The organism is Acinetobacter sp. TY1 (assembly GCF_048551395.1).
Classification (GTDB): domain Bacteria; phylum Pseudomonadota; class Gammaproteobacteria; order Pseudomonadales; family Moraxellaceae; genus Acinetobacter.
Genome location: NZ_JBLYZK010000014.1, coordinates 1 through 57,671, shown reverse-complemented (window position 1 = coordinate 57,671; position 57,671 = coordinate 1). Strand labels below are relative to the sequence as shown.

Annotated in this window: 53 protein-coding genes, 3 tRNA genes, 1 other RNA gene and 1 pseudogene (1 of these 58 running past the window's edge); 26 read left to right on the top strand and 32 right to left on the bottom strand. The window is 37.0% G+C overall.

Going from position 1 to position 57,671, the window contains the following annotated elements:
• A protein-coding gene (gene purM / locus ACK2M2_RS10020) for a phosphoribosylformylglycinamidine cyclo-ligase (RefSeq protein WP_419348006.1) crosses the window boundary here: on the top strand, positions 1-119 show its final stretch. Its footprint begins 952 nt before the window's first position; only the last 119 of its 1,071 coding nucleotides appear in the window; its start codon lies off the left edge, out of view; it ends in the stop codon at positions 117-119.
• A 15-nt stretch (positions 120-134) separates the two neighbouring features.
• A complete protein-coding gene (gene purN / locus ACK2M2_RS10015) occupies positions 135-767 on the top strand; it encodes a phosphoribosylglycinamide formyltransferase (RefSeq protein WP_409511066.1) in 633 nt (210 codons plus the stop codon).
• Between the two features lie 252 nt (positions 768-1,019).
• Here purN and ACK2M2_RS10010 read toward each other — a convergent pair whose 3' ends face one another.
• The gene (locus ACK2M2_RS10010) at positions 1,020-1,400 is read right to left on the bottom strand and encodes a winged helix-turn-helix transcriptional regulator (RefSeq protein ID WP_419348002.1); all 381 of its coding nucleotides are present in this window, start codon (positions 1,398-1,400) and stop codon (positions 1,020-1,022) included.
• 110 nt (positions 1,401-1,510) lie between these two features.
• On the opposite strand from ACK2M2_RS10010, the gene namA reads away from it, so the two are divergent.
• Positions 1,511-2,593: an NADPH dehydrogenase NamA gene (namA, locus tag ACK2M2_RS10005; RefSeq protein WP_419347999.1), complete on the top strand. Its 1,083-nt coding sequence runs from the start codon at positions 1,511-1,513 to the stop codon at positions 2,591-2,593.
• A 217-nt stretch (positions 2,594-2,810) separates the two neighbouring features.
• Here namA and ACK2M2_RS10000 read toward each other — a convergent pair whose 3' ends face one another.
• The 3 genes from ACK2M2_RS10000 to sppA form a co-directional block, all read right to left on the bottom strand.
• Complete coding sequence (locus tag ACK2M2_RS10000) at positions 2,811-2,978, bottom strand: hypothetical protein (RefSeq protein ID WP_419347997.1); 168 nt, start codon at positions 2,976-2,978, stop codon at positions 2,811-2,813.
• Between the two features lie 19 nt (positions 2,979-2,997).
• Complete coding sequence (locus ACK2M2_RS09995) at positions 2,998-3,801, bottom strand: alpha/beta fold hydrolase (RefSeq protein WP_419347994.1); 804 nt, start codon at positions 3,799-3,801, stop codon at positions 2,998-3,000.
• Positions 3,802-3,911: 110 nt separating this feature from the next.
• Complete coding sequence (gene sppA, locus ACK2M2_RS09990; protein WP_419347991.1) at positions 3,912-4,946, bottom strand: signal peptide peptidase SppA; 1,035 nt, start codon at positions 4,944-4,946, stop codon at positions 3,912-3,914.
• Between the two features lie 138 nt (positions 4,947-5,084).
• On the opposite strand from sppA, the gene ACK2M2_RS09985 reads away from it, so the two are divergent.
• Positions 5,085-6,065 (top strand): lysophospholipid acyltransferase family protein, encoded by a 981-nt coding sequence (locus ACK2M2_RS09985; RefSeq protein WP_419347989.1) that lies wholly within the window; start codon positions 5,085-5,087, stop codon positions 6,063-6,065.
• 55 nt (positions 6,066-6,120) lie between these two features.
• Here ACK2M2_RS09985 and ACK2M2_RS09980 read toward each other — a convergent pair whose 3' ends face one another.
• The 3 genes from ACK2M2_RS09980 to ACK2M2_RS09970 form a co-directional block, all read right to left on the bottom strand.
• Entirely contained in the window at positions 6,121-8,592 is a 2,472-nt protein-coding gene (locus ACK2M2_RS09980; RefSeq protein WP_419347986.1) for a DNA internalization-related competence protein ComEC/Rec2, read from the bottom strand.
• Positions 8,593-8,690: 98 nt separating this feature from the next.
• Positions 8,691-9,368, bottom strand: a complete 678-nt coding sequence (gene lolD / locus ACK2M2_RS09975) for a lipoprotein-releasing ABC transporter ATP-binding protein LolD (protein WP_419347983.1) — start codon at positions 9,366-9,368, stop codon at positions 8,691-8,693.
• A complete protein-coding gene (locus tag ACK2M2_RS09970) occupies positions 9,361-10,608 on the bottom strand; it encodes a lipoprotein-releasing ABC transporter permease subunit (protein ID WP_419347980.1) in 1,248 nt (415 codons plus the stop codon). Before ACK2M2_RS09970 ends, lolD begins: the two co-directional genes overlap by 8 nt.
• A gap of 23 nt (positions 10,609-10,631) precedes the next feature.
• Between ACK2M2_RS09970 and ACK2M2_RS09965 the strand changes: the two genes are divergently transcribed.
• Positions 10,632-11,204: a PilZ domain-containing protein gene (locus tag ACK2M2_RS09965; protein WP_409511057.1), complete on the top strand. Its 573-nt coding sequence runs from the start codon at positions 10,632-10,634 to the stop codon at positions 11,202-11,204.
• A 156-nt stretch (positions 11,205-11,360) separates the two neighbouring features.
• Here the strand turns inward: ACK2M2_RS09965 and ACK2M2_RS09960 are convergent, their stop codons facing one another.
• A complete protein-coding gene (locus tag ACK2M2_RS09960; protein WP_419347976.1) occupies positions 11,361-12,299 on the bottom strand; it encodes a DMT family transporter in 939 nt (312 codons plus the stop codon).
• Positions 12,300-12,402: 103 nt separating this feature from the next.
• Positions 12,403-12,870 (bottom strand): YaiI/YqxD family protein, encoded by a 468-nt coding sequence (locus tag ACK2M2_RS09955; RefSeq protein ID WP_419347973.1) that lies wholly within the window; start codon positions 12,868-12,870, stop codon positions 12,403-12,405.
• Positions 12,871-13,052: 182 nt separating this feature from the next.
• Between ACK2M2_RS09955 and ACK2M2_RS09950 the strand changes: the two genes are divergently transcribed.
• From ACK2M2_RS09950 to ACK2M2_RS09915, 8 genes are all read left to right on the top strand, one after another.
• Complete coding sequence (locus ACK2M2_RS09950; RefSeq protein WP_409511054.1) at positions 13,053-14,480, top strand: amino acid permease; 1,428 nt, start codon at positions 13,053-13,055, stop codon at positions 14,478-14,480.
• Positions 14,481-14,704: 224 nt separating this feature from the next.
• Positions 14,705-14,780, top strand: a tRNA-Glu gene (locus ACK2M2_RS09945).
• A gap of 117 nt (positions 14,781-14,897) precedes the next feature.
• Positions 14,898-16,322 (top strand): amino acid permease, encoded by a 1,425-nt coding sequence (locus tag ACK2M2_RS09940; protein ID WP_419347969.1) that lies wholly within the window; start codon positions 14,898-14,900, stop codon positions 16,320-16,322.
• A gap of 132 nt (positions 16,323-16,454) precedes the next feature.
• The gene (locus ACK2M2_RS09935) at positions 16,455-17,354 is read left to right on the top strand and encodes a hypothetical protein (RefSeq protein ID WP_419347966.1); all 900 of its coding nucleotides are present in this window, start codon (positions 16,455-16,457) and stop codon (positions 17,352-17,354) included.
• Between the two features lie 130 nt (positions 17,355-17,484).
• Positions 17,485-17,560: transfer RNA gene (locus tag ACK2M2_RS09930), tRNA-Glu, on the top strand.
• A 42-nt stretch (positions 17,561-17,602) separates the two neighbouring features.
• A tRNA-Glu gene (locus ACK2M2_RS09925) sits at positions 17,603-17,678 on the top strand.
• A 195-nt stretch (positions 17,679-17,873) separates the two neighbouring features.
• Positions 17,874-18,467, top strand: a complete 594-nt coding sequence (locus ACK2M2_RS09920; RefSeq protein ID WP_409511051.1) for a glutathione S-transferase — start codon at positions 17,874-17,876, stop codon at positions 18,465-18,467.
• Positions 18,395-18,574 carry a hypothetical protein gene (locus ACK2M2_RS09915; RefSeq protein ID WP_409511084.1) on the top strand — a complete coding sequence of 60 codons (180 nt, stop codon included), beginning with the start codon at positions 18,395-18,397 and terminating at the stop codon, positions 18,572-18,574. The genes ACK2M2_RS09920 and ACK2M2_RS09915 overlap by 73 nt, the downstream gene beginning before the upstream one ends.
• A 23-nt stretch (positions 18,575-18,597) precedes the next feature.
• Here ACK2M2_RS09915 and ACK2M2_RS09910 read toward each other — a convergent pair whose 3' ends face one another.
• From ACK2M2_RS09910 to ACK2M2_RS09885, 6 genes are all read right to left on the bottom strand, one after another.
• On the bottom strand, positions 18,598-19,842 hold the full coding sequence (locus tag ACK2M2_RS09910; protein ID WP_419347963.1) for an NADH:flavin oxidoreductase/NADH oxidase family protein: 1,245 nt from the start codon (positions 19,840-19,842) through the stop codon (positions 18,598-18,600).
• 92 nt (positions 19,843-19,934) lie between these two features.
• Positions 19,935-21,602 carry an ATP-binding cassette domain-containing protein gene (locus ACK2M2_RS09905; RefSeq protein ID WP_419347960.1) on the bottom strand — a complete coding sequence of 556 codons (1,668 nt, stop codon included), beginning with the start codon at positions 21,600-21,602 and terminating at the stop codon, positions 19,935-19,937.
• Entirely contained in the window at positions 21,577-22,590 is a 1,014-nt protein-coding gene (locus ACK2M2_RS09900) for an ABC transporter permease (protein ID WP_419347957.1), read from the bottom strand. Before ACK2M2_RS09900 ends, ACK2M2_RS09905 begins: the two co-directional genes overlap by 26 nt.
• Complete coding sequence (locus tag ACK2M2_RS09895; protein WP_419347956.1) at positions 22,590-23,654, bottom strand: microcin C ABC transporter permease YejB; 1,065 nt, start codon at positions 23,652-23,654, stop codon at positions 22,590-22,592. Before ACK2M2_RS09895 ends, ACK2M2_RS09900 begins: the two co-directional genes overlap by 1 nt.
• Before the next feature lie 71 nt (positions 23,655-23,725).
• Entirely contained in the window at positions 23,726-25,537 is a 1,812-nt protein-coding gene (locus tag ACK2M2_RS09890) for an extracellular solute-binding protein (protein WP_419347954.1), read from the bottom strand.
• A 136-nt stretch (positions 25,538-25,673) separates the two neighbouring features.
• Positions 25,674-29,012, bottom strand: coding sequence for a LysM peptidoglycan-binding domain-containing protein (locus ACK2M2_RS09885; RefSeq protein ID WP_419347951.1), 3,339 nt, complete (start codon positions 29,010-29,012; stop codon positions 25,674-25,676).
• A gap of 216 nt (positions 29,013-29,228) precedes the next feature.
• Here ACK2M2_RS09885 and dnaQ point away from each other — a divergent pair, with 216 nt between their 5' ends.
• The 3 genes from dnaQ to nudC all read left to right on the top strand — a co-directional run bounded on the left by dnaQ (position 29,229) and on the right by nudC (position 33,267).
• Positions 29,229-30,740: a DNA polymerase III subunit epsilon gene (gene dnaQ / locus ACK2M2_RS09880; RefSeq protein ID WP_419347950.1), complete on the top strand. Its 1,512-nt coding sequence runs from the start codon at positions 29,229-29,231 to the stop codon at positions 30,738-30,740.
• 127 nt (positions 30,741-30,867) lie between these two features.
• The gene (locus ACK2M2_RS09875; RefSeq protein WP_419347948.1) at positions 30,868-32,511 is read left to right on the top strand and encodes a chemotaxis protein; all 1,644 of its coding nucleotides are present in this window, start codon (positions 30,868-30,870) and stop codon (positions 32,509-32,511) included.
• A complete protein-coding gene (gene nudC, locus ACK2M2_RS09870; RefSeq protein ID WP_419347945.1) occupies positions 32,512-33,267 on the top strand; it encodes an NAD(+) diphosphatase in 756 nt (251 codons plus the stop codon). It abuts the gene before it with no gap.
• Between the two features lie 124 nt (positions 33,268-33,391).
• Here nudC and ACK2M2_RS09865 read toward each other — a convergent pair whose 3' ends face one another.
• The 3 genes from ACK2M2_RS09865 to ACK2M2_RS09855 are packed head-to-tail and all read right to left on the bottom strand — an operon-like array spanning position 33,392 to position 35,449.
• Positions 33,392-34,276 (bottom strand): alpha/beta hydrolase, encoded by an 885-nt coding sequence (locus ACK2M2_RS09865; RefSeq protein ID WP_419347942.1) that lies wholly within the window; start codon positions 34,274-34,276, stop codon positions 33,392-33,394.
• A gap of 3 nt (positions 34,277-34,279) precedes the next feature.
• Positions 34,280-34,975, bottom strand: coding sequence for a BON domain-containing protein (locus ACK2M2_RS09860; protein ID WP_419347939.1), 696 nt, complete (start codon positions 34,973-34,975; stop codon positions 34,280-34,282).
• Positions 34,976-35,035: 60 nt separating this feature from the next.
• The gene (locus ACK2M2_RS09855) at positions 35,036-35,449 is read right to left on the bottom strand and encodes a YraN family protein (RefSeq protein ID WP_419348022.1); all 414 of its coding nucleotides are present in this window, start codon (positions 35,447-35,449) and stop codon (positions 35,036-35,038) included.
• A gap of 218 nt (positions 35,450-35,667) precedes the next feature.
• Between ACK2M2_RS09855 and rsmI the strand changes: the two genes are divergently transcribed.
• Positions 35,668-36,507 carry a 16S rRNA (cytidine(1402)-2'-O)-methyltransferase gene (rsmI, locus tag ACK2M2_RS09850; RefSeq protein ID WP_409511040.1) on the top strand — a complete coding sequence of 280 codons (840 nt, stop codon included), beginning with the start codon at positions 35,668-35,670 and terminating at the stop codon, positions 36,505-36,507.
• A gap of 85 nt (positions 36,508-36,592) precedes the next feature.
• Here rsmI and ACK2M2_RS09845 read toward each other — a convergent pair whose 3' ends face one another.
• The 3 genes from ACK2M2_RS09845 to ubiH form a co-directional block, all read right to left on the bottom strand.
• Positions 36,593-36,847, bottom strand: a complete 255-nt coding sequence (locus ACK2M2_RS09845; protein ID WP_409511039.1) for a hypothetical protein — start codon at positions 36,845-36,847, stop codon at positions 36,593-36,595.
• 181 nt (positions 36,848-37,028) lie between these two features.
• Complete coding sequence (locus ACK2M2_RS09840; protein WP_419347935.1) at positions 37,029-38,270, bottom strand: FAD-dependent monooxygenase; 1,242 nt, start codon at positions 38,268-38,270, stop codon at positions 37,029-37,031.
• Positions 38,267-39,475 (bottom strand): 2-octaprenyl-6-methoxyphenyl hydroxylase, encoded by a 1,209-nt coding sequence (gene ubiH / locus ACK2M2_RS09835; RefSeq protein WP_419347932.1) that lies wholly within the window; start codon positions 39,473-39,475, stop codon positions 38,267-38,269. Before ubiH ends, ACK2M2_RS09840 begins: the two co-directional genes overlap by 4 nt.
• Before the next feature lie 172 nt (positions 39,476-39,647).
• On the opposite strand from ubiH, the pseudogene ACK2M2_RS09830 reads away from it, so the two are divergent.
• Positions 39,648-40,054 (top strand): annotated as a pseudogene (locus ACK2M2_RS09830) (ASCH domain-containing protein).
• 32 nt (positions 40,055-40,086) lie between these two features.
• On the opposite strand, the gene ACK2M2_RS09825 reads toward ACK2M2_RS09830, so the two are convergent.
• The 4 genes from ACK2M2_RS09825 to ACK2M2_RS09810 all read right to left on the bottom strand — a co-directional run bounded on the left by ACK2M2_RS09825 (position 40,087) and on the right by ACK2M2_RS09810 (position 42,814).
• Complete coding sequence (locus ACK2M2_RS09825) at positions 40,087-40,377, bottom strand: DsbA family protein (RefSeq protein WP_409511036.1); 291 nt, start codon at positions 40,375-40,377, stop codon at positions 40,087-40,089.
• Between the two features lie 130 nt (positions 40,378-40,507).
• The gene (locus ACK2M2_RS09820; RefSeq protein ID WP_419347929.1) at positions 40,508-40,633 is read right to left on the bottom strand and encodes a hypothetical protein; all 126 of its coding nucleotides are present in this window, start codon (positions 40,631-40,633) and stop codon (positions 40,508-40,510) included.
• 125 nt (positions 40,634-40,758) lie between these two features.
• Positions 40,759-42,078: a Xaa-Pro aminopeptidase gene (pepP, locus tag ACK2M2_RS09815; protein ID WP_419347926.1), complete on the bottom strand. Its 1,320-nt coding sequence runs from the start codon at positions 42,076-42,078 to the stop codon at positions 40,759-40,761.
• A gap of 103 nt (positions 42,079-42,181) precedes the next feature.
• On the bottom strand, positions 42,182-42,814 hold the full coding sequence (locus ACK2M2_RS09810) for a UPF0149 family protein (RefSeq protein WP_409511033.1): 633 nt from the start codon (positions 42,812-42,814) through the stop codon (positions 42,182-42,184).
• Between the two features lie 65 nt (positions 42,815-42,879).
• On the opposite strand from ACK2M2_RS09810, the gene ACK2M2_RS09805 reads away from it, so the two are divergent.
• From ACK2M2_RS09805 to ACK2M2_RS09770, 8 genes are all read left to right on the top strand, one after another.
• Positions 42,880-43,431 (top strand): hypothetical protein, encoded by a 552-nt coding sequence (locus ACK2M2_RS09805; protein ID WP_419347924.1) that lies wholly within the window; start codon positions 42,880-42,882, stop codon positions 43,429-43,431.
• Between the two features lie 2 nt (positions 43,432-43,433).
• Positions 43,434-43,718: a cell division protein ZapA gene (locus tag ACK2M2_RS09800; protein WP_409511031.1), complete on the top strand. Its 285-nt coding sequence runs from the start codon at positions 43,434-43,436 to the stop codon at positions 43,716-43,718.
• Between the two features lie 100 nt (positions 43,719-43,818).
• A non-coding RNA gene (gene ssrS, locus ACK2M2_RS09795) (6S RNA) lies at positions 43,819-44,000 on the top strand.
• Between the two features lie 140 nt (positions 44,001-44,140).
• Positions 44,141-45,511 (top strand): tyrosine-type recombinase/integrase, encoded by a 1,371-nt coding sequence (locus tag ACK2M2_RS09790; RefSeq protein ID WP_171455675.1) that lies wholly within the window; start codon positions 44,141-44,143, stop codon positions 45,509-45,511.
• 662 nt (positions 45,512-46,173) lie between these two features.
• Positions 46,174-46,905: a Fic family protein gene (locus ACK2M2_RS09785; protein ID WP_419347920.1), complete on the top strand. Its 732-nt coding sequence runs from the start codon at positions 46,174-46,176 to the stop codon at positions 46,903-46,905.
• A 232-nt stretch (positions 46,906-47,137) separates the two neighbouring features.
• A complete protein-coding gene (locus ACK2M2_RS09780) occupies positions 47,138-47,992 on the top strand; it encodes a hypothetical protein (protein WP_005027406.1) in 855 nt (284 codons plus the stop codon).
• Between the two features lie 26 nt (positions 47,993-48,018).
• Positions 48,019-49,446, top strand: a complete 1,428-nt coding sequence (locus tag ACK2M2_RS09775) for a hypothetical protein (RefSeq protein WP_005027408.1) — start codon at positions 48,019-48,021, stop codon at positions 49,444-49,446.
• 28 nt (positions 49,447-49,474) lie between these two features.
• Entirely contained in the window at positions 49,475-49,810 is a 336-nt protein-coding gene (locus ACK2M2_RS09770; RefSeq protein ID WP_419347917.1) for a DUF4236 domain-containing protein, read from the top strand.
• A gap of 145 nt (positions 49,811-49,955) precedes the next feature.
• On the opposite strand, the gene ACK2M2_RS09765 is transcribed toward ACK2M2_RS09770, so the two are convergent.
• From ACK2M2_RS09765 to ACK2M2_RS09735, 7 genes are read right to left on the bottom strand one after another with little or no spacing between them, the layout of a single operon-like run.
• The gene (locus ACK2M2_RS09765; RefSeq protein ID WP_419347914.1) at positions 49,956-51,494 is read right to left on the bottom strand and encodes a helix-hairpin-helix domain-containing protein; all 1,539 of its coding nucleotides are present in this window, start codon (positions 51,492-51,494) and stop codon (positions 49,956-49,958) included.
• Positions 51,487-53,511, bottom strand: a complete 2,025-nt coding sequence (locus ACK2M2_RS09760) for a PP2C family serine/threonine-protein phosphatase (RefSeq protein ID WP_176536911.1) — start codon at positions 53,509-53,511, stop codon at positions 51,487-51,489. The genes ACK2M2_RS09765 and ACK2M2_RS09760 overlap by 8 nt, the downstream gene beginning before the upstream one ends.
• 4 nt (positions 53,512-53,515) lie before the next feature.
• The gene (locus ACK2M2_RS09755) at positions 53,516-54,052 is read right to left on the bottom strand and encodes a hypothetical protein (RefSeq protein WP_176536912.1); all 537 of its coding nucleotides are present in this window, start codon (positions 54,050-54,052) and stop codon (positions 53,516-53,518) included.
• A gap of 43 nt (positions 54,053-54,095) precedes the next feature.
• Positions 54,096-54,731, bottom strand: coding sequence for a vWA domain-containing protein (locus ACK2M2_RS09750; protein ID WP_176536913.1), 636 nt, complete (start codon positions 54,729-54,731; stop codon positions 54,096-54,098).
• Between the two features lie 5 nt (positions 54,732-54,736).
• Positions 54,737-55,177: a hypothetical protein gene (locus tag ACK2M2_RS09745; RefSeq protein ID WP_419347911.1), complete on the bottom strand. Its 441-nt coding sequence runs from the start codon at positions 55,175-55,177 to the stop codon at positions 54,737-54,739.
• On the bottom strand, positions 55,174-55,902 hold the full coding sequence (locus ACK2M2_RS09740) for an OmpA family protein (protein WP_419347910.1): 729 nt from the start codon (positions 55,900-55,902) through the stop codon (positions 55,174-55,176). Before ACK2M2_RS09740 ends, ACK2M2_RS09745 begins: the two co-directional genes overlap by 4 nt.
• Positions 55,903-55,905: 3 nt before the next feature.
• The gene (locus ACK2M2_RS09735) at positions 55,906-57,411 is read right to left on the bottom strand and encodes a hypothetical protein (protein ID WP_419347908.1); all 1,506 of its coding nucleotides are present in this window, start codon (positions 57,409-57,411) and stop codon (positions 55,906-55,908) included.
• Positions 57,412-57,671 lie beyond the last annotated feature (260 nt).

The window sequence follows — 57,671 nt, the reverse complement described above, 5'->3', positions numbered from 1 at the left end:
ATAAAACTGTTGAACTTTTAACAACACTTGGCGAAAAAGCATGGGCAATGGGTCACATTGTTGACAATGCTGAATCTGTTGAAGGTGCTGATGAAAAAATCCGTGTGATTTTTGCATAAGCCTAAGTCAAGAAAATGATTAAAATTGCTGTCCTCGTTTCAGGCAGTGGAAGTAACCTACAAGCCCTGATTGATGCCAATCTTTCAGGGAAAATTGTCGGTGTTATTTCCAATAAGCCTGAAGCCTATGCTTTAAAACGTGCGAAGCAGGCAGGTATTGCCACTGCAATTATTGAGCATAAAAAATATCCAAATCGTGAATCATTTGATGCTGTAATGCATCAACAATTGCTTGATTGGGATGTTGATTTAGTGATTCTTGCAGGTTTCATGCGTATTTTAAGTGCTTCATTTGTACAATCTTGGCAAGGTAAAATGGTGAATATTCATCCTTCTCTTTTGCCGAATTACAAAGGTATGCATACCCATCAACGTGTGTTAAATACTGGCGATGTGTTGCATGGTTGTACTGTACATTATGTAACTACTGAACTTGATGCAGGTCAGGCTTTAACACAAGGTGTGTTAAAAGTCGGCTTACATGATACTGTAGAAACTCTCAGTAATCGCATTCATGTACTTGAGCATTTAATTTATCCTCAAGCCATTGAATGGATTTGTAATGGTACGATTCAGCATTTAGACAATGGTGACGTTCACTACAAAGGTCAAAAACTCGATAAACCTATTCAGTTTTGTCAGTTTTAAGATTCTATTATCAATAAAAACGCATCTTAGGATGCGTTTTTTATGGAATAGGTTGAATAATGAAATGTCACTTAAAACAGCCCAGTTATTTAAATCAGGCTGTTTTTATGAATTATAACTTATTGAAATAATTAAACGAATATAGCTTATTTCCTATACGGTGCATTCTATTAGTTTTAGAATTTTTTAAGAGTTTATAAAACAGTTATACAAAGCAAAATATCTATAAACTTCGCTTTTTAAGTCTTTAAATCAAATTTTTAATGCATCTAAATCTTCATCAATTGCAGTTTTTAACCCTCTTCGCTCAAGCCATTTTCTTCCCCAAAGACTTAGCTCCAAAATCAAGTGATGCAATTCTTTCCCCTCTTCACTTAGTGAGTATTCCACTTTTGGCGGGACAACTGGATACACCGTCCGAATCACCAAACCATCTTCTTCTAACTCACGTAATTGTTTAGTAAGCAATCTTTGATTAATACTGACCAAATGACGTTGTAGCTCACTAAAGCGTAAAGTTCCATCTTTAAAAAGATGAAATAGAATAACCCCTTTCCATTTCCCGCCAAGGATATGTAAAGCAGCTTCCATTGAGCATCCGGGTGCAGAATCGTAGTTACGAAGTTTGGTCATAATAATTTATGGTTACCTTTTGGTAAGTAGTGGAATATTTTTAGCGTATAAACAATTTTTATTAGTATGTACCATTATTGCAGTCAAATACAAACTCTATTAGGAAAACAATGTCAGCTCTTTTATTTCACCCCATTACCATCCGAAATACTGTATTTAAAAACAGAATTGCAATGTCTCCAATGTGCATGCACTCAGCAACAGTAGATGGCTACATCACTGACTTTCACATTGTTCACTATGGTGCACGTGCTTTAGGTGGTGCAGGTCTGATCATGCTGGAAACTGCTTCCGTATTACCCAATGGTCCAATCGGTCCGGGTGATATTGGTATTTGGGATGATCATCATGTCGAAGGTTTAAGTCGCGTGATTGAAGTAATTCAACGTTTTGGTGCGAAAGCAGGTGCTCAACTCGGTCATGCGGGTCGTCAACTAGGAATTGATTTACCCTCTATTGCACCTTCTGCCATTCCTTTTACGGCTGAATCACGTGTTCCACAAGAAATGAATATTGAACAAATTCAGGAAGTAGTTGAAGCGTTTCGTTTAGGCGCAGCGAGAGCAAAAAAAGCTGGCTTTGATGTCATCGAAATTCACTGTGCGCATGGTTATTTGCTCAATGAGTTTTTATCGCCACTCGCAAATAAACGTACTGATCTTTATGGTGGGAGTCATGAAAATCGCTATCGTATCGTTCGAGAAGTGATTGATGCAGTTCGTAGTGAATGGGATGGACCATTATTCTTACGAATTTCTTCAACCGATTATGTTGAAGGTGGTAATACACCAAAAGATTTTCTGATCTATGCACAATGGATGAAAGAACAGGATATTGATCTTATTGATTGTTCATCAGGTGGTATTGCGATGGTTCCAGTCAATACTTACCCAAATTATCAAGTGCCTGCTGCTGAATTGTTGCGTAAAGAACTCAAGATCATGACGGGTGCGGTGGGTCTGATTGAAACAGGCCGTCAAGCAGAAGAAATTTTACAAAATGGGCGTGCAGATATTATTCTTGTTGGACGAGAAATGTTGAAAGACCCGTTCTGGGCACGTACAGCAGCGGATGATTTGAAAACAGAAATTGTAGTTCCACCACAATATACCCGTTATGGTTCTGCATGGCAGCGTAGCCTTCCTCGACCAGAAGTAGCACCTTTGAATATTTCAGTTGAAAAAAGTGCTTAAGCTAAAGTAAATTGCATAAAACCCTGATTTTTAATCAGGGTTTTTGTACAGTTATTTCCAAATAAAAAAATCTTATAAATACATTTAATTCTTTTTTAGGCAATTCTGACAAATTTCGGAACTAAAAAAACGACATTTGAAAAGCTTTTTGAGAAGCTCCTTGCGGGAAAGAACGCTACATCAGAACCAATTTTTATCCATTAGAATTTTTCATAAATCACAACACATTCGCTGCAAAACTCACTAGCTTTCTAACTCTATCTGTTTCAGCAAAACAGATATCATTTTCTAAATCAAATTCAGTAACAATTATCTGTTGAGGCCAAAATGGAAAAATCCCTGAAAAAATATCATTATTTATTTTTAAATTATTGAATAAACTCATTCAACATATCCTTAAATAATCATTTATTTTGAATTAATGTTTTAACCAATTCAACCGTTTCAGTCGGATGCTCCAAAGGAAACATATGTCCTCCTTGCATCACTACATAAGGAATACCAAGTTTCTTTTTGATTACCTGAGGCAATTTCTGCTTAATAAAGGGACTGTCTTTTCCAGAAACCAAAATCGTTGGGACTTTAGGCTTTGGCATTAGAAGCCAATATAGAGTCGAATTGGTTCTAAAAATTTTAACTTCATCATCACGTGAAATGGTCAATTCAACCCCACCTCGCCTAGGATCTTCCGTTAGTGCATATTTGATATAGTCTTGAAAACAGGTTTCATCAAACAATTGATAAAAACCTTTTGGACGCAATAATTCAGCCGCTTGCTCACGTGAATCCCAATGATCACGGCGTTTAGCACTTAAACCTGCAGGCGTAATTTTATCTAACATTTTGGGGTGCAAATATTTCATCAACATCATCACAAATGAGGCTTTGCCCACAATCAATGGAGGGTCGAGTAAGATAACTTGTTCAAATAGTTCAGGTCTTTTATTAGAAGCCAACAAAGACAAAACAGCCCCTAAAGAATGACCAAGTGCAATAACTTTACGACCCTGAGCTTGCTGTACAATACTATCAATCACTTGATCTGCTAAACACGTCCAACCGTTTGTAATTGGATAACGATGATCAGAACCAATAATTGGTGTATAAATCACATCATATTGTTCTTTCAATAAATCAAATAATTTACTGTAAACAAGTGCAGGCACACCATTGGCATGTGCAAAATGAATTAAAGGCTTATGACTCATATTTTTAATCTCTTCATCCATCTTTTTACATTACAGTCTTCATTGAACACATAGATCACTCAAATATTAAAGCAAAAAAAATTGCGGAAGTTTTTGCTCCCGCAATAGCTTTACTGCATTTTCACATCATTCTGATTCAAACCAACAGTTTGTCCAACAGCCTCACCAATCCCTTGCCCCACTTGAGCCCCCATACGACCAAGCACGCTATCGAATGGGCTATGTTCAATTGTATAGTTAACCGTTTTATTGATTTTCAGCTCACGTTTTAATGTTTCGATATTACCCTTTTTATCAGCAATACCCAGCTCAATCGCTTGCTCACCTGTCCAAAATAGCCCTGAAAAAATAGCAGGATCTTTTGATTTCAATTTTGTACCACGGCCATCTTTCACAGCTTGAATAAAGTGACTATGAACGTTGTCCAATAAAGCTTGAATATGTGCTTTTTGCTCAGGATTGACAGGCTTAGTCATACTAAGAATGTCTTTATTATTGCCTGATGTCATCGTACGATCTTCAACACCCAACTTTTGTGCTAAGCCACTGACACCATAGTTTGGCATAATCACACCAATTGAACCAATCAAGCTTGAAGGATTGACCCAGATTTCATCGGCTGCCGAAGCAATATAATAAGCACCTGACGCCCCCATATCACCAACTACAGCATAGACTTTCTTTTCAGGATGCTGTTGTTTTTGGTAACGAATTTCTTGCCAAATATCATCGGACTGCACAGGCGAACCGCCCGGTGAGTTAATATTCAACACCACGGCTTTACTGCTTGTAGTCGCAAAGGCTTTTTTTAGTGATTTAATGGTATCTTCACTGTTGACACCCTGACTACTTGACTCAATTGTACCGACAATATTAACCACACCAAGATGTGTATCACCTGTACTCAAACCGTCTTCACCGCCTGAAAAATAACAACTCTTCATCATCATACCAAGCACGATAAAGATATAAAGGAAAGTTAATCCTTTAAAAACAATTCCCCATTTACGACTGCGACGTTGTTCTTCCACAGATGCAAGCACGACTTTTTCTAGAATTTGCCATTCTTGCCCGCTTGTTTGCTGCCCTGATGTTTGGGGCTGATTTATATTGTCATTTTGTGGTTTAGGTGGCCAATCGGACATAGACTCAATCCAGATAAAAATTTTAAGACAACATTATATACAACGAATGTGCATAATCTGTCTAATCTGCCAAAATTAACTTATAATTATTTTCAAATTACGCTAGTCTTTAATACAAGTACAACTTACCGAAAGAATATGACTCATAAAACAAATTCAACCACGACCCGCCTTCTTCATTTTTTAGGTCAGCGTTCAATTCGTTTCTCACGTCTTTTTGCACGTATGTTGGCAGGCTTCGTAAATATTGTTCATTCGACAAAAACCTCAAAAACGATTCGGCTCAACATTGAAATTTGCCTTCCTCAATACAACCGCCAACAGCGTGAATACATTACTCAAGCTGCAATTCGTAACGAATTACAGTCCTACTTTGAATTTTTTGCTATTTGGGGCAGTTCAAGTACAAAAAATATCTCACGCATTCGAAAAATTCAGGGGGAATCTTATTTTCATGAAGCTTTAGCTCAAGGCAAAGGCTTGGTGTTAATTGTTCCACATTTTGGCACATGGGAAATTATGAATGCATGGGTTGCTCAATACACCCAAATGACCATTATGTATAAACCTATTAAGAATGAAGATGCCGATGCATTTGTCAAAGCTGCACGTAGTCGTGAACAAGCCCATTTGGTTCCCACGGATGAATCAGGTGTTCGTCAAATTTTTAAAGCTTTAAAGCAAGGCGGTACAACTGTTATTCTCCCTGACCATACCCCACATGTTGGTGGCGATATGGTTGACTATTTTGGTATTCCTCTTGCTTCAAGCAGTCTAAGTGCTAAGTTGATTCAAAAAACCAAAGCACGAACGGTCTTACTCTATGCCATCCGTTGTGAGGATTCTGATCAGTTTGATTTATTCATTGAACCTATTTCTGAAGATATTTACCAAGGTTCTGCTGAACATGGCACACATGTGATTCATCAAACACTAGAGCATCTTATTGAACGCTATCCTGAGCATTATCATTGGAGTTATAAACGTTTCAAAGCACATCCTGAATTAAGACGCTTATATAATTTGCCACATAAAGAGGCAATGCAACTGATTGAGAAAATCCGTACAGAAAATTTGATGAATCAGCAAAATACTTTAGAGATAGATTCAGCAGAATAGATTATTCTGCTTATCTATTTTTCAATTTTAAAATCAATTTGTGTATCGTGTATTTTCAACGTCTAAGCCACGTCTTTTCTGACCTAAATTCACGTATTTGCATCTCATGGTTATGGTCTAACTGAAACTGAATTGTCCCCTGATCAATAGTTGTGAGTAGCGGAATTTTAAGTGCCTGTAAACGAGCGAGTGTAATTGGACTAGGATGATGATAGCGATTACCAAAGCCTGCCGATGCAATCACAAGTTTAGGATGCAACTGTTTTAAAAATGCAAAGGATGAACTGTACTGACTACCATGATGTCCCAAAACTAAAACATCGACATTCAAATGCGGATAACGTTGTAAAATTTGATACTCCGCTTCCCATCCTGCATCTCCCATGAGTAAAAAACTCTTATATCCTTTTCCAACTTGTAGTGCTTGAATATATAGAACACATGACAATTCATTTTGATTATTGGCAACTTGGTTTAAATCGGCAGATTGTGGCGACAATACTTCTATTTTCACCTGACCATATTGCCAGACCTGCCCTGCATGGCAATATTCAAAAGGATAGCCATCAAAGCGTTGATCTTTTTGATTAGAAACAACCTGATCTATTTTTATTTCTTCTGCGACACGGCTAAATGCACCACTATGATCTTGATCTAAATGTGTCAATAAAACACTGTCCAAATGTTTAACGCCTTGTTGCATCAAATACGGAATAATAATTTGCTGTCCAACACTGAACTTACTTTCATCATAATTTCCACCAGTATCAATCAACATATTATGCTTAGGCATGTGTAAATAAATGGCTTGCCCCTGACCAACATCCAAGATATTTAAGCGAAATGCATCATCATGTTTCACCCCCAACAGTATTGGTACGACACATAGCACAGCCCAACCCTTTGGGATCACGCCACGTGGTAAAAAAATCATCAGCACCGAAAGTGAAAGCATAAAAATCAGCATCGGTGTCATGGCAAACCAATGTAAGCTCGATGCCATTAAACTGTCTAAACACCCCAACATCCACAGCAATAGTCTTAAGCAGGCATCTGCAAGCTGAAAAAATAACATACCTAATGGTTCAAACAGTAGCCATAAAAATGCACCTATCACCTCAATGGGAACAATCAACGCACCAATGATTGGAATAGCAATTAAATTTGCAAAAGGTGCAGCCCATGACACTTGCTGAAAAATAAGAATCACTAAAGGAAATAACGCAATAAAAATTTTCCATTGCGATTCAACCAGTACTTTTAGCCACAAAACAGTTTTATCACGCCAAGTTTGAACCTGTTCATGTTCAGTTGCAGCCTCGCTTTTTTGCTGAATGGTTTGATAAACCCGAATTAGAATAAAACATGCGCCATAAGAAAGCCAAAATGCAGCGGATAAAATACTAAATGGGTCAAAGAGTAATAATAAAGCCGCACTTAAGACTAAAATACTCGATGCTCGCATACGTTGTTGCAATAAAATAATGGTGCTGATCAATATTACGGTCAATAATGTGCGCAGTGCCGGGATCTCAAAACCAACAAAAGCCGTGTATAACCAAACACACAGTACAAAGGGTAAAAGCATTAAATAGGGTCGTGGGATTTTCAGATAAATCTGAGGTTTAAAACGCTTAATCAATAAATTGATTACAAAACAAAAAAGTACGGCAAAAATCAACACATGCGGTCCTGAAATCGCCAATAAGTGCGATATCCCCAAGCGTTTAAACATTTGTTGTGTTTCTTTGGATAGTAGACTTTCATCACCTGTCAGCAAGGCAAGCAATAAGCCTTTTTGCTGAAAAGGTTGCCGAGATAAATAGTCACGAAAATCAAAGCGCTTTTGCTCAACCGCAAGTTTTAAGCGTGCATTCCAGCTCGCTTGCTTTTCTATAAACTGCTGAAAATTATAGCCAAGATTGGATACTTCATTTGCTGTGACGGGTTGAATTGTTTTAACCTGCAACGTTGCCATCACATTGTCTTGTAGCATCCATTTTTCAGCATCAAATACACCGGGAACCGCATAACTATGTGCAGGTCGAACTTTACCACTGACCTGATAATAGTGCCCCGGCAACATATTGGCATATGGTAATTCTTCCTTAATATTGAGTGTCCATAACATCGGTGAATGTGCTTGATTGAGTACAACCGCTTTTTGACGAATTTTCGCACCTGAAGGATCATCCAATACCCACTGACTGATCTGTGAAATATAGACAATCGCATCAACTTGTTCAATGTGCATCACTCGTTTAGCAAGCCGCTGATCTAATTGAGCATTAGCATAAAAATGCCCTGTAAAAAAACCACTTAAGCTAAGTAATATCCCAAAAATACTGCGATAAATTGGAGAGTAACTCAATTTGGCTTTAAAAAAAGGCCGTAATAAACCAATGCCACTCAAGAAAAAAACCACAGCCGCAACAAAAGAAAAAGTCGATTGAAAAGTGCTAGGAAAAATATTGCCTATTGTCAAAATTCCGACAATCCACCCTAACAAAAGCAGTAAAAAAGACATAATGATCTTCAATTTTTATTCTTATAAAACTATTAAAGCCCATTTACATGAGCTCTAACAAGGTTCGCTATCGGATTATTGACCAAGAATATAGTTGGTTAGACCCATAAACCATCTTGCATATGCAAAACTCGATCGGCTTGTTTAGCTAGTTGTTCATCATGCGTCACAATCAACATTGCCATATTGAGTTCTTTACGTAAATCGGCAAGTAATTCAAAAATACCTACTGCTGTATTACGGTCTAAATTTCCTGTTGGTTCATCAGCAAGCATCAATTGTGGGCGAGTCACCAAAGCACGAGCCAAAGCCACACGTTGTCGTTCACCACCTGATAACTCCCCTGGTTGATGGGTCAGACGATGACTTAAACCAACACGTTCAAGCAAATATTCTGCTCTTTGTTTGGCTTCTTTAAAGGTCATAACTTTACGCAACATCAACGGCATTGCCACATTTTCAAGTGCCGTAAACTCAGGCAATAAATGATGGAATTGATAAACAAAACCTAAATGTTGATTTCGTAGAAAACCTCGCTCAGCTTCGCCCAATTGATCAAAGCGTCTGCCATTCAACAAAATGCTGCCCTGAGTAGGTAAATCGAGTCCACCCAAAATATGCAATAGCGTACTTTTACCTGAACCTGATGAACCAACAATTGAAACAAATTCACCTTGTTCAATAGCAAGCGATAAACCTTTAATCACATCGACATTGTTTTTACCTTCATTGAAGGACTTATAAATATCTTTTGCCTCAAGCACCAATTTACTCATAACGTAATGCCTCAGCAGGTTGAATTTTCGCAGCACGATATGCAGGGTAAATGGTCGCAATAAAGCTTAAGCCGAGTGATAATATGACAATTTTCACAACATCTTGCCATTTCAAATACGAGGGTAAATAGTTAATAAAATAGGCATCAAATAAATGCAGACCAAATGCGGTACTCACCCATCCGACCAAATCACTGACAGTTAATGCAAGTGTAATGCCCAAAATTGTTCCCATGATTGTACCGACCACTCCAATTACAGTACCTTGCACCATAAAAATTTGAGTAATGGTTTTCGGTGAAGCTCCAAGGGTACGCAAAATTGCAATATCAGCCTTCTTATCAGTGACGACCATCACAAGTGAAGATACGATATTAAATGCAGCAACAATCACAATCAGCACGAGTAACAATGCAACCATGGTTTTTTCCATCTGAATAGCACTAAACAGATTACCGTGGGTATACGTCCAATCAGAGGCATAAAAATTGCCACGACCCGATTGATTTAAGTCACGAACAATTTCATTGGAAATTTGTGGGGCAAGGAAAATGTCATCCAATTTCATTCGAATGCCTTGAGCACCATCTGGTAGTCGAAGTAACGTAGAAGCATCATTGAGTGCGATATAACCTAAACTTGAATCAACTTCTGCACCAATACTAAAAATACCAACAATTTTAAATCGTTTAAATCGGGGTACAACACCTGCAGGTGATGGTGTTGCTTCAGGCAAAACCAACGTGACGCTGTCATTGAGTCTTAAACCCAAACCATCCGTCATTTGCTTACCCAAAACGATGCCGTATTCACCTTTTTGTAGCTTATCAATGCTTCCTTCAACCATGTGTTGCTGAATAATTGAAACATTCTTTTCGTATTTAGGCTCAATCCCCGTGACCATAATCCCCGCAACAGTGCCTTGTGCTGTCAACATCCCCTGTAATTGGGTAAAAGGAGCAACGCCAGCGACATGTTCATGCTGTTCAATTTTCTTTGCAAGTACGGGCCAGTCTGTTAATATTTGTGTTGAGGAAACAGTAGCTTGGGGTACCATACCTAAGACACGGTTTTTTAGCTCACGGTCAAAACCATTCATAACAGATAAAACTGTAATCAGTACAGCGACCCCAAGGGTCAGACCGATCATGGATACGAGAGCGATAAAAGAAATAAAGTGATTGCTACGCCGAGCGCGAGTATATCTCAACCCTATATACAGTGAGATTGGTTTAAACATACCATCCAGTCCGAGGTGTTTTTATGGAAACGTTACAGCATCAAAATGATGGAAACGAGCGTCGTGTTATGTCTCGAATCGATGCTGCATTAAGAATCAACTATCAGGTCATTGCTGAGGAAGTTGCACTTAACGATCCATACGATCCTAATTTTGTATTACCGCGCTATTTTCTACTACTTGCAGAATTAGATCAATTTGATCATGCGATTCAATACGAATTGGAACAATTAAGTGAAAAAGATCAACAAATTGCTCGAATATTATCCTTATTTAATCAAAAATTAAACCTCATCACTGGTTCTTTGTACGATTCGATTGTACAAAGTATGTTACCTAGTCCTCAACATGTAAATTTTTCAGAGAGTGGTTTTAGTTTTCACAGCAATACATCTGTCAAACAAGGCGCTTATTTACACGTCACACTCAGCCATCCTGAAAACTTTTTTCATATTGCTGCCATTGCGCAAGTCGCTTATTCTGAACCTCATCATGAAGGGAGTTATCGAATTGGTGCATACTTTGTTACACTTCATCCACAGGATAAGGTGAAATTATCACAATGTATTAAAAATCAACAAATTGAAACAAGTTGAGCTTATTATTCGAAGGTGTGATTAAAAAATAAGCACAACAAATTCATTTATAAACAATTTAATTATTTTAAATAAAAATAGCAGAACGAATGGTATGAAAAATGGACTATTTCAAGTATCCATTCGTTCTGTATAATCTTAACGCTATAATCAACATTATGACTGATGATCTATATGTTTTAACTTTTCGGCCAATATTCGATTCGCTTTAAAGTCTTTATAAAAATATAAAAATAAACCTGACAACAAAATACCTGCTCCAACAAATACCATCGCAGATGGTTTTTCATTATTTAACATTGAACCAAATAACATCGCCAACATAGGTGTCATCACTGTGGTCAATGATAATGTCGTCGCTTTAATATTTTGTACCAGCTTAAAATAACAGAACATCGCAATTAGGGATGCCATAATCACCGTATAAAGCAGTGCAAGTAATGATTTGGTTTCAGGAATATGCGTCGGAGCATACTGCCAAATAAAGGGCAATAATGCGATTGCAACCCCTGTTGACACTAAAATTGAACCTGTTGCTTGCGCCATAGGCTCAACTGTTGCATTGACTTTCTTCACCCAAAAAATCGACAAACAATAGGTAAATACACTCATTAGCATCAAAGCGATTCCAATCGGATGTACATGCTGTCCTGCACCACTACTCATACAAATCACAGCAAGACCGCAAACAGATACGGACATGCCGAACCATTGCAAGCGGTGTAGTTTTTGCTGAAAGCCAAAACGTCCAATTAAACCCGCCATAATAGGTGACAAACCAAACATCAACGCAATAATGCCTGAGCTTAAATAATTGGTTGCAAGGTAAGTAAAAAATTGCGAACCCATTAGACTAAAAGAACCCGCTACATAACTATGTAATGCGACTTTATCGAAGGGAAAATGAATTTTTAGCAACCACAGCAAGGCAAGTGCAATAGGTAATGCAAGAAAAAATCGAATGACCAATGCCCACATTAAATGTAAATCTTGCACACTCCACACAATAGCAAGTGGCGTTGTTGCCCAAATAAACACCAACAAACCATAAGTCAGCATGATATTACTTTGTGAAACAGGATTTTGCTCAGACATTTTATTTCCAATGACAAAAACAACACCAAAACGATGGATACTGTTGTTTCTCACATATACATTAATTGGTGAATGGCTCTTTGAAAAAAATCCACAACGAACATTACGCTGTTTTACGTTTCTGCTTCATAATGGTCTGATCAAGACTACTTGAAAATTCACGTTTATCACGTTCAGAAATCGGTGGTGGTCCACCAGTTTGCACACCTGCACCACGAAGCGTTTCCATAAAATCACGCAAATGCAAACGCGCTTTAATATTGGCTTCAGTATAGATTTCACCACGAGGATGAATCGCGATCCCACCTTTCTCAATCACTTGAGCCGCAAGCGGAATATCTTGCGTCATGACAATGTCATTCGCTTTCATACGCTCAATAATTTCTTTGTCTGCCTGATCTGAACCTTGCATGACTTGTAAAGAATTAATCCGTATTGATGGTGTAATACCTACTGGTTGATTAGCAACAAAGGTCACTTCCAATTGATAGCGATCTGAGGCACGAATAATCACCTCACGAAGAATATTTGGCAATGCATCTGCATCGACCCAAAGTTTAAATGGCAACACGTGCTATTCCAACAATTCACTTATGAGCAGTCTAACAAATACTGTTCAATTTAAAATGCATTTTCAAGTTTTATTCTGATTTCTCATACATTGATAAAATATTCAAATGTATTTGTGAAGTATTTTGTGAATTTTCACATTATATTCTAAAATACAATATTAAAATTATCGCCATCATCATTATGCAATCTTCACAGCCATCTCAGCATCATCCTGCTGATGGAACATCAGTCCATCTGAAAAGAACAATGACTAAACGGCATTTAATTATGCTGTCCCTCGGTGGTGCCATTGGTACAGGGCTATTTCTTAGCTCAGGTCAAGTGATCTCTCAGGCAGGCCCGATCGGTGCCATTATTTCCTATATTATTGGTGGTCTAATCGCCTATATGGTGATGCTGTGCCTCGGTGAACTGGCTGTAAATAATCCTGTTACCGGTTCATTTGGTGCATTTGCGACTAAGAATATTGGACCAGGCACAGGTTATATGGTGTCGTGGATGTATTGGTTAGGATGGTCAGCGACCCTCGGTACGGAGTTTACCGCAGCCGCTTTACTGATGCAGGAATGGTTTCCAAGCACGTCTATTTGGCTATGGACACTCGTTTTTATTATTGCAGTATTGGTTTCCAATCTATCATCAACTCGTTTTTTTGCCGAATCTGAATTTTGGCTATCTTTTGTCAAAGTCAGTACGGTGCTGATCTTTATCCTGCTTGGACTTGCTGCTATTTTTGGATTCGTTGGTTTTGAAGGCTACACCTCTGCACCACTGTTCAGCAATTTGACTTCGCATGGTTGGTTTCCCAACGGTTTATTTCCAATTTTTGCCACTATGTTAATTGTTAATTTTGCATTTAATGGCACCGAAATGATTGGGATTGCCGCAGGTGAAACCGAAAATCCTGAAAAGAATGTACCTAAAGCAATTCATGCTGCGGTATGGCGTTTGATGATTTTCTTTGTCGGCACTATTATTGTCATTAGTGCTTTACTTCCCTACCAAGATGCGGGACTCAATGCCTCACATGGCAGCGGTTTAAGTAGCAGTCCATTTGTTTCTGTTTTTAATCTAATTGGTATTCCTTATGCAGAAGATATTATTCGTTTTGTAATTATCACGGCATTACTTTCTACTGCAAACTCAGGGCTTTATGCTGCATCACGCATGATGTGGGCACTCTCAGTTCAAAAACAATTACCCCGCGTTTTCTCTAAATTGACCAAATCAGGTACCCCTGTTATTGCTATTTTAGTAACCATGATTGGTGGTTTACCAGGATTACTCTCTGAACAATTTGGCGCAGATGTGATCTTTAAAAATCTACTGGGTGTTGCAGCATTCACCATGGTCATTGTGTGGATGAGTATTTGCTGGAGTCAATTTAATTTCCGACGTAAATGGTTGCGTGAAGGTCATACTCTTGCCGAATTGAAATTTAAAACACCATTATTCCCACTTGTGCCCATTCTCGGCTTTGTTGCCTGTACAGTTACGGGGTTAAGTATGGCTGCAGACCCTGAAATGCTTTCAGGTTTCATTGGTTGCTTAATCTTTATGGCAGCCTGTTATGCAAGTTACTATTGGTTATATCATCCTAAAAAATAATTTGAAGATTTATAAAGATCAAATACAGATACGTTAAAAACTGTGCGTAGAACGTCTATTAAATTATTCAGGGGTAAATATTTGCCCCTGTTTTCTATAAAAATTATGTTCTTTTTATCTTAATTTGCTATTTTTCATCCAATCGATTCACAATGCTATAAAAAATCCAATTTCTTGTTTGACAGCCCCATTAAATATCCATATTATAGCGCCATCTTCTAAACGTCCCTATCGTCTAGAGGCCTAGGACATCGCCCTTTCACGGCGGTAACCGGGGTTCGAATCCCCGTAGGGACGCCATATTCTGCTTTATCTTTATTATAAAAATCATCCTCAATTTTATTTCCATCATTTCTCAATTGCACTATTTCATAATATCACTACAATAACCCGCTTCACGTTGTTAACTTTCTTATTATGCAATCTCCACACTCTCAGCAGGATGCTGTACAGTCATCTTCCTCTGCACCGTTAAAACGTGCAATGAGTACTCGTCATTTGGTGATGATCTCACTCGGCGGTGCTATTGGTACAGGCTTGTTTTTAGGTTCTGGTGAAGTCATTGCTCAAACTGGTCCTGTTGGCGCAATCATTTCCTATATCCTTGGTGGCATCATTGCTTACATGGTCATGCTTTGTTTAGGTGAACTTGCGGTACACATGCCCGAATCAGGCTCTTTTGGTAGCTATGCCAACAAATACATTGGTCCAGGCACTGGCTATACAATCACTTGGCTCTATTGGCTCACTTGGGCTGCAACATTAGGCACAGAATTTACTGCTGCTGCACTACTCATGCAAGAATGGTTTCCTGATATTTCCATGTGGCTATGGACAATTATCTTTGCAGCAGTAGTCTTTGGCTTAAATATGAGCTCAACCCGATGGTTTGCCGAGTCTGAATTTTGGCTTGCATTGGTCAAGGTCATTACTGTTATTGCCTTTATCATTTTAGGCTTATTGGCTATTTTCGGTATCATCAATTATCAAGGTTATGAATCTGCACCACTCTTTAGCAACTTGACTGCTTCAGGTTGGTTTCCCAACGGCTTAATTCCTATTTTCACCACCATGCTGATTGTCAACTTTGCCTTTTCAGGAACTGAGCTAATTGGCGTTGCAGCAGGTGAAACCGAAGATCCTGCTAAAAATGTCCCTAAAGCCATCAACACAGCCATTTGGCGTTTATTGATTTTCTTTGTCGGTACAATCATCGTCATCAGTGCATTACTGCCACATAACATGGCAGGATTAGATGCTCACGGTGTTAGTAGCAGTCCTTTCGTGACCGTGTTTAACCATATTGGTATTCCGTATGCAGTAGATATTATTCGTTTTGTGATTATCACCGCACTTCTGTCTGCTGCCAACTCAGGGTTATTTGCAGCATCACGCATGATGTGGGCACTCTCCAACAAAAAACAATTACCTGCAGTATTCGCAAAAGTCAACAAACGTGGTATTCCTTATGTTGCTGTAATGGTCACCATGATGGGTGCATTACCTGGGCTACTTTCAGAACAATTTTCACCTGAATTGATTTTCAAAAACTTACTGGGTGTTGCTGCATTTACCATGGTAATTGTATGGATGAGTATCTGTCTCAGCCAATTCAACTTCCGCCGCCAATGGTATAAAGAGGGACATACAACTGCTGAGTTAGGTTTTGCCGCTCCACTGTTTCCAATAGTACCTATACTCGGTTTCTTCTTCTGTTTGATCACCTGTATCAGTATGGTATTTGATCCTGAAATGTGGGCAGGTTTCATCAGTTGTCTGATCTTTATTACGCTGTGCTATACCAGCTATGCTGTATTCTATAAAGCAAAAGATCAAAGCTAAGCCAATTGAAACACGCCATATTTTTCTTAAAAAGTGTAGCCCTTCGCTACACTTTTTTACATTCTGATACAGCATATTTTCAATAAAATCCTTAAATTAGAATCATCTATATAAGAATATTTAAGCATTACAATGAAAATTATTTTTATTCATGGTATGAATCAACAAACCTATAATGCTGAAAGCTTAAAGCAACATTGGCTTGATATTTTTAAACTTGGTATTAATGAACTCCATCTCCCCGTAAAAATTGAAAACTTAGATATTGCGTTACCTTTTTATGCCGACTTAATCACTGAACACCAATTGAGCAACACTTTTGATTTAGATGCCTTCTTACCCAAATCTCTCTTAAAATTCCACTTACACAAGTGCGTACAAGCCCAACCAAGTGTCGTTACACAATCAACTCGTATTCCAATACTGCCCTACTTCACCCCAAATCAAAATTTAAAACTCTCTACACGCCTATATCTAGGCTCACAACTCGTAAAAGACAAAGCTTTAAAAGAGTTTTCTTTAATTCTTAATAATTTCCCAAAATTACATGAAAGCTTAATTCATAAGTTTTTAATAGAAACCTATTTATATTTAGCAAATACTGAATTTATGAATGAAGTACATCAACGCATTTTAGCCTGCTTAGAAAAAGGCGAAGAATATATTATCGTTTCACACTCACTAGGGACAGTCATTGCATACAATCTCTTGCAACAACTCAATGCTGAATATTGTATACAACGATTTATCACCCTAGGTTCACCACTAGCTTTTAAGGTGATTCAATCAAAATTGATGCAACCAATTACAAGACCAACAAGTTTAAATGGTGATTGGCATAATTTTTATTCACCCGACGATTTTTTAACAACATTCCCATTAATCAACGAACCTTTTAATTTTAATCCCGAAATTATTAACACTTCAATTTCAACTTTTGTAAATTCACCACATAAAATTACAGGCTATCTGCAACACCCTGCAGTCATTCAAAATATTTTAGAATTATTTTTAAACCCAACCCCCAAATAACGTTTTATTTTTAAACGATTATCTATTTTTTGCTACTTTTTTAAACATCTGAACGATATTTCCTATTTTGGCTCAGAAAAAGGTTTGACACATCCCCATATTCACCCTAATATACGCCCACCTCTGAAACGTCCCTATCGTCTAGAGGCCTAGGACATCGCCCTTTCACGGCGGTAACCGGGGTTCGAATCCCCGTAGGGACGCCAATTTAATTGGTATAAAAGTTTCAGATAGTGCCTCACTCTATTGTCCCTATCGTCTAGAGGCCTAGGACATCGCCCTTTCACGGCGGTAACCGGGGTTCGAATCCCCGTAGGGACGCCACATTCAGAATTGAAATTTACTTTTTAATTCAACAAAAAAGCCTGAGCATTGCGATTCAGGTTTTTTTATGTCTTATTGATTTATCTTCTATTCATTTACATGATCAACATGCAATTCTATCGACTTATATTTTCTATTTTTCTTATACAATATACTTTATGATCAAAACTAAATAACTTACAGAATAAAAATACAATGAAACTCAAGTTACATCACCACCCAAACTCTCGCTCACAACGTATCGTTTGGCTGCTTGAAGAATTACAACTTGATTATCAACTTGAAATCCATTCCACGCATACGAAAAATGAAAATGGACAACCGTTAAAATTTCCAACACTCCTGATACAAGATAATGATGCACAAAATCAACTTAGATTTACTGAAACGAGTGCAATTGCTGAATACTTATGTCAAAAACAACAGAAGCTCATTATCCATCCTAACCAACAAGACTATTGGAGCTTTTGTTTTTATCAACATTATGCTGATGCAAGCTTTATGCCCAGTCTTGCCCTCAAACAAGTATTTAGCCAAATAGCTCAGCAAACACCTTGGCTTGTTCGCTTTGTCAGTATTGCCTTTAAAGCTGCATTCAACAAGGGTTATTTAAATCCTAAAATTCAAACACAACTGCAAATACTCAATACATACTTAGAAAAAACCATGCCAAAAATCAAATTTGGCTCACAGGAGAAGATTTTACTTATGCAGATATTCTCTTATGGTTCCCACTACAAGCAAGTGCTTACGCCTCCCCAGACTTTGCACATTACCCTGCACTCGTAAATTATTTACAGCAAATAAAAAGCAGACCTGCCTTTCAAGCATCGCTACAAAAAGGACAATGGTCTGCTGATCTATTTCAAAATTACTGGAAAATTACATCAAAGTAATTTAAACAGCTTGGCAATCAAGCTTAAGCCGATTTACGAGAGTTCACACGCCCCTGAATCACTGCCTTCACATTATTTTTTGCATAACCTAAAAATACTTTAAATGGTGATAATTTTGGATTTGGCTTTTTACCTTCACCAATGGCTTTAAATTGTGCTGCATACCAAATAATTTCCATAATCGCCATTTTATCGACAAAAGAAATACCTGTTTTAATCTGTTCCACAGCATAACGCACATCTTGCCCTGCAATGAGACGATCTGTTAAATCCGTTTCTACAGCCAATGGTCGTGCAATACCAATAAACTCACACGCCCCACTATCCAAAGCAGCATTCATACCTACAACAGTACGGAAACCGCCTGTCACCATCAAATGGCACTTCACTTCTTTACGAATTTTTTCAGCAAAGTCGAGGAAATATGCTTCTCGAGCAATACTACTTTGTTTACGTTTTTCAGCTTTTGCACCTGCCATTGCAGGTGCTTCATAAGTACCACCTGAAATTTCAATGAGATCAATACCAGCAGTATCAATCGCTTTAAACACCTCAACGACTTCTTCTTCGGTAATACCACCACGTTGGAAATCGGCAGAGTTCAATTTTACTGAAATAATAAAATTATCTGAAGTTTCCGCACGGACTGCTTTATAGATTTCCAATAAAAAACGCATACGGTTTTCAATTGAACCACCCCATTGATCATTACGCTTATTCGTCAACGGTGATAAAAACTCACTAATCAAATAACCATGCGCACCATGCAATTGAATACCTTCAAAACCTGCTTTCTCACAAATCACCGCAGACGTTGCAAAACGCTGAATAATGTCGAGAATTTCATCCTCACGCAACTCACGAGGCGTGGCAAAGGTTGTTGCCAACAATGGACTAAAAGGCACAGCAGAAGGCGCAACTGTTTCTTTATTTAACCCTTTAGGACACTGGCGACCTGGATGTGACAATTGAATTAATTGCACCATGCCATATTTCTTACCGATATCTGCCCATTCTTTAAGCTTTACAAGATCACGCTCCGTTTCGATGACGACCACACCCGGCTCATTTTTAGCACGGTAGTCAACCATCACATTGCCTGTAATCGCACAACCCAAACCGCCTTTTGCCCATGCCTCATACAATCCTAAATGCAAATGGTTCGGTTGTCCTGCTTGATTGGCAAGTGCCTCACTCATCGCACCTTTAATGATTCGGTTTTTGAATGTGGTATTTTTAATTTTTAAGGGTTCAGCAATTCGATTCATTATTCTGGCTTCCTTTTAGAGTTTTTACTCTACCTAATTTCGTACTGAGTTTAAAGTTGACAATATTGTTTGTCAAATTGAAAAGTGTAGTATTAATAGAGACTCGCTTTAATCAATCGTTGCGTATATTCATGTAAAGGCTTTTCAAATAACGATTCCGTGTCTTGAAACTCCACCACTTCTGCATCACGTAGTACCATGACTTTCTGACACAAGGCACGTACAACATGTAAATCATGGCTAATCAACAAATAACTCATTTGGTCTTGCAGTTGTAATTTTCTCAATAGACGAATCATTGAACCTTGCGTACTTTGATCCAATGCCGAGGTTGGCTCATCTAAAATAAGTAACTTCGGCTTTAAGACCAATGCCCGAGCCAATGCCACACGCTGTCTTTGCCCACCCGACAATTCACTGGGATAACGCAAACGAAATGCTGTTGAAAGCTCTACACGTTGTAAAACATCATCAATCTGCGCATCAACATCCTGCATTTTTGGATTACGTAATGCTAAACCTTCTGCAATCAACTGTTCCACATTCATGCGAGGATTTAAACTTGAAAATGGATCTTGAAACACAATTTGAAAATCGGCACGTAAAGGACGTAATTTACGCTCTTTAAGTTTATTCAAATCTTGATTGACTAAATAAATCTGACCTGAACTTTCAATCAAACGTGCTACAGCCAAGGCAAGTGATGATTTTCCCGCACCACTTTCACCCACAATGCCAACACTTTCACCTTGCTTAAGACGTAAGTTGAGTGGCTCTACAGCAACCACATAATCTTTGATCCGATTGAGTAAACCTGTCTTTATTGGAAATCTAACCCCAACCTTTTCTAAAGTCAGGATACGTTCTGCATTTTCGGGTAACCCATTGGGTTGTCCATAATCATGATCAAGTAAGTGTTGTGTATAGTCCGATTTAGCATGCTGAAAAATGTCCCGAACTGAACCTTGTTCTTCAATAACACCTTGATGCATCACAATGACATGATTGGCATATCGATGAACAAGATTCAAATCATGGCTAATCAAAATCAATGCCATTTTTTTGTTCAACACCAACAATTGCAATAAATTCAATACATGTGCTTGTGAGGTTACATCTAAAGCCGTCGTCGGCTCATCTGCAATAATAATGTCAGGTTCAGTTGCCAATGCCGCCGCAATCATCACACGCTGACGCTCACCACCTGACAATTCATGCGGATAACGTTTCAATAGAAATCCAGCATCTTCAAGTCCAACATCTTGCAACAATGCAACTGACTTTTTGCGTGCCTGTTCTTGTGTTAAACCCGATAATATTAGTACTTCACCGACAATTTTCTCTACACGATGCAATGGATTGAGTGCTGTCATCGGCTCTTGAAAAATCATTGCAATTCTTTGACCGCGAAGTTGTCTAAGCTCAACATCATTCAGCTGTAAAACATCCTGGACTAGATCTTTATTTGAACTTTGACTTTGATTTAAATCTAGATTGTGATAATTAATCTTTCCCGAGGCTTTCAAGCCATTCGGCAATAAATTCAGTATCGCCAAAGCCGTCAATGATTTACCTGAACCACTTTCTCCTACAATGGCTAATATTTCATTACTATGCAAATCAAAATTTAGGTTCTGTACCAACATTTGTTGTTGATATTGAATACTTAAATGCTGAACTGATAAGAGTTTTTCTTTGATTGGTTCAGCATTTGGTGTACTCACTTGATTTGTTTTAGTGTTGTCGTGGATCGAATGCATCTCGTGCTGCCTCTCCAATATAAATGAGTAAAGAAAGCACCAAAGCCAAAGTAAAAAATCCAGACAATGCTAGCCACGGTGCATTTAAATTATTTTTGCCTTGTAGCAATAACTCACCAATTGATGCTGAACCCGGTGGTAAGCCATAACCAAGAAAATCAAGCGCCGTTAGTGCTGTAATATTTGCAGTCAACATAAATGGAATTTGTGATAATGCCGAACTCATGGCGTTGGGTAAAATATGCCGAAACATAATCACGTGGTCACGTACACCGAGCGCTCGTGCTGCACGAACATAATCCAAATGACGTGCCCGTAAAAATTCAGCACGTACCAAACCAACTAAGGATGACCATCCGAAAAGCAACATAATCACAAAAAGCCAATACACGTTGGGGGTCAAAATACTCACCAAAACCATGACCATAAACAGTGTCGGCAAGCCACCCCAAACTTCAATAATACGCTGCCCAATCAGATCGACCCATCCTCCATAATAGCCTTGAATTGCACCGACACAGATTCCAATCAAAGAGGCAAGTAAGGTCAAACCTAAACCAAAGAGCAAAGACACACGCAAACCGTAGAGTAAACGCGCCAAAACATCTCGTCCTTGATCATCTGTACCGAGCCAATTTTGTGCTGATGGTGCAGAAGGTACAGGTACATCGAGTGCCAAATTAGGCGTTTGATCTGCGTATGGAATCAGTGGCCATATCATCCAACCTTTGGCTTCAACGAGTTGTTGTACAGCAGGATCTTTATAATCAGCTTCAGTTTCAAAAACCCCATCAAATGTTGTTTCAGGGTAAGCTTTAACAATCGGAAAATAATACTGCTGATCATATTTGATCAAAATCGGCTTATCATTAGCGATCCATTGCACAGCCAATGTGGCAATAAAAATCAACATAAATAGGATAAAACAACCAAAACCTAATTTATGCTGTCGAAATCTTTGAAATCGAGCGCTCATTAAAGGTGACATTATTTTGCACCCGAAAGATCAAAGCTAATGCGTGGATCAATAATTTGATACAGCACATCACCCGCTAAACGAATTAACAAACCAACCAAAGTAAAAATAAATAAAGTACCAAAAATGACTGGATAATCTCGTTGTTGAATCGCCTCAAAACCGAGCAAACCTATGCCATCAAGATTAAAAATAATTTCAATAAAAACATTGCCCATCAAAAAAATACCCACTAAAGCTTCGGGTAAACCTGCGATGACAACGAGCATTGCATTGCGAAAGACATGCCCATACAACACACGATTTTCAGACAAGCCTTTTGCGCGCGCAGACACCACATAAGGCTTATGCATTTCTTCTATAAATGAGTATTTGGTCAAATACGTTAAGCTAGCAAAACCGCCCAACAACATCGTCAACAATGGTAAAGCCATATGCCAAAAGTAATCGGTAATTTTTCCAATCAAGCTTAGGGATGCAAAATTTTCAGAGACTAAACCCTGTAGCGGAAACCATTGAAAATATGATCCACCTGCAAAAAATACAATCAGTAAGACCGCAAAGACAAAGACCGGCACTGCATAGCCCACTGCAAGCAGTAAAGATGTTGTACGATCAAATACCGTACCATGTAAGCGTGCTTTACGAATACCAAGTGGAATAGAAATCAGATAAATCAGCAAGGTACTCCACAGTCCAAGCGATATGGTCACAGGCATTTTCTCCATAATCAATGCCGTGACCGTTTTATCCTTAAAAAAACTCGTACCAAAATCAAAATGCATGTAGCCTTTTAACATCAGCCAAAAGCGTTCATGCATCGGTTTATCGAAGCCATATTGCGCTTCAATTTTAGCGATCATGTCATCACTTAACCCCTGCCCACCACGATAATGGCTATCACTGATACCACTCAAAGTACCTTGTTGTGCCATTCCTTGAAAATTTTCAGCCTGATGAACAGCTTGCTCCACAGGTCCACCGGGTGCAATTTGAATCACCACAAAATTAATCAATAATATTGCCAACAATGTCGGAATAATCAACAGTAGTCTTTTTAAAATATATTGACTCATAATGACCTACTTTGCATGGTTTCGTATCAAGACATCACCTGATGATAGATTCAACGTATAGCTGACTTAATTTATGGTTTACGCAGATAACGGCTCACTTTTTGAGCCTGCATCGCATCGACCCACCAATAATCAAGCCCAATAGACAGTCGCGCTTGCCGACTTGGTTGCTGATAGATATTCCAATACGCCAACCATGTCTTATCTTTTGCCCCAGTGAGAATTTGATAATAGCCCGAACGTAACAAACGATCGAGAATTTTAGTTTGAATAATCAATTGTTGCCGATTCGGTGCATCAATCACCTCTTGTATCGCTTGATCAATCACGGCGTTACGAATACCTGCATAATTGTAATTACCGACCTCATTTGCAGCATGACTACCCCACATCTGCATCTGCTCATTACCAGGCGTCAACGATTGTGGCATTTCATTCATGGTCATATCAAAATCGGCTTTACGTTTCCGTTCCAAATATTGAGGGACATCAACCTGACGAATACTGACTGAAATTCCTAACTTCTTCAAATTGCGTACAAATGGAATAACACTCTGTTGAGGTTTTTCAGGATCAAGTAAAAATTCGATACGAATGGGTTTATTTTTCAGGTCGAGTAATAATCCATTGTGATAACGATAACCTGCCTTAAGCAAAATCTGTCGAGCTTCAAGTAAGTTTTTACGGTTAAAACCACTTGCATCACTTACAGGCGCTTTCCATTCTGCAAGTACAGCCTGACGTTGTACAGGATTCAGACGAGGCAAAATAGGTTTTAAAAATAACATTTCAGCAGGGCTAGGCGTACCTGTTGCTGCTAATTCACTATTTTGAAAATAACTTTGTAGCCTTTGATATTGACCATAAAACAACGCCTTATTCATCCATTCAAAATCATAGGCATAACTGATTGCCTGACGAAAATGAATATCATTGAATGGACTGCGACGATTATTCATCACAAAAGTCTGCGTTGCGACAGGTTTGGCTGTTTTGATTGCCAATTTTTTTACCATGCCTGCTGTTACCGCAGGAAAGTTGTAGCCTGTGACCCACGTTCGTGTAAATAACTCTTCATGCAAAGTGTATTGCCCCGATTTAAATCCCTCAAAGGCAACCTCGTTATTACGATAATACACATAAGTCAATGTATCAAAATTATAGCGCCCCATATTGACAGGCAAAGTACGCCCCCAATAATTAGGGTTACGCTTATAGCGAATACTGCGCCCGGCATCAATACGATCTATCACATAAGGTCCTGAACCTAAAATCGGTTGCAAAGTCGCTTTACTAAAATCACGTTTTTTCCACTCTGCACTCGAATAAATTGGCAAAGTCGCAATAATCCGCGGCATTTCAACATTTTTATTATTTTTAAAAGTCATTTTCACTGTATATTTTGAGATGACTTCGGTTTTCAATAAGTCAGATAAATACATCTGCAAGCCCAAATTCGATTTTTGCTGATATAAATCAAAAGTATACTTCACATCTTCAGCCGTCAATGCCATGCTATTACTAAAACGTGCTTGAGGATTTAAATGAAAAATAATGTCTTTAGGTTGATTGACATCAAAAGTTACACGCTCCGCCAATAGCGGGTACAAAACACCCGGTTCATCTAATGATGGATCCATCAAAGTATCAAATAAATAATTAACACCCTGCGTTTCAGTACCTCGCCCATTCATACTGTTTAAATTGTCAAAAGTTCCCTGACTCGCTCGGCTCAGTGCTCCACCTTTGGGCGCAGTCGCATTGGCATAAGGCATAACTTTAAGATGTGTATATTTCGGCTGCGTGTGCGTGGCAATATAAGGCATAGTCTGCACAGCTGACCATGTCAATGGACTTAATAGTGCAAGGAATATACCTAGCATATATTTAACATCCTGTTGCCTTAAACCACACATTTGCATCAACTGGGTTTCCTTTTCCTTATATAAACAAATACAGCGCATTTCAAATGCGCTGTATTTTGAGCTTTATTTCAGATGTTGTGAATAGATCATTCACTCAATTCGGGACTTTAATTACTGCGCCTAAACGTAAAGGTGAATTTGGCTTCAAATCATTCATTTCAGCCAAAGTACTCACATCCATATTATATTTTGAAGCAAGACGGATCAGTGAGTCACCACTACGAACTTTATATTCAGTCACCGTTTTTGGTACTAAAATTTGCTGTCCACGCTGTAACCCTGCTTTAGCATTCAGGTCATTCAACTGTGCAAGTTGTTGTACAGGTATTCCCGTACGACTCGCAATAGCATTCAGTGAATCTCCCGCTTTTACTGTATACGCTTCAGTATTTTTACCTGCAACTTTTGAACTACTTTTTGCATTGGTTATTACTTCCTCTTTGTCTTTAGCCACTGCGGATTTATTGGGTAATTCCCCATCAGTTTTAAGGCGTTGCCCAACCTGAATTTGAGCTGTACGAGATAGACCATTTAAATCAGCGAGAAAATTTAACTGTAAATGATACTTTTTCGCCACACTTGCAAGTGTATCACCCGATTTCACCACATAAATATCGCTCAGTTTTTCTTGCTTCGCTTTATCTTGTTTTGTACTGTCTTGTGTCGTCTTATCTTGTGTAACTTTTTCCTGTTTCGCTACTGTTTTAGAATGACCATCATCATTCAATTTAAGCTTCTGCCCAACAAATAAACCCGCATTGGTATTGATATTATTCCAATCGGCAACTTGACTTACAGACAAATTATACTTTGCCGCTACCGCAATCAGACTATCACCCGACTGCACGGTATAACTGTCAGGCGTTACACTTCCTGCCGGAATTTTGAGTGTTTGACCCGCCATCAAACCTTTAGAGGTTGATAGATTATTTAAATCGGCAAGTTCAGATAATGTCATTTTAGACTGCATCGCAATACTTGAAAGCGTGTCACCACTTTGAACTTTATAACTTTCCGTTTTGAGCTGTGTGGTTTTATATTCGCTATCGGCTTTGACATCTTTAAACTTGGTCTGATCGACCACTTTAGATTCAAGTTTAGCTGTACTGTCTTTCGCGACCTCATTTAAAGGAACATTAATTTTTTGCCCAACCATCAAGCTACTGTTTGCAGATAGTCCCGATGTTAAGTCAGCAAGTTCTTGATTAGACAATGCATAACGATCTGCAATGAGTTTTAAATATTCACCACGTTGTACGGTGTAAGTTTTGGTCTTAATTTTAGCTGCTTGTTTAGTCGAATGTGTCTCATTTGTCTGAGCTTTTGTCGGCTCTGCTTTTTTAGCAGATGCAACAAGATTTAACTTCTGCCCAACCAATAAGTTACTTGTAACCGTCAAGTTATTCATATTGGCTAAATCAGAAACACTTAATCCAAATTGCTCAGCAACGCCTGTCAGACTATCATTGGGTTTAACCACATAAGAGCTTAACTTCGGATCAACTTTCTTAATGACTTCCGAAGTATCTACTTGTGGTTTTGCATCATATAAATATAGCGTTGTTCCCACATACAGTGTTGTACTTGGATCGACTTGGTTCCATTTGGCAACATCACGCCAGTTCACACCATTTTTTAATGCAATAGTTGCTAAAGTATCTCCAGGTAAAACAATATAAGTACTGCGTTTTCCTTTTGGTGGCACGACAACCACATCACTATCTGTTTTAGTGAACGTTTTACCTTGATTTAGCTTCGCTTCTTCAGGTGTTACTACATTTGCTTCTGCTAAACCTTTCGGGTAAGCAAAACCAACTGTAACTTCCTGACCTTTTTGCTGTGCAACCGACTGACTTGTTTGAATTGCTGTGAGCTTAATTTTGCCATCAGCAGGATCAACGACTTCCGTACCTTGTGGTGCAAGTGCTGTCAGTTCACGTACCACCGCTTCTCTTTCAGCTTGAGTTGGCTGTGGTTCAAGAACTTGTTTAACAGACTCTTTCAAGCCTTCAGCTTTCACAGCTTCCTGGATTTGCTTTATTTCTTGACTTGAAATCGGTGGCTCAACTCTCACCGGTTGAATATTTTTCGCTTGCGTTACAGCAACAGGAATACGTGGCGCACTCGGAATATCAGCATTAGTTGCAAAATTTGCTAAAGCATTAGCACCCTGAGGAGTATTTTTTAAAGTTGTAATGGCGTTTGTTGTTATCGGGTTGGTTGGGGCTGTTGTTGTCGCAGGGCGTGTCGTCACACTAGCTGTCGTCGATGAGTTCAATGACGGAGGTGTCATTTTTGAAGGCGTAATTGTTTGTGTCAATGTGTTTGATGACTGCGTGGTCGCTGTAGGTACAGACGTTGCCCACAATCCTCCTGATGATGCGGACAATGTACGTAATTTTGCATCGACTGAAGGATTAACATCAGCAGGAATTAAAATACGCATTGTGCTTGATGCATCGACCACTTCACCACGATGACCAGGATTTAATTGATACAACTCAGCACGGCTTAAACCAACACTCGCAGCAATCTGATTTAGGGATGATCCCGGTGCAACTGCTACTTCACGGAAATGCGGACGGTTAGCAATAGGTGGTAAACTCACCCCATAATTTGAGGGTGTTTTAATAATTTGTGCAACTGCCAAGAAACGTGGTACATAATTCATGGTTTCTTGTGGTAATTTTAAAGACCAATAATCAGTTGGCAAACCTGCCGCTTGATTTCGGTTAATCGCCTGTTGAATTCGTCCTGGTCCCGCATTATAAGCCGCAAGTGCTAGCTCCCATGAACCAAACTGATTGTATAAACTACCTAAAAACTCATAGGCTGCACGTGTTGATTCAACAACATCACGCCGACCATCATAAGCCGTATTTTGTTTTAAGCCGTAAATCTTTCCTGTACTGGGAATAAACTGCCACATCCCTGCAGCCGCTGCACTACTCGTTGCAGCTGGATCATACGAACTTTCAATGACTGGGAGTAATGCCAGCTCAGTCGGTAAACCACGACGCTCTGCTTCTTTTACCGTGTGATACAAATAACGACTCGCTCGTGCGCTTAAACGATCGATATAAGGCTGACGTGAAATAAACCAACTACGCTGTGCTTCAATACGAGAATCCCAACGATTTTCATCCATTTTAAAACCCACTGTCATGCGCTTCCACACATCACCATGTTTTAAAATCAAGAGACGATCACCCTCTACTGCACGCATATCGGTTGCAGAAAGTAAGTCTTCAAGTGAATCTAAACTATTGGCATCCAACATTCCTAACTGTTTGGAAGATTGGACTTTGCCTGTATTTGGGGTTGAGGAACAACCTGTCGCTAAACCTAATGCTGCCAATGCAGACGTTAAAAGCGAAAATTTGAAAATATTTGGAGCAGAGGGCTGCCACACTGCTGTGGTTGGTTTAGACATACAGGATTCCGAACAACGCATAGTAAATTATTTTATAAAAGCCATTTTAATTGAGCACCCAATACAAACAAGGCACGAAGTGCATGCAATTTGCATATAAATGTTACAAGAAATTAAAAAAAACCGAGATCGGGCACTGAAATCGCCGATTTGCGTATACAATAAATTCTTCAACCCCGATGTTCAACTCTTAAATTTAATTCGTTGGTCCAAACTATGTCTGAAACAATTACGCTTTATGTCGATGGTGCATGTAAAGGCAATCCTGGCTTAGGGGGGTGGGGTGCGTATATCATTACTGAAACAGCAGAGCATAAATTGTGTGGTGGCGAAGTTGAAACTACCAATAATCGTATGGAGTTGACCGCTGCCATTGAAGGAATTGCATTTTGCCCGACCAACGCAAAACTCATCTTATGGACAGATTCTAACTATGTAAAACGTGGCATTACCGAATGGATTCAGGGTTGGAAAAAGAAAAATTGGAAAGATGTTAAAAATCCCGATCTTTGGAAAAAGTTAGACCAAACTTGCCAAGGTCGTGACATTGAATGGAATTGGATTAAAGGTCATGCAGGTCATCCAGGCAATGAAATGGCAGATCAATTGGCAAATTTAGGCGTAGAAAAAACCGTAGAACAAATGAAAAAAGGTGGTTTAACACAATCCATTTTACCAAGTACCTTAGTCTCAAGCATTGAAACTGTCCCATCTGAGCAAGCAAGTGTTGACGCTAAAAAAAAAGCTGAGCAAGATTGGTTACTCGACGATCCCTTCGGCTTCGATTTGATGGAATCCGAACCTGAGGAAGAGTTATCCAATAATGATAATACAGAAATAGAAACACATACATCAATTGAATTTGATGGTGTTACGCATACCCATACGATGAATACTCACGCTGCAACAACAGAACACCCCCCATCAAGTATTCAACATAATATGACTGACATTCAACCAACAACGACAATAAAGAATATGACCGAGTTACATCCGCAAATTGTGATTACCCCTGCGACAAAAAATTTACAAGGAACTCGCCAACTCATTTTAGATACGGAAACTACAGGTTTCTATTTTCAAGATACTGACCGTATTATTGAGGTCGGTGCAATTGAAATGATCAATCGCAAGCTGACAGGCAGTTCAATTCATATTTATATTAATCCTGGTAAAGAAGTCGGTGACTCTGAACGAATCCATGGTATTACGGATGAGTTTTTAACAGATAAACCAAAATATGATGAAATTGCACAAGGTTTATTTGACTATTTAAAAGGTGCAGAAATCATCGCGCATAACGCAACCTTCGATATGAACTTCCTTGATATGGAGTTTAAACGTAGTGGTTTGCAGGCGTTATCGGAGGTTTGTGAAGTCACAGACACTCTTGCGATGGCGAAAAGTAAACATCCGGGACAGAAAAACTCATTAGATGCTTTAGTGCGCCGTTATGAGATTCCACAACGTGATCGTACGTTCCATGGTGCATTACTCGATGCTGAAATTTTAGCTGACGTTTATCTTGCAATGACAGGTGGACAGGTTTTATTAGACATTGATGCCCTCTCATCAAATCAAAATAATATGGAGCTTCAAGGTGAACGTAGAAATATTGATGTTTCTCTTTCTGTCATTACACCATCAACTGAAGAGCTTGAAGCACATGAGAACTGGATCAAAGAATTCCAAGAAAAACAGCATGAACCTTGCCTTTTTGCCAAATAAAATTTATTTTAACTGTGTATTTCTTCTGTAAAAGCTACAGACTTCAGTTATATTAAAACATAGAACAAATCCGTCTCATTTTGAGACTACAACAGAACATTTAAAGACTTAGGAAAGGTGCAGATCGATGTCTTACCAAACCTCAATACATTTTGACCCGACAGCATTATTAATAATTAAAAAGGAAGTCGACAATTCAATCCAATTGGTTGAATCTGCGGTCAGCAGTTTGGTCGAAGATCAAGCGTTGCCTTTTGGGATTGATGATGCATTAGCTCAATTTGAACAATGCGCTCAAGTACTCATGTTAATTGATATGCCAAGCCTTGCGCAAATTACAGCATACTGTGCAGAGCTCATGCGTAAAATCATGAAAGACCCTCGTGATATTCAAACACAGGATGTGATTGCACTGAGCGAAGGTACGACCATGCTGAAGCGTTATATCGAATTCAGTAGTTTACGCGAAGTTAAAGTTCCACAATTTTTAATTGATACGCTGAACCGCTTAGAGGTCTGTCTAGACAAACCGCTGACCCAAGAAGGTCAAGCTATAGTACCGCTACTTGATTGTATCAACCCTGGATTTAACTTACCTCAAGCACCTGAACTCGAAAAATCAGACTATGTGCATAAACTCTACAAAATCAGCCTCAAGAACTTACTTAAGCAAACTGAAACAAAGCTTGATTTACAAGGCATTAAATTGGTCGGTGCATATTTAGCCAACCTTTCTACTTCAACCCCATCAGCGCAATATTGGAATTTAGTTTACGTTGCATTCAATCAAATTGATGAATTGATTATAAATCAAGCACGTTTAAGAACATTTATTTCTATTGAAACGCAAATGGCGAATTTCTTTAAAGATACAGCACATTACACACCAGAATTAAATGATGTTGCGAACGTTCTCAGTCTTTGTATTAGCCAAGATGATGAAACCTCACAAAGTATTCGTGAACAACTTCATGTCGGTGAAGACATTTTGTCAGATGCTCAACTTCAAGTGTTTAGCCGCCATTTGTATGGTCCTGATCAAAACACCATTCACAGTGTAAGTAGTTTAGTCACTGAAGAAATGGCGCAAATCAGAAATGATATTGAATATAATTATCAGAATATGACTGAAGAAAAAGCACAAGAATTGAAAACTAAACTGCTTGATCTTGCTCATGTATTTAAAGTTTTAAATCTCAATGAAGCCTATATTGAATTAAAACAACAAGCTGATTTGCTGACTCAGTCCAATATGATCCAAAATGAGAACTATGCTCAGCAGTTGATGAATAGCATTTTGTCGGCAATGAATTCTATTGGTATTTTAGAGCGTAATTACAGTTCTAGCCGTTTACAGCTCCGTGTCAACAATATGAATATTTCACTTGATCGTCTTGATGAAGCACATGATATGCTTTTAACAGAGTCAAAAGTCCTGATCGATTTAAGTAGTCAAGCTTTGGTGACACAAATCAAAGATACTGAAAATGCCAACTTAGAAACAATTCCATCGCAACTCAAAGAAGTGAGTGGTGCATTATTATTTTTAGGTCAAAAAGAAGGTCATAAAGCTCTAATGCAAAGTGCTGAATTTTTACAGCAACAGCTTCAAAGCGAGCAAGTACCTAATACTGCACAAATCAATATCATTTTAGATGTTCTTGCGAGCGCAGATATGATGATTGATAATTTACAAAATAAACAACCTGTTCTTCAGTCTATGTTTGATGTCGCTTTACGTGGCAGTGAACAACTCAAATTGGTGGCGTAAATGTCAGAACTTTCACTTGCCTATATTTTTCATCGTCAACAATTATTAGTCGATGTGAACTTTCAACTGCCTCAAGTTGAAAAAATAGCAAGTGATTTGATTTTCAATGCGGGTGATCAAGTGATTGCCCGTGACTTACGTGCCGATGAAAGCATTCCTGAAGGCTTTCAATTGGTTTCTATTCGACAACTCATCAGTCAATGGACGAAAAGCCAATTTGAATCTGCAAGTCGTGCTGTACAACTTTTAGAATGGCGTCGTAACCATAAATTTTGTAGTCACTGCGGACATACGACAGAAATCCATCCAACTGAATATGCAATGGTTTGTCCTGCTTGTAATTATCATCAATACCCACGTGTTCAACCGTGTATTATCACAGTGATTACGCGTGGCGATGATGAAGTCCTACTCGCAAAAAATGCAAAAAATACGAGCAATATGTATGGTCTCATTGCAGGTTTTGTCGAAGTCGGTGAAACGCTAGAAGAAGCTGTACAGCGTGAAACTTTAGAAGAAGTCGGCATCAAAGTTAAAAATGTGCAGTACTTGGCAAGTCAACCTTGGCCATTTCCAAGCAATCTAATGCTTGCATTTAAAGCAGAATATGAAAGCGGTGAAATTGTATTACAGGAAGAAGAAATCAGTGATGCAGAGTTTTTCAAATTTGACCAACTCCCTGAAATTCCATTTGCAGGCAGTATTGCACATTCAATGATTCAACATGTCATTCACGGTAATCAGATGCCTGATTAAGCATATGAATCTATGCAGATTAATATTGTAATAAAAAAAGATGCTAAGGCATCTTTTTTTATTTTAAGGCTTTAAGTTTAAATCATGTTTTTTAACGGCTGATGTCTTTTAAAAAACACGCTACTCAATCATTCTTCATTGCTGAATCAAGTGCCTTGATCACAGCAGAGCGTGTTTGAAAGAAACGACTAAAGATGCTCGAAACACTACCCATAATCGACACATGCCCTGTTTTTGGAATAATCCGGACAACGCAATGATTACCCTGCTCTAGCAGTTTCTGTTGAAAATCATAGCTATTCTTTGGCTTCACCAATTGGTCATTTTCCGCCAAAAATAAATAGTGCTGAATATCATTTTTTTCCACAAAATAATATGGCATCACTTGTTGATAAGGCACTTGCTGATCAAATGCAGGTTCAGCCAATGGGTCACCTTTATAGTCAAAATGGTATGGCCCTGCGATACCAATCACCGTTTTAATTTTTTGACGAACATGACTTCCAAAATTCTGTGGATTATAAAGTAAGGACGTAACATTAAACGCCCCTGCAGAGTGCCCCATCAAGGCAATTTTCGTAGTTGAAACAGCCAATTTTTGTTGTTGCTGATCGAGAAACTCAAGTGCCAAAGCCAAGTCATCAACATAACGTGGAAACTTATGCTGTGGTGCGAGATGGTAATTAATTACGGCAACATCATAACCAAAACGAGCAAATGCCTCACCAACAAACCGATAATCTCGTTTATCACCATGACACCATGCACCACCATGTACAAAAACAATCAGCGGTCTATTTTGTCCTTGCTCAGAAAGATACAAATCTAAGCGCTGACGTGCTTTTAATCCATAGGCAATGTTATGCTGAACCCGATAGCCTTTACTTGGAGTAAAACGATTAATTGCGGTACTACCGAAATCATAAATACGAAATCCCTCATAAGCATCTCGTAAATACGTATACTTTTGACCAAACTGTTGCTGTAAATACTGTATTGGATTAAACATAACTTATTGGACATTCGCTTCAGGTTCAACAGCATCAGGATCAATGGCTACAGGGGTCTGAATCATAGGTTGTGCAAGAGCCCCCCCTGTTGACGATACAAATGATGATGCTTGGTTAGCATTATTCTCATCTACATTATCAATGAGCGTTACGATTTTTGTCACATTGCCAATTTTTTGTAGTACATCATTTAAATCATTCGATTCAGCCGTATTTAAGCGACCTAACACATACAACACGCCATCTTCCGTATGAATCATAACCTTATTGTCAGAAACAATAGGCGCTTTCATAATTAAACCACGTGTATTTGCAGTAACAGTCGTGTCTTGCATAATCGTGTTGTAGCTAATTTGATCACCAACTGTAATATAGTTATGTACAGTTTTTACATCACTCATTGAGCGTACATTGTCCTCGGCAAGTTGTTTTAAATGCGCATCAGGTACCTGACCTGTCAGTAAAACATTACTGTGAAAACTATTGATATTTACACGTGACTGTTTAAAGCGACTGTCTAATTTATATAAATTAATTTTTGCCGTACGATCAATTGAAGAATCAATAAATACTTGTCCTAGAGATCTCACACCACTGTCCGTACCCACAGGTGCTGAACCTGTACCACCCGCAATAAAGCTGGCACAACCTGATAAACTCACAACACAAAGCATGGTCATTACTATTTTATTCAACACTCAGCAAGACTCCTTCAATTCTATATCTCTTTGTTTTTTAGACAACTGCTCAATCGTTAATCACAGATTAATAAACTCTGTGTCCATTGTAAATGCATTTTCTATCCATTGCAGATCATACGTGTATTTGGAAAAGTCATACTGTACGTTTTTTGCAAATACTTGATGAAAATCAAAACAAAAAATATCAAAACGTAAATAAAACTCGTGAAATTGAGGGTTTTTCTCTAAAAAATACAAAACAGTCTTGATCATTTTTTGCTGTTTTGTCCATGTTACAGCTTCAACAGCAGTACCTCTTTGTGTTTTAGCTCGTGCTTTTACTTCAACAAATAGTAGCTCTTGCTGTTTGATTGCAATAATATCAATTTCACCATAACGACTATAAAAATTTTGCTCAATAATATCAAAACCGGCTTGTTCTAATTCAAATGCGGTCTGTTGCTCGCCCCATTGTCCCAATTGGTGTGAAATTGAGGCGATCTTTACAACAACTTCATTTTGATTTATTTGTTGCTCTTTGATATTTTTTGTCTTCGTCACTCTTATCATTAAAATACCTCTATATCCAACACCATTGAGAACCCATCTCACCATGATAATCAGGTAAAATACTCGGTCTACCATCTAAATTCGTGATATGCGAGTTTGATCTAATTTTTATCTTTCACTATTTCCCACGGAGAAATCTCATGAGTGCTCAATTATTTGTCGTTGCGACCCCCATTGGGCACATGGATGATATGACTTACCGTGCAATTGAAGTTTTAAAATCTGTTACGATTATTGCCGCAGAAGACACACGCCAATCTGCACATTTAATGAAGCATTATAATATCGCAACGCCATTGACTGCATGTCATGATCATAATGAAAGTAACAAAATTGATATACTGATTGAAACACTCAAAAGTGGCAAAAATATTGCGCTGATTAGTGATGCAGGAACACCATTGATTAGCGATCCTGGCTTTAAATTGGTTCGTGCAGCGCAAGAACATGGCATTCGTGTAACTCCTGTTCCAGGTGCATGTGCCGCGATTGCAGCGCTGAGTGCCGTTGGTTTGCCAAGTGATCGTTTTAGTTTTGAAGGCTTTTTATCATCAAAACAATCTCAGCGTTTGATTCAATTAGAAAAACTTAAACATGAAACGCAAACCATGATTATTTATGAAGCACCACATCGTATTTTAGACAGTGTCAAAGATATGGCGAATGTCTTTGGTGCAGATCGTCCTGTTGGTTTCGCTCGTGAAATTACCAAGACTTTTGAGACCATCAAGAAAATGACCTTAGGTGAATTAGTGAGCTTTATTGAAAGTGATCATCATCAACAAAAAGGTGAAATTGTTTTGGTGATTGGTGGTTCACCTGAAGAAAAAGATATGGATCAGGAAAAACTCGATAAATTATTATTACGTTTACTTGAAGATTTATCGGTTAAAGCGGCATCACAATTGGCGGCAGATTTAACTGGGATTAAGAAAAAAGTGGCGTATCAGCGAGCTTTGGAATTGACTGATAAAATTTAAAGCCAATACCAATCAATTTAAAATTTAAAAATAAAAAGCACCGAAATTTCGGTGCTTTTTGCAATCACTTGCATGAGATTAGCGATTAGTCTTTTGCAGACTCATCAGGTGGCACTTCTGTAATGCGTCCACCACGGGCTAAAAATGCAGCGACTTCATCTTCCAATGCAGCACGTTGCTTGAGCTTTGCTGTTACTGTTAACGTTTCTGCTTCTGCCAAATCAGAATCGCTTACCGTAGAGTCACTTGCAGCAGCACCTTTTTCAGCAGCTTGTGCTTCGTCATCATCGACAGCGCCACCTGTAGCGTCATCATCATAATCGTCATTTGCATCAGTCATATCTATTTTGACTCCCCAATAAATGATTTAAATCCATTCACCAAAATATGATGATTATTTATAGAGAAATGTAGCAAGCTCTACAGATTTCGACTAGAGGTTAATATAAAAAAAACGTATCTTTTTTGATCAAATTAGTAATTTTATTTCAATGACTGTTTAAAAAATATCACCAACAACATTAAATAGCATATTGTGTCTGTTTAAGACTCGATAATCCATTGGCTTGTGCCAAAAATAGCGCCTTCAATGTTGCCTGATTTTCCACCTGTTTTAGACCAAAATTACGTGCCCAAACGAATGGGAACAATTCAGATGTTTCTATAAAACCGAGTGCTGACATACTATGCATCATGGCATCATTTTGACCTTTACGTTGATGTTCGTAACGCTTTAAAGTCTGTTCATGTGCCCAAACACCACGTTGTTTATCTTTGAGCAAGACATCGCAGAGTACCGCAGCATCAAGACAACCAATATTTACGCCCTGTCCTGCAAGTGGATGAATCACGTGTGCAGCATCACCAATCAAAGCCAAACCTGCTTTCACATAACGCTGCGCCGCACGTGCTTTGAGTGGGAATTTAGCACGCGGTGTCACCTCTAACACTTCACCAAGCATATGATGGCTTTCACGTGTCAATAACTGCATAAATTGTGCATCATTCAATGCTGAATATTCATCGGCATAATCATCAGGCAATGTCCATACAATCGAAATCCAATGTTCCGCTTGCTCGGCATTTAAACTTGCCATTGGTAAAAATGCCAATGGCCCTGTCGGTAGAAAAATTTGTCGTGCTACATATTGATGCGGCATTGCTGTACGAATCGCACAACTTAAACCTGCTTGTTGATAGTCAAGTACGTCCAATTCAATCATTGCCTGTTCACGAACGAATGAGTTTGCACCATCTGCACCAATCACTAGCTTAGTTTTAAGTGTCGTACCATCGGCAAGTTGAACAATCCAACAATGAACACCTTGTTCAACCCGTACCACTTTTACTTGTGTACGATAATCTTGAACCTGTTGTAGCATTTGTTGTTGAATCGCAAGATTCAAAATACTTGGCTCAACCATTGATCCTAAACTTTGTTCATCACTCGGCATTTTTTGCGAAGCTTGACCAAAATTAATTTCACCATAGCCATTTTTATTCCATACTTGCATGCCTGTATAGGGCATTTGACGAGCAAGTTTATCCCATACATTCACCGTCTTTAACAGATGAATAGTCGCCTGACTCAAGGCAAGTACACGTGGATTGGCTACTGATAAGACTTTTTCCGTATCCAAAATAGGGGCAGCATCCAAAACAGTCGCTTGTATACCACCTTTGGCAAGCAGTAATGCCGTTAAGCCACCAACTAAACCACCGCCAATAATCACCACATCGAGCATATCTACAGGCTTGTTCATGCTTTCAACCCCATCGCATAGCTTGCAACCAATGGTTTAAAGCCTGGAATAGTTTCAAAAGCAATGAGTCCTGAATTACGAATGAATTTCAGCACCGGATTTTGATTACTGAAGCCACGAACAACGGAATCGCAGAATTTGATCACACGTTTTTGATCGGTCAGGCGAGATTTTTCATAGTCTTGCAATACTTTTGCATCACCGACATCTGCATTTTTCTCAATTTGCTCTTTTAAATAGCGTACAAGCACATAAGCATCACGCATACACAGATTAAAACCTTGCCCTGCAACGGGATGAATGGTGTGTGCAGCATTACCCATAAGTACCACACGCCCAACTGCCTGCTTTTCTGCGAGCACTTGTGAAAGTGGGAAACTAAAACGCTTTCCAGTTTTTTGGAATTTTCCTGCACGATCTCCGTAAGTCTGCTGTAAGGCATCAAGGAAATGTTGATCGTTTTCATCGCCCAACCATTCACCTTCAGTGCCTTTTTTTACAGGCCAGACCACTGAACGACGATATTCACCCGGTAATGGCAACAATGCCAATGGCCCAAGCGGACTAAAACGTTCGAAACCGACATGCTCATGTGGTTTTGAGGTTTGTACAGTCGTAACAATCGCCACTTGATCATAGTCATGCACAGATGCACCAATACCTAAGGCTTGACGGCAAAATGAATCTCGTCCATCTGCCGCAATGACCAATTTTGATTGTAACTTATGCGTATAGTCGCCACGTTTGGCTTCAATATATGCAAAATCGGTATCTTGGATCAGTGAGGTAACTTGTACGCCATCAATCAATTCAATTAAAGGTTGTTGTTTGACCTCAGTGAGTAAAACACGTCCTAACCATGCATTTTCAATGACTTGCCCAAAGCTTTCGACTTTTTCTTGGTCTGCTTTGAGTCGTGCTTTACCAAAGCCACCTTGTTCCGTAATATTGACTTCTAAAATGGGCGTTGCATGTTCTTGCAAGGCATTCCAAAGCCCTAATTCTTGGTAAATTTGTACACTACGGCGTGACAAAGCGCTATTTCTTGCATCAAAACTTGAATGGTACGGTGCAAGATTTGCATCATCATAATTGGGATACTTAATTGCTTCGAGCAATTTGACCGCAATATTGGTTTTTGCCAACATCAAAGCGAGACTCAATCCCACCATCCCACCACCAACAATGATGACTTCTTGTTGCATGTGTTAATCCTTTCTATTTTAGTATTGCATCACAATTTTTTTTGCGCCAATACGTATAATCTTGATTTATTTTATATTACATCAAGGTGGCTGGTTTTTATATTGAAATCGTTTTTTGTCGCCATTTTCGCACTCAATTCATACAAATTAAAATGTAAGACTGATATTTTAAATGCTCAATTTTCAACACAAATTTAAGGATGGAATTATTTTGATTTACAGTGCTTTATCAATTGTTGCTCCAAGTGGTGTGAAAATTATGAATGGTCTTAAAACTTTAGAAATTCGCTCCTGGCACCCCCTACACTTCCATTAAAAGATTTAGTAATTGTTGAAAACAACAACTTTTTAAACAAAGATTTTTTTGAGGAAGAAGGCTTAGCCATAGCACTTGTCGACATTGAATCTATACATAAATGGCAAGAAGATGAGATAGAAATAGCATGTGCTTCATATTGGGAGACAGGATATTATGCTTGGGTCATCACAAATATTCGCCCACTGCACAAACCAATAAAGACCATTGCTAAAAGAAAAATATATACAATCAACTTATCACTTGAATATCATTCAGAATAAAAATTATATTTACAAAAAAGCCAACTTAAAAATCAACTTAAGCGAAAATAATTAGACTTCAATGCCTGAATATACGCCAATATTTCTGTTATTTCGGTGTAATCGCCGCTATATTTCATACCATTAATATTAAATATATGCGTGCCATTGAAACCACTTTTTAATGCACCTCTCATGTCTTTTTTTATTTTTGTAATATATTTCGGATTACGAAGTAATTCTTCAAATTTTTCAGTATCTAAGCCCAATCGGCGTACATAACTGAGAAGATAAAAATCCTCTAACTTTGGTTTAGTTTGGTTTTCATACAAAATATCGTGCATTTCCCAAAACTAGCCCAAATCACCGACAACCTCAGCAGAAATTGCGCATGTAAAGCATGTGGATGGAAACTTAGCGGAAAATTTCTAAATATAAATTTTAATTGGTTGCCTAATGCTTACTGAACTTGCTTCATAACAGGATACGCTTTGCCGCTATAAGGACATTCATAATCGCCATACATAACAAGTTCAACAAGTGAGTTGTATCGCCTTGAATATGGTCTTCAGCAGTGACGGGAATAAATAAAGTGGTCATTATTATTCCCTGCCCTATCTTTAGGAAATCTAAAATATCACAAAAAATTTAAGCCATTCACATCCATTCTTTCTTGCTATGTAATTTTATTCACACAATATTCCGTCACCACTTCAAAAGCATTTTTAAGATTGAGCCATCAATGCTTCAATATCATCAATTGATTTAACAACATTTTTAGTCAAAACGAGTGGGCCACTTGCTGTTGCAACCACATCATCTTCAATCCGAATGCCAATGCCACGCCATTTTTCATCGACCGACTCATCATCAGGCGCAATATACAAACCAGGTTCAACAGTTACAACCATACCTTCTTCGTAAGTACGATATTCGCCATCCAGTTTATACGATCCAACATCATGCACATCCATACCGAGCCAATGCCCTGTACCATGCATGTAGAATTGACGATAGCTGTCATCGGCGATAATACTTTCAAGAGTGCCCTGCATAATACCTAAATCAAGTAAACCTTGAACCAAAATTTGCACTGCAACACGATGTGGTTCTTTATAGTTATTGCCAATACGTATAGCATCAATTGCGGCGATTTGTGCATCCAAAACCACTTGATATAAGGCTTTTTGTTCAGGACTAAACTTGCCATTTACAGGGAATGTACGGGTAATGTCTGAGGCGTAAAGTTGATATTCACATGCTGCATCTATCAGCACCAAATCACCATCTTTCAACGGTTGATTATTTTCTACATAATGCAAAATACAGCCATTTCTACCACCACCGACAATGCTGTTATACGATGGTACGCAGCCATTTTTACCGAAGACATAATTTAGTTCGGCTTCAAGGGCATATTCCATCATGTTCGGTTGAACAGCTTGCATAGCGCGCGTATGTGCTTCCGCTGAAATATCAGAGGCAATTTGCATGAGCTGAATTTCTTTGGTGGATTTATGCAAACGCATTTCATCAAGTATACGATCTAACTGCTGAATTTCTGAGGGTACATCACCGCCACCACGGCTTTGCTGTTCTGCTTTTTGAATCCAACCAGTAATACGCGCATCAAAATCTGTACGTTGCCCTAATCGAGCATAAAGCTTTTGCTTATTTTTAAGTTTTTCTAGAATTTCTTCATCGAGCAAATCGATTGCACACGCTTCGTCTGCTTCATAGTCATCGACTGCACCATCAATACCTGCTCGATAACCATTCCAAATTTCCATTTCATGGTCGCGTTCACGACAAAAGAGTGTATAGACATATTCTTCACCACTTTCATCTGTTTCAATGGTTGCAACAGCTTCAGGCTCTGCAAATCCTGTCAGATAGAAGAAGCTACTGTCTGCACGGAATTTATAATCGGCATCTCGATTACGCATTACTTCAGGACTTGTTGCAATAATTGCAATACTGTTGGGACCCATTTGTTCAGCCAGGCGGTCACGACGTTCCTGAAAATCGGCTTGCGTTAATTTCATGCACTATTCAGCTTATTTTTAATGATTAATAAAATGTAAGGGGAAATGGATGCACTCGAAAGCACATCCATTTTAATAATACTAATTTGATATTTAGCTCAATTTAGCTTGGGCGATGAGGCGTAAACATTTCAACAACTGTTTGTGCTTCTGTTTCTGAAACAGTTTTAGCCGCTTTATTGTGAAAGTGTTGTAACAATGAACTTTCTAAAACAGGAATTTTTTTACGTCCCATTGACAATGAAACAGGAATCAAGCGAACAAATTCATACAATTCTTGATAGCTTTCTTCGCCTTCTTCATCATTGTCATCTTCATCAAATTCAACTGAAGCAACATCTTGTAAACTTTCGATCAACTCTTCTTCTTCCGCACGAATACGACCTGAAGCTAAACCAAAACCTAACACCACGCCCGCACACCAATCGGCTAGTGCTTGCACACGCTCTGAAAGTGTATGACTATCATCAGGAAGCATCGGCAAATAATCGAGTTCATCTTCAGATAATGAATGTGCAATGTCTTCTGCTTCTTCTGCAAGCATATTCACCGCATTTTCATCTAATGTAGGTACATCAAGCGTCGATAATATTTGTAACCATTCTTCACGGTTCGGCGATTCTGTCACACAAACTATACCTGTAAGTAAGCCATGTAACTCACTCGGGCTTGAAATTTCTTCAATCTCATCAAAATTTTGGTTCCAATCCGACCAACCTGAAATATCGTCTTGCATTCGCTTATCCAATCTCTATACTTCTCTATATATTACCTTTGATTGCAGATCTGTGCGACCTCGTTATGTTAGAACAATTACAGCGTCTACAGACGCAAATTGGCGTTTTAAGAACACGCCTTGAAAAATCTGAAAGTGACAATGCCGCATTATTGAATGATAAAACACATAATGCTGAGCAAACTCATACCCAAATTAATCATAAAAACAATCTGATAACACAAAAGCAGGATGAAATTGACAATCTGACTGAACAATTGAATAGCTTAAAAGGCACACACTCTCAGCTCAATACCGATGCAACTGCACTGGCTGAGCGTTATAGCCGTCTTGAAAAAAGTTGTACTGATCTTAAAAATCGTTTCCAAGAAATTTTGGCTGAACGTAATGAATTGCGTCTTTTGAAAGAAAAATTGCAAGCTGAACAGCAGCGGACTCAACAAGACATTAAAAATTTGCAGTCTGAACGTGAAAATCTCATTCAAAAAAATGAACATGCAAAAGGCAAAGTTGAAGCGATTATTCAACGACTGTCTATTTTAGGTACAGAGCAAGATCAGCATGCGCAAGAAATCCAACAGCTTGCTCACCCATCTGATTCAAGTGAGGAAGTTTAATCATGTCTGAAAATGTCACTGTCGAATTACGCCTGATTGAACAAACATTCCGTCTTTCAACCACCAATAATCAAAAAGCCGATTTGGAACGTGCGGGTCAATTACTGAATGAAAAATTTCAAGAGTTCCGCCGTAAAGCACCGAATATGGAACACAATAAGTTAATGATCATGGTGGCTTTAGAATTAATGCAAGAAGTTCTAAGCATGAATAAATCGTTACAAGAATATGCACAGTGTGAACGATTACTTAACACTATTATCGAAGATGTTGAAAAAGCAGTATAAAACTGCTTTTTCTTTGTGCGGTTGTTAAGACAAAATCGTTGTTTTATGCTTTTTTAAGCACTGATGATTTGCCTGATTTGAAAGATTTGGTATACTAAGTACAACTCTGAGATGTTTGCCAGTGAGTCTATATCCCTGCCGATACTTATATCTCCGGATGCGTTCTGCATATTTAGAGTGTATGCCCACCTTCGAGTGGGAAACCCAGCAAGTATGCGTCGTGTCCACCTTGAACTCATCGGGTTCAGGGTAACGACATGCAGCGGCATCTTCGGAGTGTTTCTAAATGATTGTTTTATAACGATCATGAACAAAATTCTTCAAATCTCCACCAAATGAATTTTCATTTTTTAGATCTTTGTATACTCCATGTATACCCAAGTTCTATTCACTTATTCAGCGACTGCTGATAGGAAATGAAAATGTCCAATAAAAAAACACATATTACCCTTTCATTTGTTAAAGGTCTCATTAAACAACTAAGTGATCCTTATGCAGATGAATCCCTTAAGGATTCCAAACAATACTGTTTTGATATTCCAAGTGGGAAACAACTTTTTTTTCGTGATCTTAAACTGATTGGATTTGCTATCAGAGCGACTCGCCACTCTCTTGTATATACTGTTGAAAAGAAAATGCCAAATGGTGTTCCCTGCCGTGTCACTATTGGAGATCATGGTATTTTTACACCAGAAACTGCTAGACAGAAAGCAACCGAATATCTCCTTGAAATGTCCCAGGGAATAAACCCAAACGACAAAAAAGAACAACTACGCCAAAAAGCCTCCCAAGGACGATTAAATTATCAGCAAATCCCAACTTTGATAGATGCTTATAAACACTACATAGAAGCTAGAACAGAGCTAAAGCCAAATACAGTTGCTGTGTATGACAGAGATATGAGCTTGTACTTAAAAGATTGGCATCATTTAAAAATTACAGATGTAACGATGCAAATGGTCATAGTTAAGCATGCTGAAATTTCAAAAACCAATAAATCTCATGCAAATATTACGCTTAAATTATTTTCAGCTGTTTATAATTATCATCGCAAAAGATTGATTTGTAATGATCAACCAATTATTAAAGAGTTTAGCCCAGTTGCGATTCTGTATAGAAATGATCTATTTAATAAGCTAAAACCAAGAAAAACCTATATTAATAGTGAACAACAAACCGACTGGATTAAAGCGATTGTTGACAGCAAATGGCGTGGTCAAATATATGCTAATGAGTATGGTTATTTGAACCAAGATTTTCTTTTGACTTTCGTACTCACTGGATTGAGACGTAGCGAAATTGAGCAACTCGTTTGGGCTAATGTTGACCTAAAATTTGGAACTTTAAAAATTATTAATCCTAAAAATGGCAATGATTTACTTTTACCTTTAGGAAATATATTACTTCATATATTCAACCAGCGAAAAAAGTATTCCAATGGCTGTAAATATGTTTTCCCAGCATCAAATAATCAAACTCATGTAAAAGATCGGAGACATGTTCGCAATAAGATTTCTGAAACTACAGGAATTCCCTTCACATTTCATGATTTGAGACGAACTTTTACTTCTATTGCCAATCGTTGTGGAATTGGAATGTATACTGTTAAAGCTTTGATTAACCACTCCTATCAAGAAGATTCAGATATAACGGCTGACTATACTCAAATAGATGCTAGAGATTTGAGAGATGCTATGAATAAAATTGAAAATCATATTCTTTCGGAAGAAGTTAAAAGTAGGATTTTGACTCGAAAGTATGTTGTTAAAAAACCAAATAGAATACATATATAGCCAACTGAAATAATAAAAGTTGTGAAGAGAAATTCAAAAACGGCATGAGTTGAACTTATCAAAGTTCAACTTCATCAAAACCTATATAACACAAGCATATAAATTTCCCTATTTTTGGTTATTTCTCTTTGCTAGTTAATTATAGTCACTAAAATATGTCGCAGAAAAAAATGCATTTCCGGTATTCAGCAAGGGCAACTCAGATACTTGATATATAAACTGAGTAAAAATATTTTTCTTGAAATTGAGATTTGAACTCGGAGTTTTTCCCTCTTTTTATATGTAACAAGATATCTTCCGCGTGCAGACATAGTAACATAAGATACTATTCCCTCAGCGCGCACCATAAACAGAACATATGATATTGATTTTTATAAATAAAAAATTGAACCAAAATAGCTTTTACCGTAAAAAATACCGTATAAATACTATTCACTTTTTCAAACTGATAATCTGAAATTTAGTAACGTAATTTGGACCTACATCAAATTCAGTCTATTGAATCAGTTGGAGATAACATTCAAATCCGCAATGAACTTTTGAAATGGTATATAGGTTCTCACGTCCTTACAATTCCATAAAAACGTCATGATATAACATCACTTTTTTGTAATCGCTTTTTTTCATGTATCATTCAAGAGTACAACTTCAGGGGTTAGGTTATGTTTGGAAATATTGATGCTTTAAAGAAAAAATTAGATCAGCATCGTCCTCTTTCTCCTGCAATTGTAAAAAATCTACAAGAAGATCTTATTGTTCGCTGGACATATCACTCGAATGCAATTGAAGGTAATACACTTACATTGCTAGAGACCAAAGTCGTTTTAGAAGGCATAACTGTTGGTGGAAAAGCTTTACGAGAACATTTCGAGGCAATCAACCATAGAAATGCTATCTACTACGTTGAAGATATTATTCGAAAAGAAGAACCGTTTTCTGAATGGCAGATTCGCAATATTCACCAACTTATCCTAAAAAATATTGATGATGACAATGCAGGACGTTATCGCCAACAAAACGTATTGATTTCAGGTGCTACCACTACACCACCGGACTATACATTGCTCAATGACAAAATGACTCAGCTAGTCGACTGGTACAACTCAGAGGCACATAAGCTTCATCCGATTGAACGTGCAGCCAAAGTACATGCTGATTTTGTAGGTATCCATCCATTCATTGATGGCAATGGCCGTACATCACGTCTATTGATGAATCTTGAATTGCTTAAAGCTGGTTATCCCCCTTGTGTAATAACAGTTGAAAACCGATTGGCCTACTATGAGGCCCTAGATCAATGGATGGCTTATGGAAAAACTGAAGCGTTTATACAATTAGTCTCCGCTGCTGTACTAGAAGGGTTTAAACCGTATCAAGTTGTTTTAAATCTTTAAAATAAAAATTAGCTTGTAATGTATCTTATACAACAATATCAAATATAGGGGTAAAGTATTCACTTTACCCCTAATGAATTTTAATTAACCTTGTAATTCATAAACTTATTGTCAACAACTCGAAATGTGAATATTGAAAAATTATTCAAAAATATCAGATTACATTTTTACCAAAAATAATAACATACATGATACATTACACACAAAATACATAAATATGTAAGAGGGAAAAATGTTAAATGGCGATTTAAAAAAAAATGCTATTGCTCAATTTGAAGCCACAAAAAGCGCTTATGAACACCTAGGACAAAAAGTAGGATTACAGTCTGAAAAATTAATGAATCTTCGTAAAAATGATGGTCATAACATTATTACTAGAATCGAAGCACTTTTTAGTGGTATCGCCAATAAACCTAAAGAGTTTGATAAAACATTCAGTGAATATAAAGCTGAATTTAAAGTTTTTAACGATATTCTCGATAAGATTAAGGAAAACGCACGTCAAATTGATATACAGGCTGGCGGTACTGCTGGAGCTGGAGTAGCTGCTGGGGCTGGTGTTGTAGCTTTCGCCCCAACCGCAGCTATGGCAATTGCTACTACTTTTGGGACAGCATCTACAGGTACCGCTATTTCTGCTTTAGGAGGGGCAGCAGCTACTAATGCTGCCTTAGCTTGGTTAGGTGGAGGTGCTCTTGCTGCAGGTGGTGGTGGTATGGTTGCAGGCAATGCCTTATTAGCACTTGCAGGACCAGTAGGCTGGGCAATTGGCGGTACGGCATTAGTCGGAAGTGCACTTTTTGCACGCAGTAGAAATGAGAAAATCGCTAAAGAAGCTGATGAAAAAAGAAAGGAAATCGAAGTTCTAAATAGACAGTTTAGAGCAGCATCTTTAGAAATAGAAAAACTTGCGGAAGAGACCCAAAAGCATATTGTGGGGATGCAATCCCAATTAAGTACATTAGATTCAACACTTATCACACTTGATTATAGTCAACTGGATAGTGGTCAGAAGGCACTTATGATTTCACTGAAAAATCATGTAGAGAGCTTATGTTTACTTATGAAAAAGAAAGTTGAACTCTAATTTAATTAAATCATCAGGCAATATTAATGCAAACAACTTCAGTACAAGACCAGATTTCTAGTGCCATAGTCGATGGCATTAATGTTGCTCGACTACAAGATAAAATTACTCAACTTAATCTGCAGGATCAATGTTTCATTAATTCAATGAAGCATGTTGATCAAGTCCGAGAATTTATTGGCACACCTAAAAATATTTTAGGTAGCGATCTTACTAAACATGGAGAAATTGCCGAACATGTTGAAGTTGGTATTCGCAATGCAAGAGATGCTCTTGCAGGTGATACTGTTAGAGCGACCTTTGAGGGGGTGGGACGCACTGCGCCCGAAGATTATTTGATTGATGGAATTCAGGTTCAATCAAAATTTATTAACGGTTTGGGCAATAATCTTGAACATGTACTCAAGCATATGGACAAATATGAAAACTTCGGTCGTGACAGATCTTATTATCATATTCCAAAAGATCACTATGAATTGATTTCTAAAATTCATCGCGGTGAATCTATTGAAGGTTTAAGTCAAAAGACAATCAATTCTATTCAAGCAAAAATTGAAGAAATCCAAACCAAGTCTGGACAGCCATTTAATGAGGTGGTTCGTCCTGGAGTATCTGATTATGCTGAAGTTCAACAAGGTCAAGTGCATGAAACATTAAATAAGCATAGTGCTGACCTCGAACAACAAAATGAAAAATTGAAGGATATTATTCACGATAAACATCAAGCCAACTTAACAGAAGGGCTAAAAGCAGCTGGAACTGCTGCAGCTGTCGGTGGTGCTATTGCCCTAAGTTCCTCTTTATATCTTAAATATAAAAATGAAGGAAAAAATTTATTTAAGGGTGAGCTGACTAAAGAAGATTGGAAAGAAGTTGGATTAGACACAGCTAAAGCATCTGCATTAGCGGGTGTGACTGGTGCTGCAGTTTATGGTTTAACTAATTGTGCGGGGTTAGCTGCTCCCCTAGCTGGTGCATTTGTTAGTGCATCAAAAGGGGTAAGCTCATTAGTACATGACTTTTACCAAGGGAAGTTAACTTTTGAAGAATTTCAAATGAATTCAATTTTTGTTTGTGCTGATAGTGCAGGTGTTGGTCTTGCTGCGCTAGCAGGACAAACATTCATCCCTATACCGGTCTTAGGTGCCGTCATTGGTTCAATCGCAGGAAAGTTTGTATGTGAAATTTTATTAGGCGAAGATAAGAAGCTAGCACAGAAGATGGAAGCTTCCATGCAACTTTTTTTAGCTAAGGTTGATGAAGTTTATATAAATGTCATAAATAAAATTAATACTGAATTTGAAAAAATTGCTGATTTAAGAAGTAAAGCATTTGACTTAAATACTAATATTTCAATTATAGAGTCCAGTATTATATTGGCTCGTGCTCATGGAGTAGAGGAATCTAAGATATTGAAAAATGAAGATGATTTACGAAGTTTCTTATTCGATTGATATTTAAAAAGTATATTAGAGAAAAACTATGAGTCTTAGATTTCGCAAAAGTATCAAAATCTTACCTGGTGTAAAAGTTAATATCTCAAAAAAAGGGATTAGTAGTATTGGTTTAGGTAAATCAGGTGCATCGATTAATTTGAATAAAAAAGGAATACGCACAAATATTGGTATACCCGGAACGGGAATATCTTATTCAAAATTTCATCCGAATAAAAAACCACCTGAGAAACAATTAGAACAAGAGCCTTCATATATCCCTACAAAACCACACTCAACTCCTTCACCAAATTTGCCTTCAAAAAACTATGTTTTATTATTGATAGGTATTTGTTGCTTTTTAATAGGTGTTATATTTTTTTAGATTCATCATACTAATTTTATTTATAGTAGTACTAACATTCCAAGAACTAATAATACTTAAACAATTAATGAACGCTTGAGTTAACAAAAACTAACTCAAGCGAGACATATTTTTTCGAACCTACTGCTTCTCTATTTAGAAAATTTTACGAATTAGACATTTGAACATAAGCCAAACGACCACCAGAGTCTTTAGAGAGAATAATTTTCACACCTTCTTTCAACTCAATACGATTGCCAATCTCAATTTTATGCTGCCGATTTTCTTCATCGAATACAAATAAACTGTTCATTCGCTCATTCACCAACCACCATTTTTGCTGATGTTCGACAAAATAACCCATTCTTCGCATTTGATGAGCTTCTAAGCGCTCATTTGGCAAAATCAAAGAATTTATATGCCATTCAAAAAGTGATTGATTTGACCATACCATTAAGCGATGGTTATCCGATTTATAATCCTTCTGATTACGAGAAGAGTAAAAATTCAGAATAGGTAATTTTTTCGTGTATGCCGTACCACAAAATGGACAATGTGGATGTTGTGAATTATCAAACACAAACCACTTCTGACTACAATCTAAATTAACACAGGGCTGTAGTAAATCAGTTGTTTTTACTAAAGCTACTTCCCAATCATTTGCTGAAGGACGCTGATTTGGGGCATGTAAAGCATCTTCAAAACTTTTTTTAAATAGTTTTGATAAGTATGGCCCAGTCACTGTATATGGAATTTTTTTAGTGTCCACCCATGGCAAATATGATTTTTTCCAATCGTCAGTATTAATAGTATTAGATGTATTTATGGAGTGTTCGACAAATAGTGCATGCTCTCCCATACTTAATTTTTCATCATTCTGACTATCATCCAAATCATGTACTTTTTTTCCACGCAATGGATGGCGATATAGCAAATACATATAGATCAGTACTGCTAGTGCATGTCTATCTGTCCTAATTGATGGAAGAAAACGTTTTGGATCATTCTTATCTAAATGACTGGTTGCCATAACTTCAGGAGCAATAAAGTCTGGGGTTCCCACAACATCTGGCGGAAACTTACCCGGAACAACCATCCCATCAACATCGATAATACATGCTTTAGCATTTATCGGATCGATCAAGACATTTTTATATGATAAATCTGAATGTGCCAATCCTGCTGCGTGCATTCTATGTATTCCACGAGCTAGCATCATACATATTTTCAAGTAACTAGCCCAATTGCCCTTCTCTTTTTCATCAAGAAACCGATTTTGATTGCTAGCACTCGCAAACCACCTGCCTTCTTTTTCCTTTCCTTTAATTTTAAGAAGTTGATCATTATTAATTGAACCAAATTCAAAAAAGAAGTCTTTACTATAAGCAGGCACAACAATACCTAATAAATTATTATGCTCAACTAACGCATTTGGCCAACAGAACGCTTTTTCCCAATATTTCCCACCCAAACCGTTCATAATACTGTCATGCTTAGTCGTAACGATTTCTAGTAAACGTCGTTTTTGTTCTTGATAGTCATTTTGATTTTCATAAAACTTGTTTTTTTGCTTATTAAAAAAACATACGACATAGCTTTTATCAGGTGAGAAATAAACATCTTTCATCGCACCTGAACCAATAATTTGATCTATATAACTAATTGATCTTCCATCATGGGTTTTACAATGAACGATATTAGACATCCGTGAAACTCTCAACTGTTAAACTTAAATTCGGTTCATTGTGTGGTAAAAGCACAAGAAGCGTTCTGTCATCATGATGCCCTTTTTTGAAGAAATGAATTTTTTCATTCAAATCAGATCCATCTATATCGCTATTTAAAACTTCTTTATATTCATTATAAAATTGAGTCCAACTATCTAGACTACTTAGTTCACTATCAGTTTCAAAGTATGGATCTGAAATACCGTCAGACATTAAAAACAACCAATCTTGTGCAGATGCAATTGTAATGCTTACATACTGATGGAAGGGTTCTAAATTTGGACTTAAGAAAACTGTCTGTCCAACATAATCTCCACCATCTGTTTGACCTAACAAACGTATCTTCTCTTGGTTATATACGGCAACAGCACCATCTCCAACCCAAAAACTTGATATAAAACGTTTATCTTGAACATGCTTAACAATCACGATTTGTAAGGTGGTTGCAAAATCTCTAAAAGAACTTTGAGTATTCTCAACTTTCTGACGAATCTTCTCCATTGCATGATCAGTTGCTTCTCTAAATAATTGGATTGCTGCTGTATTCCAGTTCTCAACAATAGATTTATTTATTTCAGACGTGTGTGGTTCATCAAAAACATACTTTTCTAAATCCTGAAAAGCTTGTATTGCGACTAATTTATGACTTAAAAAGTTTATCGACTGTTCTGCTGCTAATCTTGAACCTTCTCTTGAGTACTTTGCACTTCCCGCACCATCTGCAACAGAAAGAAGTACTAAGGATGGATCATGTTCTAGAATTTTATATTCAAAATGATCATCCCTAAATGAACCATTGTGTTCATGTGAGCGCCCTCGACGACTTGCAGCAATAATTTTATAATCCTGGTTATTATTAAATTTTGTCGTTTTATAAAATCCATGCTCTTTAGGAAATAATGAAGCTGTGGCAGGTTCATTGATCTCCCATAAATCTTTAGGATCTGCAACAATAATTAAATTTGCACTAGCCTTATAAACGTTATCTTGATGTTTATAATTAAAGTTAATAACAGATGAACCTATTTTTTGAGGAAGTCCCACAATAAAACTGTCTTCAACACTTATACCTAAATTATTTTCTGAAAAAGTAATACTTTCATAAAGAATTTCAATTTCTATATTTTCCTTTATAGTGATTTTTTCTTTATAAAACTCTTTAATTTTTCCATTTGGAATTGAGAAAGTCACCTTTGGAGGTACTATCTTAGATGCTGATTTGTTTTTTGACTTTTTAATATCAATATTTGATATTATTTGATTGCTAGATTTTTGTGTTTTTTGCTCATTAGTTTCACCAGCTAACACCTCTTGGTCTTTATTATTTATATTAATTTCATTGTTAACAAACTCAGCATTAATTTTTTCCAATTCATTTGATTGTGCATTAGAAAGCTGAATTATTGATTCATTTTTATTTTTTTGAGCTTCTGGAGTATAGAATTGAATACTTGGAGAAATATTATCAGTTAGATTATCTGACTTCTCTTCAAAAGAAGGACTTAAAGCTTCAACATTATTGTTTTGAGACTCTGGTTGCTCCTCATTAATATCTTTTCCAAAACCCTCTTGTTCTATCTTATTATTTTTCACTAAATCAATTTGAATTGCATCACTTACAATCACAATATCCTGTAATAATAATTGATCAGAGTCATTTATTTCTAAATGCTCTTCGACTTTCTTTTTATTTGCTAAATCAGTCTCTTCTTTATCAGCTAAAACCTCTTGACCTATCAATATAGTAGGTGTATTTGTATCACTTATTTGATTAGAGTCTTTTGAACTATATCTTTTATTAAAAAAAATACCGCCTTTTTCATTAAAATCTATTTGTTCATTAATAATTTTTTTTATTTCATCTAATTCAGATAAAAGTTTTTTCTTAGGGTCAACTCCTATCCAATTTTTTTTTAAATCTAACATTTCAATTAAATCTATTGTATGACTGAAAAAATTATCTAAATTTCCCCAATAATCTTTTTTACTTAGCATAATTTTACTCTTCAAATTTCAAACACATATTAAAAATTGATTCCGTTAAATATTCGACATTCAATATATTATCTGTCAAAGTCATATATTTATGTTTTGAATTTATAGTCAGATTACCCATAGAATAAATAACAATATTGGAAAATTGTGAAATATTACTAATAGTTTTAGAAAAACTTTCAAAAGTAAATACATCTACTGCATTATTTGAACTAAATATAAATAAGTTTGGACGATAAAATTCCTTGCCAAAACTTATTGAGTTTTCTAATTCATAAAGAGCATTTCCTAGAAAATTCAAACCAAATAATTCATTTTCCGAAATTTGAAAATCTCTCAAGTTAGACTTACGATTAATAACACTTTTAAAAATTAAATTTTCAGAAAAAGTATAGAAATAAATTTCACAACTTTCTCTAAGATAATCATCGTTATTCAACAACTTATATAATACTTCTAATGCAATATTAGTTGATTGCAATTTTTCATGAGAATTATAAATTGAGCTGTCTACTAGGCATATTACAGGAAGTTTTTTCATCAAAAAAATACCATAGCCCCTATTAGGCTATGGTTATCACCTCTTAAAATACAAAATTGATTTCAGGGGGTGGCGGAGGTAAATCTCCAATAACAGCATCACCTTGATTTGAATCAACTTTTTGGCTACTCATTGAAACACTCTGTGTAACCCATTTAAAGAAAGCTGTAATTGTTGCACTGTCGGCAGTAGGTAAATGAACAATTCCTTCTGCTAATTGCTTAAGAACACTTGCAGCTTCAATACTGCCAACACTACAAGGAATAATGAGGCCAGGCTTTACTGCTTTCAGTTTTTCGAAACCCTGCTTCCAATCATCCGTTGGCACACCATCAGACATAATAAAAATCAATGGCTTCCAGTCCCCTTTAGAGTCAATTGTATTCTTTTTAACTTCGTTAATAATACAATTTGCTGTTAAAGTTAGCCCTTCACCCAAAGCCGTCCAACCTCCAGCTTCTATAGATGGGGTTTGAAAATCTGCAAGTTCTGTTAATGGTACTATCTGCTGAGCTTTATCATCAAATGTGATTACTGATAAATAAGCTGTTTCTAGAGCATGCGGATCTTGTCGTAATGAAGAGACAAATAGGTCTATACCGTTTCTAACAGATTCAATAGGCTCTCCGTGCATCGATCCTGATGTATCAATAACTAAATAGACAGGCAGTCTTCTCATAATTCTTACTCATTATCATAAAGAAAAAAATCGTTATTTCTTTTCAGTTTCAGTAAAGTATTTTTCATAAATTTATAAGTATAAAAATACTCATAAATTTTTTTAAAAACCAATTCATTATAAATACTTAGTTTGATTTCAATACTATCAAAACCTCTTAAATTATCCAATTTAATGTGAAAAATATTTTTTGGTATTTTAGTCGTATCGAACCAAATCGTAATAACACCTATGACTTTATCTTTATGAATAATAAAAGGCACCTCAATAGGGGTACTAGAAGATAAGTGAATGATATCAATTTGTTCATGATTACAGTCTAAAGTAAGCAAAACCAAATCTGAAAAATCATCCATACTATTTGTGCTTTTAAGCTGAACATAAAATTTTTTCAGCTTTAAGCTTTCGCTAACAGATTCTGGCAAATAATTGATTTGATCACTCATATACTGCCATCATTTTTAAAGTGTTCATTTGCAAGTTTACGAATTTGTTCTTCTGTAGTTGTAACAACTCGGATATCAACGCGCTGTGATTTTGATGGATTTTCACTTTCACCAATTTTTAGAGGTTCACCAGTATTATTTAAAGGTTTAGATGACGAATAGCCAATTGCTCTTACTTTCTGACTAAGCCATTTTTTTTGATCAACACTTAAACTTGAAGAGCTTAAAAGATAGACCAAAGTTGATTGTGCACGGGCCTGAGATAAATTCATATTTGCAATATAAGATTCTTGCTTTGAACTATTGCGAGACCAATATGTAGAGGTATGTCCTTCAATATAAATTTCTTTAATATTTTTTTCGATCTCTGGTTTCATTACCACTGTTAAATAATTTTTAAAAAACTCATCAATAACACTCTTAAATTGTGGTGATAAATCAGAAGAACCTGTATCAAATTGTATAAATTGACTATTATTAAATCTCACAAGACCAGTTGTATCTAAATCAGCACCCCATTTAGATAAATTATTTTTAAGTACTTTATTTAATTCAGAATGTAATAAAACCTCATTCCTTTGAAAAACTTTTGGAAATTCAATAATATCTTTAGTGGAAACGATAAAATAAACTGCAATAAATAAAAAAACAAGCATAAGTGAAGTCATAATATCACTTAAGCTCACCCATTCATCTTCTCGACTTAACTTTCTAAAAAGCCTCATGAATTAATTACCACCTAAAGAAATACTAGTAGGCAGAGCTTTGAGTTCTTGAATATTCTTTAATGAAGAATATTGATTTTCAATTTTCATATCAATCTGATTAATATGATTATTTGTCATTTCTATTTTTTTCGAAATATCTAATTGTAGATCCAATAATTGTTTATCAAATTTAGGAAATTGAATACTCTTTATTAATGCATGTTGATTCTCGATCAGCGAATCTATTTTATTTAAGTGATCATTCGTCATTTCAAATTTTTGTGTAATATCCATATGCACTTCATATAGTTGCTTATCAACTTTATTCTTAAATTTATCAATAGCAGCCATTTGATGAACACCTACTTTTTCAATTAAATCTGTTTGATTTAAATATACCTTCTTAGAATACTCTAAATTTTTTTCATATATATCAATACTATTGTTTTTGAATAAATTATTAACTTCTATTACTTGCTCAAATGATTTTGCCATATCTAAAGAATTTTGTTGATAAGTTTTCATATTTTCAATGAAATCAAGATTTGATTGATTAAACTGATTATATATTGCATCCATCTGTATGCGATATTTTTCAGCATCAACAATACTTTCTTTACCCAAAACAGCTAATTGTTCTACTTTTTCATTTATTATATTTATTTGATTATCAAGCTCTTCTGAACTTAATTGCAGTCCTTTATTCATTTGAATAAAACTTTCAGTATAATTTTTCAACAAATCAAACTGTTTTTGTTGCTCAAGATAACTTTCATTTATTTGTTTTAAAGTAGTTTGATTATTTTTAATTTCTTCACTATAGCTATTTTGCCATGAAATAACATTTTCTAAAGTTTCATTTAATTTAGGAAAGTTAGATGCAAACTGATTTCCAATATCTTTATTGAATTCCAACATTACCGCCTTTAATGCAGAAATAAATATCTCATTATTTCTTTCTGTTTGAGAAGTAATAAATTTTTCATTACTCTCTTGCAGTGAGATGATACGACTTACAAGTATATCTTTATAATTTTTAAATTCAGTTTCTTGTTTTCTCTGAATTTCTAAAGTATCTGCATTACTAGTAACCAACTCTTCAATGTATTTGACCAATGTATCTTTATAATCTTTTGATTCAACTTCTTGTCTCTGTTGGATCAATAGACTTTTTTCATTATTATCTAGAAATACACTTATTCTAGCCTCCAGCGCATCATCATTTTTTTGATCATTTTTTACGAAGTAAAATATTGCTTTATATAAAATAGAATAAAAGACTCCTATCGTGGATGCTATAAAGGCACCTTGTATATGTATCAAGAGATTGTTAATTGCTTTAGTTGGATTGGAGCTCAAATCAAAGTCATAAAGACCCAAACCAACCCCCATAAACATAAAAAGAATACCTAAAGTCACCAAAAATGAGGGAGCATTACTTCTAATAGATTGAACTTTATTGAAATAAATTAAAGTTAAAAATGCTATTGTTAGTGTGATTGTGCTGAAGCCAATTATCCAATCCATATTTTTAGTTTGATTAAAATTAATTACATAATTTTACAGTTTTTTTTTGATTTGAATAGATTAAAATCATTTTTTGTCAAAATAATTTGAATAATAAGTTGAAGATTGTACTTGATGATGTAAAAAGCCCCCATGCATGGAGATGGTGACAAAACAACTCATATTGAAAATTTAATTTAAACAGGCTTTGTTGCACAAAGATTTAAAAGATAACACTCTGCTCATTTGAACAGAATTCAAGTGACAACTTGGGTATGAGG

What these genes read in the sequence shown, in the direction of transcription:
- purN (WP_409511066.1), top strand. Translation starts at nt 135, where the DNA reads ATGATTAAAATTGCTGTCCTCGTTTCAGGCAGTGGAAGTAACCTACAA.
- ACK2M2_RS10010 (WP_419348002.1), bottom strand. Translation starts at nt 1,400, where the DNA reads ATGACCAAACTTCGTAACTACGATTCTGCACCCGGATGCTCAATGGAA.
- namA (WP_419347999.1), top strand. Translation starts at nt 1,511, where the DNA reads ATGTCAGCTCTTTTATTTCACCCCATTACCATCCGAAATACTGTATTT.
- ACK2M2_RS10000 (WP_419347997.1), bottom strand. Translation starts at nt 2,978, where the DNA reads ATGAGTTTATTCAATAATTTAAAAATAAATAATGATATTTTTTCAGGG.
- ACK2M2_RS09995 (WP_419347994.1), bottom strand. Translation starts at nt 3,801, where the DNA reads ATGAGTCATAAGCCTTTAATTCATTTTGCACATGCCAATGGTGTGCCT.
- sppA (WP_419347991.1), bottom strand. Translation starts at nt 4,946, where the DNA reads ATGTCCGATTGGCCACCTAAACCACAAAATGACAATATAAATCAGCCC.
- ACK2M2_RS09985 (WP_419347989.1), top strand. Translation starts at nt 5,085, where the DNA reads ATGACTCATAAAACAAATTCAACCACGACCCGCCTTCTTCATTTTTTA.
- ACK2M2_RS09980 (WP_419347986.1), bottom strand. Translation starts at nt 8,592, where the DNA reads ATGTCTTTTTTACTGCTTTTGTTAGGGTGGATTGTCGGAATTTTGACA.
- lolD (WP_419347983.1), bottom strand. Translation starts at nt 9,368, where the DNA reads ATGAGTAAATTGGTGCTTGAGGCAAAAGATATTTATAAGTCCTTCAAT.
- ACK2M2_RS09970 (WP_419347980.1), bottom strand. Translation starts at nt 10,608, where the DNA reads ATGTTTAAACCAATCTCACTGTATATAGGGTTGAGATATACTCGCGCT.
- ACK2M2_RS09965 (WP_409511057.1), top strand. Translation starts at nt 10,632, where the DNA reads ATGGAAACGTTACAGCATCAAAATGATGGAAACGAGCGTCGTGTTATG.
- ACK2M2_RS09960 (WP_419347976.1), bottom strand. Translation starts at nt 12,299, where the DNA reads ATGTCTGAGCAAAATCCTGTTTCACAAAGTAATATCATGCTGACTTAT.
- ACK2M2_RS09950 (WP_409511054.1), top strand. Translation starts at nt 13,053, where the DNA reads ATGCAATCTTCACAGCCATCTCAGCATCATCCTGCTGATGGAACATCA.
- ACK2M2_RS09940 (WP_419347969.1), top strand. Translation starts at nt 14,898, where the DNA reads ATGCAATCTCCACACTCTCAGCAGGATGCTGTACAGTCATCTTCCTCT.
- ACK2M2_RS09935 (WP_419347966.1), top strand. Translation starts at nt 16,455, where the DNA reads ATGAAAATTATTTTTATTCATGGTATGAATCAACAAACCTATAATGCT.
- ACK2M2_RS09920 (WP_409511051.1), top strand. Translation starts at nt 17,874, where the DNA reads ATGAAACTCAAGTTACATCACCACCCAAACTCTCGCTCACAACGTATC.
- ACK2M2_RS09910 (WP_419347963.1), bottom strand. Translation starts at nt 19,842, where the DNA reads ATGAATCGAATTGCTGAACCCTTAAAAATTAAAAATACCACATTCAAA.
- ACK2M2_RS09905 (WP_419347960.1), bottom strand. Translation starts at nt 21,602, where the DNA reads ATGCATTCGATCCACGACAACACTAAAACAAATCAAGTGAGTACACCA.
- ACK2M2_RS09900 (WP_419347957.1), bottom strand. Translation starts at nt 22,590, where the DNA reads ATGTCACCTTTAATGAGCGCTCGATTTCAAAGATTTCGACAGCATAAA.
- ACK2M2_RS09895 (WP_419347956.1), bottom strand. Translation starts at nt 23,654, where the DNA reads ATGAGTCAATATATTTTAAAAAGACTACTGTTGATTATTCCGACATTG.
- ACK2M2_RS09890 (WP_419347954.1), bottom strand. Translation starts at nt 25,537, where the DNA reads ATGCTAGGTATATTCCTTGCACTATTAAGTCCATTGACATGGTCAGCT.
- ACK2M2_RS09885 (WP_419347951.1), bottom strand. Translation starts at nt 29,012, where the DNA reads ATGTCTAAACCAACCACAGCAGTGTGGCAGCCCTCTGCTCCAAATATT.
- dnaQ (WP_419347950.1), top strand. Translation starts at nt 29,229, where the DNA reads ATGTCTGAAACAATTACGCTTTATGTCGATGGTGCATGTAAAGGCAAT.
- ACK2M2_RS09875 (WP_419347948.1), top strand. Translation starts at nt 30,868, where the DNA reads ATGTCTTACCAAACCTCAATACATTTTGACCCGACAGCATTATTAATA.
- nudC (WP_419347945.1), top strand. Translation starts at nt 32,512, where the DNA reads ATGTCAGAACTTTCACTTGCCTATATTTTTCATCGTCAACAATTATTA.
- ACK2M2_RS09865 (WP_419347942.1), bottom strand. Translation starts at nt 34,276, where the DNA reads ATGTTTAATCCAATACAGTATTTACAGCAACAGTTTGGTCAAAAGTAT.
- rsmI (WP_409511040.1), top strand. Translation starts at nt 35,668, where the DNA reads ATGAGTGCTCAATTATTTGTCGTTGCGACCCCCATTGGGCACATGGAT.
- ACK2M2_RS09845 (WP_409511039.1), bottom strand. Translation starts at nt 36,847, where the DNA reads ATGACTGATGCAAATGACGATTATGATGATGACGCTACAGGTGGCGCT.
- ACK2M2_RS09840 (WP_419347935.1), bottom strand. Translation starts at nt 38,270, where the DNA reads ATGAACAAGCCTGTAGATATGCTCGATGTGGTGATTATTGGCGGTGGT.
- ubiH (WP_419347932.1), bottom strand. Translation starts at nt 39,475, where the DNA reads ATGCAACAAGAAGTCATCATTGTTGGTGGTGGGATGGTGGGATTGAGT.
- ACK2M2_RS09825 (WP_409511036.1), bottom strand. Translation starts at nt 40,377, where the DNA reads ATGCACGATATTTTGTATGAAAACCAAACTAAACCAAAGTTAGAGGAT.
- ACK2M2_RS09820 (WP_419347929.1), bottom strand. Translation starts at nt 40,633, where the DNA reads ATGACCACTTTATTTATTCCCGTCACTGCTGAAGACCATATTCAAGGC.
- pepP (WP_419347926.1), bottom strand. Translation starts at nt 42,078, where the DNA reads ATGAAATTAACGCAAGCCGATTTTCAGGAACGTCGTGACCGCCTGGCT.
- ACK2M2_RS09810 (WP_409511033.1), bottom strand. Translation starts at nt 42,814, where the DNA reads ATGCAAGACGATATTTCAGGTTGGTCGGATTGGAACCAAAATTTTGAT.
- ACK2M2_RS09805 (WP_419347924.1), top strand. Translation starts at nt 42,880, where the DNA reads ATGTTAGAACAATTACAGCGTCTACAGACGCAAATTGGCGTTTTAAGA.
- ACK2M2_RS09800 (WP_409511031.1), top strand. Translation starts at nt 43,434, where the DNA reads ATGTCTGAAAATGTCACTGTCGAATTACGCCTGATTGAACAAACATTC.
- ACK2M2_RS09790 (WP_171455675.1), top strand. Translation starts at nt 44,141, where the DNA reads ATGTCCAATAAAAAAACACATATTACCCTTTCATTTGTTAAAGGTCTC.
- ACK2M2_RS09785 (WP_419347920.1), top strand. Translation starts at nt 46,174, where the DNA reads ATGTTTGGAAATATTGATGCTTTAAAGAAAAAATTAGATCAGCATCGT.
- ACK2M2_RS09780 (WP_005027406.1), top strand. Translation starts at nt 47,138, where the DNA reads ATGTTAAATGGCGATTTAAAAAAAAATGCTATTGCTCAATTTGAAGCC.
- ACK2M2_RS09775 (WP_005027408.1), top strand. Translation starts at nt 48,019, where the DNA reads ATGCAAACAACTTCAGTACAAGACCAGATTTCTAGTGCCATAGTCGAT.
- ACK2M2_RS09770 (WP_419347917.1), top strand. Translation starts at nt 49,475, where the DNA reads ATGAGTCTTAGATTTCGCAAAAGTATCAAAATCTTACCTGGTGTAAAA.
- ACK2M2_RS09765 (WP_419347914.1), bottom strand. Translation starts at nt 51,494, where the DNA reads ATGTCTAATATCGTTCATTGTAAAACCCATGATGGAAGATCAATTAGT.
- ACK2M2_RS09760 (WP_176536911.1), bottom strand. Translation starts at nt 53,511, where the DNA reads ATGCTAAGTAAAAAAGATTATTGGGGAAATTTAGATAATTTTTTCAGT.
- ACK2M2_RS09755 (WP_176536912.1), bottom strand. Translation starts at nt 54,052, where the DNA reads ATGAAAAAACTTCCTGTAATATGCCTAGTAGACAGCTCAATTTATAAT.
- ACK2M2_RS09750 (WP_176536913.1), bottom strand. Translation starts at nt 54,731, where the DNA reads ATGAGAAGACTGCCTGTCTATTTAGTTATTGATACATCAGGATCGATG.
- ACK2M2_RS09745 (WP_419347911.1), bottom strand. Translation starts at nt 55,177, where the DNA reads ATGAGTGATCAAATCAATTATTTGCCAGAATCTGTTAGCGAAAGCTTA.
- ACK2M2_RS09740 (WP_419347910.1), bottom strand. Translation starts at nt 55,902, where the DNA reads ATGAGGCTTTTTAGAAAGTTAAGTCGAGAAGATGAATGGGTGAGCTTA.
- ACK2M2_RS09735 (WP_419347908.1), bottom strand. Translation starts at nt 57,411, where the DNA reads ATGGATTGGATAATTGGCTTCAGCACAATCACACTAACAATAGCATTT.